At 62.8% G+C, this 42,208-nt stretch carries 37 protein-coding genes and 1 riboswitch (1 of these 38 only partly in view); of the genes, 14 read left to right on the top strand and 23 right to left on the bottom strand.

The window, feature by feature from the left end:
* Both HMPREF2806_RS04690 and HMPREF2806_RS04695 read left to right on the top strand, forming a co-directional pair.
* On the top strand, positions 1 to 618 hold the end of the coding sequence (locus HMPREF2806_RS04690) for an ABC transporter permease (RefSeq protein WP_070516494.1). 678 nt of this gene lie to the left of the window's left edge; only the last 618 of its 1,296 coding nucleotides appear in the window; its start codon lies beyond the left edge, outside the window; the stop codon is at positions 616 to 618.
* Positions 619 to 756: 138 nt separating this feature from the next.
* Positions 757 to 1,482, top strand: coding sequence for a hypothetical protein (locus HMPREF2806_RS04695; protein WP_232745267.1), 726 nt, complete (start codon positions 757 to 759; stop codon positions 1,480 to 1,482).
* A gap of 138 nt (positions 1,483 to 1,620) precedes the next feature.
* On the opposite strand, the gene HMPREF2806_RS04700 is transcribed toward HMPREF2806_RS04695, so the two are convergent.
* Complete coding sequence (locus HMPREF2806_RS04700) at positions 1,621 to 1,935, bottom strand: DMT family transporter (RefSeq protein ID WP_070516496.1); 315 nt, start codon at positions 1,933 to 1,935, stop codon at positions 1,621 to 1,623.
* 11 nt (positions 1,936 to 1,946) lie between these two features.
* A riboswitch (guanidine-III (ykkC-III) riboswitch) is annotated at positions 1,947 to 2,017 on the bottom strand.
* 25 nt (positions 2,018 to 2,042) lie between these two features.
* Here HMPREF2806_RS04700 and HMPREF2806_RS04705 point away from each other — a divergent pair.
* A complete protein-coding gene (locus HMPREF2806_RS04705) occupies positions 2,043 to 2,882 on the top strand; it encodes an NAD(P)-dependent oxidoreductase (protein ID WP_070516498.1) in 840 nt (279 codons plus the stop codon).
* Between the two features lie 10 nt (positions 2,883 to 2,892).
* Here the strand turns inward: HMPREF2806_RS04705 and HMPREF2806_RS04710 are convergent, their stop codons facing one another.
* Together HMPREF2806_RS04710 and HMPREF2806_RS04715 are read right to left on the bottom strand one after the other, a co-directional pair.
* Positions 2,893 to 3,540 carry a Fic/DOC family protein gene (locus HMPREF2806_RS04710; protein WP_070513427.1) on the bottom strand — a complete coding sequence of 216 codons (648 nt, stop codon included), beginning with the start codon at positions 3,538 to 3,540 and terminating at the stop codon, positions 2,893 to 2,895.
* Between the two features lie 20 nt (positions 3,541 to 3,560).
* Positions 3,561 to 3,740: an antitoxin VbhA family protein gene (locus HMPREF2806_RS04715; RefSeq protein ID WP_070513429.1), complete on the bottom strand. Its 180-nt coding sequence runs from the start codon at positions 3,738 to 3,740 to the stop codon at positions 3,561 to 3,563.
* A 176-nt stretch (positions 3,741 to 3,916) separates the two neighbouring features.
* On the opposite strand from HMPREF2806_RS04715, the gene HMPREF2806_RS04720 reads away from it, so the two are divergent.
* The 5 genes from HMPREF2806_RS04720 to HMPREF2806_RS04740 all read left to right on the top strand — a co-directional run bounded on the left by HMPREF2806_RS04720 (position 3,917) and on the right by HMPREF2806_RS04740 (position 7,693).
* Positions 3,917 to 4,495 (top strand): ABC transporter ATP-binding protein, encoded by a 579-nt coding sequence (locus HMPREF2806_RS04720; RefSeq protein ID WP_070516500.1) that lies wholly within the window; start codon positions 3,917 to 3,919, stop codon positions 4,493 to 4,495.
* Positions 4,495 to 5,511: an ABC transporter permease gene (locus tag HMPREF2806_RS04725; RefSeq protein WP_070516502.1), complete on the top strand. Its 1,017-nt coding sequence runs from the start codon at positions 4,495 to 4,497 to the stop codon at positions 5,509 to 5,511. Before HMPREF2806_RS04720 ends, HMPREF2806_RS04725 begins: the two co-directional genes overlap by 1 nt.
* Positions 5,512 to 5,595: 84 nt before the next feature.
* Positions 5,596 to 7,107, top strand: coding sequence for an ABC-F family ATP-binding cassette domain-containing protein (locus tag HMPREF2806_RS04730; RefSeq protein WP_070516505.1), 1,512 nt, complete (start codon positions 5,596 to 5,598; stop codon positions 7,105 to 7,107).
* Positions 7,108 to 7,175: 68 nt separating this feature from the next.
* Positions 7,176 to 7,433, top strand: a complete 258-nt coding sequence (locus HMPREF2806_RS04735; RefSeq protein WP_046647800.1) for a type II toxin-antitoxin system Phd/YefM family antitoxin — start codon at positions 7,176 to 7,178, stop codon at positions 7,431 to 7,433.
* A 5-nt stretch (positions 7,434 to 7,438) separates the two neighbouring features.
* A complete protein-coding gene (locus HMPREF2806_RS04740; protein WP_046647801.1) occupies positions 7,439 to 7,693 on the top strand; it encodes a Txe/YoeB family addiction module toxin in 255 nt (84 codons plus the stop codon).
* A 193-nt stretch (positions 7,694 to 7,886) separates the two neighbouring features.
* Here the strand turns inward: HMPREF2806_RS04740 and HMPREF2806_RS04745 are convergent, their stop codons facing one another.
* The 9 genes from HMPREF2806_RS04745 to HMPREF2806_RS04785 form a co-directional block, all read right to left on the bottom strand.
* On the bottom strand, positions 7,887 to 9,269 hold the full coding sequence (locus HMPREF2806_RS04745; protein WP_046647802.1) for a protoporphyrinogen oxidase: 1,383 nt from the start codon (positions 9,267 to 9,269) through the stop codon (positions 7,887 to 7,889).
* A complete protein-coding gene (gene hemE, locus HMPREF2806_RS04750) occupies positions 9,270 to 10,310 on the bottom strand; it encodes a uroporphyrinogen decarboxylase (protein ID WP_049154861.1) in 1,041 nt (346 codons plus the stop codon).
* 38 nt (positions 10,311 to 10,348) lie between these two features.
* On the bottom strand, positions 10,349 to 10,846 hold the full coding sequence (locus tag HMPREF2806_RS04755; RefSeq protein ID WP_070516507.1) for a tellurium resistance protein TerC: 498 nt from the start codon (positions 10,844 to 10,846) through the stop codon (positions 10,349 to 10,351).
* Complete coding sequence (locus tag HMPREF2806_RS04760; RefSeq protein ID WP_070516509.1) at positions 10,843 to 11,556, bottom strand: MFS transporter; 714 nt, start codon at positions 11,554 to 11,556, stop codon at positions 10,843 to 10,845. The genes HMPREF2806_RS04755 and HMPREF2806_RS04760 overlap by 4 nt, the downstream gene beginning before the upstream one ends.
* A 10-nt stretch (positions 11,557 to 11,566) precedes the next feature.
* Positions 11,567 to 12,544 (bottom strand): porphobilinogen synthase, encoded by a 978-nt coding sequence (gene hemB, locus HMPREF2806_RS04765; protein ID WP_049154862.1) that lies wholly within the window; start codon positions 12,542 to 12,544, stop codon positions 11,567 to 11,569.
* An 85-nt stretch (positions 12,545 to 12,629) separates the two neighbouring features.
* Entirely contained in the window at positions 12,630 to 14,312 is a 1,683-nt protein-coding gene (locus HMPREF2806_RS04770; RefSeq protein WP_049154863.1) for a bifunctional uroporphyrinogen-III C-methyltransferase/uroporphyrinogen-III synthase, read from the bottom strand.
* 178 nt (positions 14,313 to 14,490) lie between these two features.
* Positions 14,491 to 15,381, bottom strand: coding sequence for a hydroxymethylbilane synthase (hemC, locus tag HMPREF2806_RS04775; RefSeq protein ID WP_070513451.1), 891 nt, complete (start codon positions 15,379 to 15,381; stop codon positions 14,491 to 14,493).
* Entirely contained in the window at positions 15,382 to 16,758 is a 1,377-nt protein-coding gene (locus HMPREF2806_RS04780) for a glutamyl-tRNA reductase (RefSeq protein ID WP_070513453.1), read from the bottom strand.
* 105 nt (positions 16,759 to 16,863) lie between these two features.
* Positions 16,864 to 17,103: a glutaredoxin family protein gene (locus HMPREF2806_RS04785; RefSeq protein WP_070513456.1), complete on the bottom strand. Its 240-nt coding sequence runs from the start codon at positions 17,101 to 17,103 to the stop codon at positions 16,864 to 16,866.
* Positions 17,104 to 17,209: 106 nt separating this feature from the next.
* Here HMPREF2806_RS04785 and HMPREF2806_RS04790 point away from each other — a divergent pair, with 106 nt between their 5' ends.
* Positions 17,210 to 18,226: an HAD-IB family hydrolase gene (locus HMPREF2806_RS04790; RefSeq protein WP_070513459.1), complete on the top strand. Its 1,017-nt coding sequence runs from the start codon at positions 17,210 to 17,212 to the stop codon at positions 18,224 to 18,226.
* Here HMPREF2806_RS04790 and HMPREF2806_RS04795 read toward each other — a convergent pair.
* On the bottom strand, positions 18,223 to 18,801 hold the full coding sequence (locus tag HMPREF2806_RS04795; RefSeq protein WP_070516511.1) for an LURP-one-related/scramblase family protein: 579 nt from the start codon (positions 18,799 to 18,801) through the stop codon (positions 18,223 to 18,225). The genes HMPREF2806_RS04790 and HMPREF2806_RS04795 overlap by 4 nt on opposite strands.
* A 152-nt stretch (positions 18,802 to 18,953) precedes the next feature.
* Here HMPREF2806_RS04795 and HMPREF2806_RS04800 point away from each other — a divergent pair, with 152 nt between their 5' ends.
* Positions 18,954 to 20,228: an HNH endonuclease signature motif containing protein gene (locus HMPREF2806_RS04800; RefSeq protein ID WP_232745268.1), complete on the top strand. Its 1,275-nt coding sequence runs from the start codon at positions 18,954 to 18,956 to the stop codon at positions 20,226 to 20,228.
* Positions 20,229 to 20,347: 119 nt separating this feature from the next.
* On the opposite strand, the gene HMPREF2806_RS13015 is transcribed toward HMPREF2806_RS04800, so the two are convergent.
* The 5 genes from HMPREF2806_RS13015 to HMPREF2806_RS04820 all read right to left on the bottom strand — a co-directional run bounded on the left by HMPREF2806_RS13015 (position 20,348) and on the right by HMPREF2806_RS04820 (position 23,844).
* Positions 20,348 to 20,449: a 30S ribosomal protein bS22 gene (locus HMPREF2806_RS13015; RefSeq protein WP_003855542.1), complete on the bottom strand. Its 102-nt coding sequence runs from the start codon at positions 20,447 to 20,449 to the stop codon at positions 20,348 to 20,350.
* Positions 20,450 to 20,692: 243 nt separating this feature from the next.
* Positions 20,693 to 20,881: a helix-turn-helix domain-containing protein gene (locus HMPREF2806_RS04805; RefSeq protein ID WP_010189818.1), complete on the bottom strand. Its 189-nt coding sequence runs from the start codon at positions 20,879 to 20,881 to the stop codon at positions 20,693 to 20,695.
* 200 nt (positions 20,882 to 21,081) lie between these two features.
* Positions 21,082 to 21,873 carry a pyrroline-5-carboxylate reductase gene (proC, locus tag HMPREF2806_RS04810; RefSeq protein ID WP_070513468.1) on the bottom strand — a complete coding sequence of 264 codons (792 nt, stop codon included), beginning with the start codon at positions 21,871 to 21,873 and terminating at the stop codon, positions 21,082 to 21,084.
* A gap of 162 nt (positions 21,874 to 22,035) precedes the next feature.
* Complete coding sequence (locus tag HMPREF2806_RS04815; protein ID WP_070513471.1) at positions 22,036 to 22,905, bottom strand: hypothetical protein; 870 nt, start codon at positions 22,903 to 22,905, stop codon at positions 22,036 to 22,038.
* Between the two features lie 9 nt (positions 22,906 to 22,914).
* Entirely contained in the window at positions 22,915 to 23,844 is a 930-nt protein-coding gene (locus HMPREF2806_RS04820; RefSeq protein WP_012714802.1) for a Ppx/GppA family phosphatase, read from the bottom strand.
* A 33-nt stretch (positions 23,845 to 23,877) separates the two neighbouring features.
* Here HMPREF2806_RS04820 and HMPREF2806_RS04825 point away from each other — a divergent pair, with 33 nt between their 5' ends.
* Positions 23,878 to 24,759, top strand: coding sequence for a DUF3109 family protein (locus HMPREF2806_RS04825; RefSeq protein WP_070516515.1), 882 nt, complete (start codon positions 23,878 to 23,880; stop codon positions 24,757 to 24,759).
* Here the strand turns inward: HMPREF2806_RS04825 and HMPREF2806_RS04830 are convergent.
* The 4 genes from HMPREF2806_RS04830 to mshA form a co-directional block, all read right to left on the bottom strand.
* Positions 24,756 to 25,454 (bottom strand): response regulator transcription factor, encoded by a 699-nt coding sequence (locus tag HMPREF2806_RS04830; RefSeq protein ID WP_070513479.1) that lies wholly within the window; start codon positions 25,452 to 25,454, stop codon positions 24,756 to 24,758. The two genes, HMPREF2806_RS04825 and HMPREF2806_RS04830, sit on opposite strands and share 4 nt — an antisense overlap.
* Positions 25,451 to 26,716: a sensor histidine kinase gene (locus HMPREF2806_RS04835; protein ID WP_070516517.1), complete on the bottom strand. Its 1,266-nt coding sequence runs from the start codon at positions 26,714 to 26,716 to the stop codon at positions 25,451 to 25,453. The genes HMPREF2806_RS04830 and HMPREF2806_RS04835 overlap by 4 nt, the downstream gene beginning before the upstream one ends.
* Positions 26,717 to 26,791: 75 nt before the next feature.
* On the bottom strand, positions 26,792 to 27,541 hold the full coding sequence (locus tag HMPREF2806_RS04840; RefSeq protein ID WP_070516535.1) for a phosphoglyceromutase: 750 nt from the start codon (positions 27,539 to 27,541) through the stop codon (positions 26,792 to 26,794).
* Positions 27,542 to 27,584: 43 nt separating this feature from the next.
* Complete coding sequence (gene mshA, locus HMPREF2806_RS04845; protein ID WP_070516519.1) at positions 27,585 to 28,850, bottom strand: D-inositol-3-phosphate glycosyltransferase; 1,266 nt, start codon at positions 28,848 to 28,850, stop codon at positions 27,585 to 27,587.
* A gap of 76 nt (positions 28,851 to 28,926) precedes the next feature.
* Here mshA and HMPREF2806_RS04850 point away from each other — a divergent pair, with 76 nt between their 5' ends.
* Entirely contained in the window at positions 28,927 to 30,639 is a 1,713-nt protein-coding gene (locus tag HMPREF2806_RS04850) for a long-chain-fatty-acid--CoA ligase (RefSeq protein ID WP_070516521.1), read from the top strand.
* 178 nt (positions 30,640 to 30,817) lie between these two features.
* The gene (locus tag HMPREF2806_RS04855; protein WP_070516524.1) at positions 30,818 to 32,557 is read left to right on the top strand and encodes a long-chain-fatty-acid--CoA ligase; all 1,740 of its coding nucleotides are present in this window, start codon (positions 30,818 to 30,820) and stop codon (positions 32,555 to 32,557) included.
* On the opposite strand, the gene HMPREF2806_RS04860 is transcribed toward HMPREF2806_RS04855, so the two are convergent.
* Entirely contained in the window at positions 32,554 to 33,480 is a 927-nt protein-coding gene (locus tag HMPREF2806_RS04860) for a hypothetical protein (RefSeq protein WP_070516526.1), read from the bottom strand. The genes HMPREF2806_RS04855 and HMPREF2806_RS04860 overlap by 4 nt on opposite strands.
* A gap of 373 nt (positions 33,481 to 33,853) precedes the next feature.
* Between HMPREF2806_RS04860 and HMPREF2806_RS04865 the strand changes: the two genes are divergently transcribed.
* The coding region (locus HMPREF2806_RS04865; RefSeq protein WP_232745271.1) for a type I polyketide synthase at positions 33,854 to 42,208 on the top strand (8,355 nt) is incomplete at its 3' end.

Here is a 42,208-nt window from a genome sequence, read left to right on the forward strand (position 1 = left end):
AGCCAATCCGCCTTCGTTCCTTACCCGCTGGAGGCCGAGTTCTCCGATTCCCCCGGTGCCGGCACCGCGTTCAGCGAGGTCACCGTTCGCGGCAACCCGGACTTGGACAAGGCCGCGGTGGCCAGCAACTTGCAGCGCGTCTTCGATAGCTACTACGAGGACAACCCTGACTACATGGTGAAGGTGTCTGACTTCAGCGATGACCTCGCATCCTTGAACCAGATCTTCACCACGATGAGCTTGGTTCTCGCGGCCATCGGCGGCATCTCGCTGCTCGTCGGCGGCATCGGCGTGATGAACATTATGCTCATCACCGTCACCGAGCGCACCCGTGAGATTGGCATCCGTAAGGCGCTTGGCGCACGCCGCCGCGATATCCGCATCCAGTTCATCACGGAGGCCATCGTGGTCTGCCTCATCGGTGGTCTCATCGGCATCGCCATCGGCACCGCCGCCGGCATGGCGGGCGCGGCCGCCATCGGCTCACTCGTAGCGCCGCCGCTGTGGGCGGTCATCCTCTCGCTGCTCTTCTCGCTGGCTATTGGCCTCTTCTTTGGCTACTACCCCGCGGGCAAGGCCGCGAAGCTGGACCCGATTGAGGCACTGCGCTACGAATGATTCCACTCATCCTCCCGACTTATCAGGTATTCTAAAGCCCAAAAGTTCGGGGGGACTCCATCTTGGATAAGTGGTGCGTTTTGAGTTCTTCGCACCCCAATCCCCTCTTGCCGGTACTTCCACTATCAAGAGGCACTCATGAAACTCATACAGCAAGATCTAGGTCATTCTGAAGCAGAGACCATACTTAGCGCATTGCCGGTGCCTCGCCGAAACACCTACCTCCACTTGGCTAAACAACACGGAGGCACCGATACCGACATCGATATACTCGCAGCTTATCTTTACGTTTGGAATGGTTTCATGGCATCTGTTGTTGACAGAACAACTGGTGAAGTTGAGGTTCTCTTGCGTAACTTTATCGATTCAAGATTTAGAGAGTGGAACTCCTCACCTCCGAGAAATGGCTCACCAAACTGGTTGGAGCACCCAGAAGCGCCGCTGACTCAACTTGCGCTACCGGAAGGCCGCAGTCGGCTTGCGGACCTAGCGCATTGCGATAGCGCCTTCAGCCCACCGAGTCACGATGATTATGTTGCTGGTTTGACCTTCGGTATTTGGGTTCACCTACTACCTAAGCCTCACGCCGGAAACAAAAACCCACGAGTGGTTCTCTGGAATGAGGCTCTCGAACCACATGTTCACAAACTAAACCGAGTTGAATTCCAGCAGTACGCAATGCTGGTAAAAGACATGCGCAACCGAGCGACGCACCGTCGCCCTCTCATAAAAGACATACCCAAACTAGAGAAAACCCATCAATTCTCTATCGAGCTAGCTAAGGCCATAAATCCCAAAATGGGTGTCTGGATGCGCTCGGAACGGTGGATCCCTGAAGCGCTAAAGCAATTCCCGGCGAAATAAAAGATGGCCCCAGCGATGCTGGGGCCAGAGCCTATTTGCCTTGCGGCTTGATATCCAGAAGCCTACTACGCAAGTACACAGGCGTCCACCCACCGATATAATGATTCTTCTTCGTCGTCGTATGAAACGACGACGCCCCTAATGCACCACTTTCAGGCCCACGATCCCACCAATGATCATGGCGAGGAACAGCACCTTCCACACGGTTGCCGCCTCGTGCCCGGCGGCGAAGGAGTAAATGACGGTGACCACCGCGCCCACGCCGGCCCACACCGCGTAAGCGGTGCCCACGGGGATGGACTTCATGGCCCAGCCCAACCCGCCCATCGAAATGGCGCAGGCAACGAAAAAGACCACCGAGGGCCACAGCCGGCTGAAGCCCTCCGACTTATCCAGCGCCGCCGCCCACACGGCCTCGAAGGCGCCGGAGAAAATCAACACGCACCACGACATGGCCAGCCCTTTCTGGCCGTCTTGTCGCGTCACCGGGTACGGCTCCCTCGTCCGGGGCTCGCATGAATCGCAGCGAGCCTGCCCACAATAATGGCACACTGGGCGGCATGAAGATTGCATTCCTTGGTACTGGCCGCATGGGCACTGAGCTCGCCCGACACCTCCTCAAGAACCATGAGCTCACCGTGTGGAACCGCACCGCCGAGCGCGCGCAGCCGCTGGTCGATGCCGGCGCTACCCTCGCCGATTCCCCCACCGCCGCCGTAGAAGGCGCAGAGGTCATCATTACCTCGCTCTTTGGCCCCGATGACATCCGTGAGCGAGTCATTGACGCCAACCTCATCCCAGAGGGCGTGACCTGGATCGATACCACGACCGTCTCCCCCGATGCCGCCCGCGAATTCGCCGCCGCAGTCGACTCCTATGTCCACGCGCCCGTCGTTGGCTCGCTGGGCCCGGCGCGCGAGGGCAAGCTCGGCGCCTACGTGGGTACGCCTGACGACGATCGCCGCGAGCTCGCCATGACCATCGCCGAACACTGGGCGGATGAGAACAAGCTCATCGGCGTGGAATCCGCCGCCACCGCGGCGATTGGCAAGCTCCTGGCCAACCTAGCCCTCGCCGTTACCGCGGAGGGCGTACTGGAAGCACTCCACCTCGGCGAGTCCGAGGGCCTCGATTCCGAAGTCATCCTCGAGATGCTCGACATCACCGGTCTGGCCTTCATGAAGAACATGAAGGGCCCGTTCATCACCGGTGAGCGCAACACCACTCCGGGTGACTTCACCGTAGACGCCCTGTGCAAGGACGCCAAGCTCATGGAGATGACCGCCAACAAGCCGCTGCCTGCAGTGGCCGCCGCCATCGAGCGCTTTGAGGAGCAGCAGGCCATGGGCCACGGCGACCAGGACTTCTCCTCCATCTTCGTCTTCCGCAACAAGGGCTAGGCCCGAGCGTTTAGACGGCCCGCTTTCCGACGAGCCCGCGCAGCACCTCCTCCAGCTGCGTGTTATCCCCCGTGTCCTGGCTGTGAAAGCGCGCGGCAATAAACTCCGCGCGTACGCGGCTATCACTCGCTAGCCGCTCCACATTAAGTTGGTATCCTGCCGCCGTAACCAGCGCGTCAAAGAACACCGTCTGTGTGCGGGTGTTGCCTTCTCTAAAGCTGTGCACCACATTGAGCTCGCCCCACAGCTCCGCCAGCTTGGCCACAAACTCATCAATCTCTAGGCCGCGCAGAAAATCATCCTTCGCCAGCCCCGCAAACAACTTCTCTGCTGCCTTCGTCATTTCCGGCCCCGCCGGATAGTAGGCATGCCCAGCCTTAATCATGAACTGGTCTGTAGGGGCAGTCCGCTCTTCACCCGCCCATTCATACACATCCTGAAAAAGATGTCGATGTATGTCCTTGAAGTGCGCGTAGTCAAAAGCACCTTCCAGAGGAACTATGTAAAGCTGAGCAATTCGAGCGTTGACGGCAACGGTTTCAAGATGATTCAGTCGTTCTAAGTCTGGCTCCCCAAAGGGATGTTCCTCACTTAAGAAGAGATTGCGCAGAGTCCTCGTACCTGGAATGTAGTAGTCATCCCAATTCTTTTGTCTCATCCCCCGATTCCTCCCATAACTTAATTGAGCTGGGACTTAGCCTTCGTGATAGCTTCATCGACCGTCATCTCTCCTGAAGCGACGGCACGGACAAGCGCTTCCTGCTCCGCATCCATATCGTGCCCAGCCAACAGCGATACCCCCTTGGCAAACGTCACGCTATCTTCAACGCTCTTCCCTGTTCCTACTGTGCTTGTCATGTGGGTATCCTCCCGAGTTTTCAACTACATTTTCTCTCATTTTAGCAGCTCACAACACCAATCCCAAGGGCGCTTCCCATCTCGAGAACAACGTTCAGGGCGTGCATTTTGCTAAACTTCATCAATAAGTTTTGACTATTGTCAGCCGCCCAATGCAAGGAGTTCGCCGCCCACCAATGCTTTCCATCGACGCCGATTATGGGCATTCCACGCCCCTTGGACATCTTGAGAAGGACTTCGCCCCCGGCCGCATCTATGGCCTCGCTGGGCCCAACGGTTCAGGTAAATCCACGTTACTTGCCACGCTCGGCGGTGAGCTTGCGCCTCTCGAAGGCTCAGTGGAGTGCGACGGCCGTCCCGTCGGCACGAAGGAGCAGCCGGGTGCTGTGATTACGGTAGCCGAGCCGGTTTTTCTCCCCGACCTCACCGTGGGCGAGCACCTGGACTTGATAGGGAAGGCGGCAGGGGTGGACGTCGCCAAGCTCTGCGAGCTCTGGGCGCTTGAGCCTCTCCTTCCACACCCTGCCTCGCGCCTGTCCTCGGGCCAGCGCCAGCGCGTGTTTCTGGCTGCCCAGCTGTACCAGCCGGCGCGTGCTTTGCTTATCGACGAGCCCGAGCGCCACCTCGACGCCACCTGGACCGAGTTCCTCGCAAGCGAATTGCGCTACCTAGCCGACGAGGAGAATCGCTGCATCGTCGTGGCCTCACATTCCGACACCATCACCCAAGCCTGCGACGAGGTGGTGCAGCTGTGATGCGCACGCTATCCCGGCTAGGTGATGGCATTTGGTATCTCATCCTCGCCGGCATCGTCTTCGGCTTCGGTTATACAGTCTGGCAAGAAGTCGGCGCAGTCCTGCCTATCATCCCGGCGCGCATCACTCTGACTGGTGTCGCTCCTATTGCCGGCATCGTGGGACTGCTCGCGCTTATGGTGCTCACCGAGGTTCTCTATCCTCTGCGCGCACTGTCGCGGGAACGCTGGGTCTACGTCGATCGCCCGCGCGGCAGGCTCCGGGGTACAGACTGGATCACGTGGGCGCAGCTGGTCGGCTTCGGGGTGTTGGGGTTCGGCATCTGCGTGTCCACCGGGCTATCCCCGTGGTTCGCGCTTGTGGTGCCAGCCCTGCGTTTCGTCGTGGGGTGGCGCTCGTTCACGCTGGCTTCGCTTCTCAGCGCTGGGCGCACGCGCCTGGTCGGTGGATCTGGCCTTGGCCTGCTTGATTCGGAGGTCACCTCTGATGCCATTGCGAGCCAGTCCGCGTGGATTCCTCGTCGCGCCCATGCGCCCTCCACGTTGACGGGCCTCTTCTTCCGTCGTCTGGGACGACGATGGTACATCGGCGTCGGTGCGCTCGCGGCCCTCGGCTTGACGTTGGGGTTCGCCCCACAGCTCGGGGCGCTGGCTATCGTCGGATTCATGTCCGCGTGGAGTCTCGTCGGCGCGGCGGTTGGGCGCGCCGCCTCCTTCGGCCGCGTCAGCGACGATGCATGGCCCGACTGGGGCCTTCCCCTTATCGCTTCTGTGGGCACGGCGCTCCTTGGTGCCGGTGTCCTCCTCTTGGTGTGGAAGCTCTCCGCCATCGCAGTGGCGCTCATCATCGCCGGTCTTAGCTGGGCGTCGTTTAAGCGTTCCCGCCCGGCACAGGTAGACAGCATGTCCATGCTGGACAGCGGCGGCTTCGGCGTCTCCTTCTCCCCCGAGGTGCTGCACTACATTGCCCGCGGCGCTCTCGGCCTTGGCGTGGCGGCCCTTGCGCTGGGGTATTAGCCGGGGCTAGTCTTTCAGGCATGAAGATTCATTCCTAATTCGACGTCACTCTTTTACGCGACTTACTCGAAGGTGGATTTCTTCATGCCTATTTCTTTTTCTCATCTCACCGTCACCTGGCCCGACGGCACCCCTTGTTTCACGGACCTCACCGGAACGTTTTCCTCCCACTTCACAGGCTTGGTTGGGGCGAATGGCTCCGGAAAATCAACACTTGCCAAGGTGCTTGCAGGCCTCATTTCTCCCAGTTCGGGAACGGTATCCGCGGGCACAGTCAGCTATGTCGACCAGGATTTAGACCTCCACACGTCTGACACCATCGCCGATGTTTTTGGCGCAACAGAGATCCTCAGTGCCATTGCCCGCATTGAGGCTGGCGACTACTCGGAAGAACTCGCCGCCACTGTTGGTGAGAAGTGGGACTTAGCAGAACGCATCGAGGCGGCTCTCAACGCTGCGGGTATTCCCTTCCCCTTAGAGCGCACCATCGGAACACTGTCTGGCGGTGAAGCCGTGACCGTGGCTCTGACCGCCGCCTTCTTCCGCAAGCCGGATTTCCTCATCCTCGACGAGCCCACCAACAACCTGGACTCCCCATCACGCCAGCGCCTGCTCGAGCTCATTCGCACCGCACCGATGCCGGTTCTCGTCGTCTCACACGACCGCGAGCTCCTCGCGTACGCGGATAGCATCGCGGAGCTCTACCACGGAACACTTCGCGAGTTCGAGGGAAACTACTCCTCCTACCGCGCAGCGATTGATGCTGAGCAGGATTCCGCGCAGGCCAAGGTCCGGGAGACTAAGGCTGAGCACCGCAAACAAATCCGCGAGCGCGCCGCTATGCAGACCCGCATCGCCCGCGATGCCCGCCGCGGCAAGAACTTCGCCGCCTCGAAGCGCAAACCCGGCATGGCCATGGGCTTAGACAAGAACCGTTCCGAGCGCTCGGCCGCTGGGCGCTCCCAACAGGCCAACGATGCAGTGGCTGCCGCCCAGTCGGCGCACGACAAGGCGCAGCGCGCGCTTCGCGACGACACCCAGGTCCACATCGATCTCCCCGGCACTGAGCTGCCCGCGGGCACCCGCGTGCTGGTCAGCGATCTGCTGAGTATTACTGGCCCCGAGCGTGTTCGCCTCGCCGGGCCAAACGGCAGCGGCAAGACCACCTTCCTCAACCGCATCGCCCGCGGAGACGTCGAGTACGCGCTGCCCTGCGGGTACATCCGCCAACGCATCGTCTTGCCCGCGGAGAAATCGGTGTTCGACATCGTGCGGGAGGCCAATCCCAACGCGGACCCGCAGTTCCTGCGCGACCAGCTGGCGCAAATGCTCTTTGTCAACGACAAGATCCACCAGCCCGTGGGCCAGCTTTCTGGTGGCGAGCGCTTCCGCGTCGAAATCGCCCGCGTCCTGCTCAACGATCCGGCCCCGCGCTTCCTACTTCTCGACGAACCGACGAACAACCTCGATATCCCCACCACCGATTGGCTGATTGAGGTGCTTACGAGTTACCACGGGGCATTCATCCTGGTCAGCCACGATGAGCACGTGTGCGAACAGCTCAATCTGACGCGCACCGTTCACGTGGCCCCATAAACTGAAACCTCTCTAGCGCCCGCCCTCTTTTCGTTGTACAGTTTCTTGTACAAGAAAGGAGAGAGCTTATGAAAACCATGTCCTACTCGGAATCGCGAGCAAGATACGCCGAGGTCCTACAGTCAGTCGTTGATGACCGTGAAGAAGTCATCATTACTCGCAATGGTCATGAGTCTGCAGTCATCGTCTCCTTAGATGACTACAATTCTCTTCGCGAAACCGCTTACCTTCTGCGTTCCCCTCGCAATGCCCAGCGCCTGCTTGACTCCATCGAGAGTCTCAACGCCGGGGAAGCAACGGAGCACGAGCTCGTTGAGGAAGATTAAGCTTCATGATTCTTTCGTGGACAGAGGAAGCATGGGAGGACTACCTCTGGTGGCAAGCTCACAACAAGAAGATCCTCAAGAGAATCAATAGCCTCATTAAAGACATTGCACGAAACGGCAATGAAGGGATAGGAAAGCCCGAACCACTCAAGTTCGAGTTGGCCGGGTTCTGGTCTCGGCGAATTACCGAAGAGCACCGACTGATCTATCGCATTAAGGGCGCGACCATCGAGATTGCTGGGTGCAGATACCACTACTAGCTAGCGTCAACTTCCCGTATCGCCTCTGCCTAAAAGGCATCTGGCAAAAGGCATCAGTCATAAGGCGTTTTCACGGCCAAAAACGCCTTTTATGCTTGACAAATGGAGTTTTTAGACCCAAAGATGCCTTTTATCAGACGCCTTTTGCGGGGCGCCTTTTGCGAGGCGCCAAAAGGCAGGCGCCGACAGCGAGCTAGCTGACGAGTGCTTGCGCGGCAGCGCGGGCGCCGGCAATAACGGCGGGCACGCCGACTCCATCAGCCCAGGCGCCGGCGGTGGCGATACCGGGGACGTCGGCAAGCTTGGCGCGGACCGCGGCAACGGTGGCCAGATGCTTTTCGTCATAGCGGGGGATGCCGCCGAACCAGCGCTGCGTGTAGATCTCCTCCACGCCGGCGGCGCGGCCGTCGAAGCCTGTGATCTTCTGCAGGTCATCGAGGGCGTAGTCCACCAGGTCATCCTCCTCCGCGCGCACGAGGGCGTCATCGCCGAAGCGGCCGAAGGAGGCGCGCACGAGGAAGCCCTCGCGCTCGTTCAGGTGCGGCCACTTATTAGAGGAGAGAGTGAAGGCCTTGGCGCGCAGGTCAGGCTCATCGGAGGCGACGAGGATGCCGGTGGCCTCCGGAAGGGAGTTGCCCTCCGGATCCGTGGCGGAGGCGAAATTGAAGCCGACAACCACAGAGGAAGCCAGCTGGACGGTGGACAGCTCCTGGGCGGCCTCGGGGGCTACGGCCTTGAGCAGGCGCGCGGTGGTCGGTGCCGGGGTGGCAAAGAGCACGCGGTCGAAGGGGCCGATAGCCCCCGGCGCGCCCTTGACCTCGAAGGCATCGCCCTTGCGCGTCACGCCGGAGACGAAGGTGTCCAGGTGGATCTGCGCACCGGACTTGTCAGCCAGGGCCTCGTAAAGCTCGGCGTAGCCGCCCTTGAAGGTTCCAAAGACGGAGCCTTCGGCCGGGCTGCGGCCGGACTCGATCTGCTTGATTGCGGCCGACAGCGTGACGGGGCCGTCCTTCGCCAGTGTGTCCAGCGTGGCCGCCAGGTGCGGAACCGTGGCGCGCAGGCCTAGGTCGTCGGCCGTACAGGAGTACACACCGCCGAGCAGCGCGGAGACCACGTGGTCCACCACGTCATCGCCGTACTGCTGGCGAACGAGCTGACCCACGGAGACATCCCCGCCGATCTCCCACTCGAAGGGCTGCTCGTTGGTGATGCGCTCGTTGGTCGCCTCGGAGAAGAAGTCCTGCGGCTCGGAAGGAATACCCATGACCCCGCCCTGCGGCAGGAAGTGCAGCTCGCCGCCGGTGTACACGCGCGGGCGCAACTCCGGATTGGGCTCCACAAAGGAATCCTGCAGGCCGAGCTCCGTGAAGAAGTCCACGGCGTCCTGGCGGCGGCGGATGAAGGCCTCCGCGCCCATGTCCGTCGGACCGCCGTTGAAGGCCACGGTGTGCAGCTTGCCGCCGATGCGATCCGCTGCTTCAAAGACGAAGATGTCGTGGGAGCCCTCAGTGTTCTGCTTGATTTCCCATGCCGCGGTGAGGCCCGCGAGGCCCGCACCGATGATCGCGATCTTCATTTAGCCCTCCTCGTGGATGATGGCGACGGCACGGGTAATGGCCTCCGCCTCCGTGGTCGGCAGCACGCCGTGGCCAAGGTTCCAGATGTGTCCACGCAGGTTGCCTGCCGCGCGGGCGGCATCTATTTCTGCCTTGATGGCGCGTACTTCCTTGCGCACCGCATCCTCGCCGGCGAACAGCAGGGCTGGGTCGAGGTTGCCCTGGAGAATGTCCGCGTTGACGCGGGCCGCGGCGGCATCCATGCTCACGCGGTAGTCCACGCCCATGACCTCAGAACCGGCCTCCGACATCGCGCCGAGCAGCTCGCCAGTCCCCACGCCGAAGTGAATGCGCGGCACGCGGCCTTCTGCGACCTTAAGGATCTGCTCCGAATAAGGCAGCACGAACTCGCGGTAATCGCGCTCATTGAGGTAACCCGCCCAGGAATCGAAGAGCTGCATGGCGTCGATGCCGGCATCCAGCTGGAGCTCCAAGAAAGAAATGATCGTCGGGGTCAGGCGCTCCATGAGCTGGTGCCAGGTCTCCGGATCGGAATGCATGAGCGCCTTGGTACGCTCGTGGTTCTTCGAGGGGCCGCCCTCAATGAGGTAGCTGGCCAAGGTGAAGGGTGCGCCGACGAAGCCGATGAGGGCCTGCTTGTCGGTGAGCTCGCTCAGAATGATCTCAATGCCTTGGCGGACCTCGGGCACATCCACGTCGAGGATAGGCAGGTTGTCCACGTCCTCCGTGGTGCGCACGGGTGCATCCATGACGGGGCCGCGGCCGGGGACGATCTCCACGCCAACGCCCGCGGCTTTGAGCGGGACGACGATATCGCTGAACAAGATGGCGCCGTCGACATCGTGGCGGCGCACCGGCTGCAGGGTGATCTCCGCGAGGAGCTCCGGCATGAAACAGGAATCCAGCATGCTGATTCCCTCGCGCACCTTGCGGTACTCCGGCAAAGAGCGCCCCGCCTGGCGCATGAACCAGACGGGCGGGCGGGACGGCGTGTGGCCAGTAGCGGCAGCAATCAGCGGCGCATCAGACAGTCGAGACATACCGTCCATTATGAATCAAAAGTTGGAGTAGGTGCCAATCAGGAGTTTTGAACGCGGCGGGCCTTAATGAAAGCCGTCGAATTCGGGTGAAAGAGGAAGAAGATGGCCACCATGAGCACCATGGGAATGAGCAACAGGAGCAACCCACCGACGCCCGCGATCAGCGCCGCAATGCTGACGAACATGGTGTAGGCAGAAACTGCGGTGATGATCCGGCGCGCCCATACCGAGCCGCTTGCCAGCTGCGCGGAACAGGCCGCAATAATCACGGCGCCCACCACATTGGAGATGGCCGCGAAACGTGTGTTGAAGCGGATATAGTCCACTTGTTCCGGGCTGAGCTGGGTGTTCGTCACCGATGTATAGGAGCCAAAAAGCCCCACCATCCCGGCGGTCAGCATGACAACGGCGGCAACCACGCAGACCCAGTAGGCAATGCGCAGCTGCGAAGGCCAGGTGGAAAAGTCTTGCTCGCCCTGCTTCTTGGGGCGGCGTGGGCGGCGGTTATAGTCCGCGGGACCGGGGCGCTCGCTCATCGCTTGCCGTCCTTGCTGTCCTCTTTCTCCCTGTCCTTCTCTTTATTATCTTTATTCTTCTTCTCGCGCTCCTCCAGGTTTTCTTGGCGGCGCTGTTCCTCCATCTCCTTGCGCATCTGGCGCAGCTGCTCCATCTCGCCGGTGTACTCGAGCACCTCTTCCTTGGTGGAGAACATCAAGCCCATAACGGCCGCCACGCCGACGAGGATTTGCACGGCACCATCGAGCAGGAATAACCAGTCCGGCACGCTCGCCCCGGCGGGACTACTAATGAAAACGATGAGCACGCGGAGAGCAAAGTAGAGGGAAAAGGCGAACCACAGGCGCCGGCCAGTACCGGCTGCCTTGGAGTTCTTGTGGATAAAGCCCAGCATGATGCCCAGCAACACGACAATGGCGAGTGAAATCAGCGAGCTGAACGCCACCGAGCCATAACCCACGAGCTGCACAAAGGCATCGCTGACGTCCTGCCCGGACTTCTCCGCCGCAGACTCCGCGGTCTTGCGGGCCTGGGCAAAGAGCTCATCGCGGTTCAGCAAGGTGAGCACGATACTTAAGACCAGGTGCACCACCTCGAGCACCAGGGCAACGGTCCACACCTTGAGCATGAGGGAGACGGCTTCGGTGCGCTTGGCGTGCTCCTTATCCGGCTCCTTATTCTGCTCCGTCGGCTTGTGTGCCGACGAAGCCGTGTTCGGGCTGAACGTCACGATTCTCCTTTTACTTGAGCAAGCGGGCGGCGTCCGTGGCGAAGTAGGTCAGGATCTGGTCCGCGCCCGCGCGCTTGAACGCGGTCAAGGACTCCAGCATAACGGCCTCGCCATCGATCCACCCGTTCTGGGAGGCGGCCTGAATCATGGCGTACTCGCCGGAGACCTGGTACACGGCTACCGGAACAGAGGAGCGCTCCACCGCACCGGCCAACACGTCGAGGTACGGCAGGCCAGGCTTCACCATGACGATGTCCGCGCCTTCCTCGATGTCCAGGTCCACTTCCAGCATGGACTCGCGGAAGTTGCGCGGGTCCTGCTGGTAGGTGCGGCGGTCGCCCTCTAGGGAGGAACCCACGGCATCACGAAAGGGGCCGAAGAAGGCCGAGGCGTACTTGGCCGAGTAGGCCATGATGGCGACATCCTCGTGGCCAGCCTCATCGAGGGCCTCGCGGATGGCAGCGATCTGGCCATCCATCATGCCGGAGGGGCTGACCATGTGCGCACCGGCGCGGGCCTGGGAGCGGGCCATATCCTGGTAGAGCTCCACGGTTTCATCGTTGAGCACGCGGCCCTGGTCATCGACCACGCCGCAGTGGCCGTGGGAGGTGAACTCGTCGAGGCAGGTATCCGCCATGACGATGAGGTCATCGCCGAATTCCTGACGCAGCTCCGCAATCGCCACGTTGAGGATGCCCTGCGGGTCCCAGGCCACGGAGCCGGTCGCGTCCTTATCCTCTTCGCGCGGCACGCCGAAGAGGTCAACGCAGGTCACGCCCGCATCGAGGGCCTCGTGCGCGGCACGCTTGAGGGAATCCAGGCTGTGCTGCTGCACGCCCGGCATGGAGGGGATATCACGGGGTTCGTTCAGACCGTCGACCACGAACATCGGGAGGATGAGGTCGGAGGGGCGCAGCGAGGTTTCCGCAACCAAATCCCTAAAAGCCGGGTTCTGACGTAGGCGGCGGGGGCGGCGAGCAATGCTCATGAGTAAAAACTCTCCTTTGAGCTACGAGAAAATTGAACTACCTTCTCGACTCTAGTCGCCCCTCTCCTGCCCGCCCAGAAGCGGTCTACGCCGTCTTCTTGCGCGAGCGGCGCTTCTTGCGCGGAGCAGGAAGGTTGCCGGCAGCGCGCAGGGCCGCGACGTGGTCAGCGAGGGCGTCGACAAGCATCGGCACGTCCGCGACCTCCGGGACCACGTCCACGCGCAGGCCCACTTCCTCGGCCGCCGCCTTGGTGGAGGGGCCGATGCAGGCGATGATGGTGCGGGCATGCGGCTTGCCGGCAATGCCGACGAGGTTGCGTACCGTCGACGGCGAGGTAAAGGCCACGGCGTCGAAACCGCCAGTCTTGATCATGTCGCGGATCTCCGCGGCCGGCGGGGCCGCACGAACGGTACGGTAGGCCACGACATCATCGACTTCCCAGCCCAAGTCCAGCAGGCCAGTCACCAGCGCCTCGCCTGCAATATCGGCGCGCGGCAGCAGCACACGCCCCACAGCGTCGATGTCTTCAACATAGTTTGGGAAAACCTCGACGAGACCCTCGGCGTTCTGCTTCGTTGCCGGCGGCAGCAGCTCCGGGACCATGCCCTTAGAGCGAATCGCATCGGCGGTCTTCTGCCCCACCGCGGCGAGGTGCACGCCGGCGAAATCGCGGGCATCGAGGCCGAGTTCCGCAATCTTCTTCCACACCGCGCTCACCGCATTGACGGAGGTGAACACGACCCACTTGTAGCGGCCTTCGACGATACCCTTGATGGCGCGATCCATCTGCGCCGGATTGCGTGGCGGTTCCACGGAGATGGTGGGCACCGACTGCGGGATAGCGCCGTGACCAGCCAGACGGGCGCTCATCGCCGCGGCCTGCTCCTTCGTGCGCGGCACCAGCACGCGCCAGCCATAGAGCGAACGGTTCTCCCACCAGGAGTACTTCGAGCGATCATCAAAGCTGCGACCCAGCGTGACCACGAGCTCGCCCGGCAGCTCAGCATCAAGTTTGCCCAGCGTGCCCAGCGTGGTCTCGTGGGTGCGCTGCAGGCGCGTGGTGCCGTGAACGGTGACATATGCTTCCGTCTCCGCGGGCATTCCGCGCTCCACCAACTCGGCGGAAATGACCGGCAGGTCATCCGCCGTGGCCTGCAAAACCAGCGGCTGCGTCGCGGTGGCCAGCGCGTCCCAGTCCGCCCCTTGCGTGATATCAGCCTCGGTGTACGTGGCACCGAGAGCAATGCCCGCAAAGGAGGGAACCGTCGAAGGCAGAGACATGCCCGGAACCACCTGGAATTCCATGCCTGCGTTGGCCACGGCGGTAATCTCCGCCTTGATGGATTCGCGGTTGAGCGGGTTACCGGTAACCAGGCGGATCACGTCGTGGCCCTCGGCGCGCTCGAGCGCGTTACGCAGTTGCTTGACGACGTCCCCCTCGACCTCCTCAAAGACCGCCGCCGTCGGCGGTGCTGGGCGCGGCGGCTTGCGGCGCGCGCCCGCTTCCTTGGCCGCGGCGCAGATGCGCTCGTACTCTTCCTCGGCGGCGTCGAGAAGCTCCTGCGGAACCGGCACCTGCTGCGCCACCATGTCGCGCACGCCCTGCGAAACCCCCGCGTCGGTGACAACGTTAGCGGTGGTCTCCAGAACCTCGCGGGCGCGGACGGTCAGCAGATCAGGATTACCTGGGCCGGCACCGACGAAGACGACTTTGCCCAGATCAGACTTACCCAGCTCAGGCTGGGTATCCGGCACGGCATTGCTCATAAGGTTCTTTTCTAGTTTGTGGGTTCCGAGTGCCCCGGCGCCGAAGCGTGGCAGGCGCGGGATGGAGATAAGAAAGCCCCTCACTCGCGAGTTAAGGGGCCCTTAATCATTGCTCTCAATGATCGTGTGCTAGATACACACTAAAGGAAAAGGCCCGAAACCAAAAATCTACGTGCGATTACTCCGCTGCCAGTAGGTCTGCAGCTCCCTGCGCGAAGAGCTCCTTGGAGACCGCGCGCCCCAATTCTTCAGCCTCGTCCGCTGTTCCCTGAGCCTGAGCGATGAGCTGGCGGGAGCCGTCGAGAGCGAAGACCCCACCGCGCACGACAAGCTGATCGCCCTCCCAGTGGGAGGTAGCGGCCACCGGCGCGGTGCAACCGGCCTCCAGTTGGGAAAGTACGGTGCGCTCGGCGCGGGTGGCGGCGGTAGCGGGGGCGTCGGCAAGCAGGGCGATGGCCTTCGCCGCCTCGGTCCCCTTGACCGCCTCGATGGCCAGGGCACCCTGCGCGGGCGCGGGCATGAAGATCTCCGGATCGAAGACCTCGGTGGCGCGATCCGCGTAACCCGCGCGCACGAGGCCGGCGTAGGCCAAGAGGACGGCGTCGAGCTCGCCGCTGGTGACCTTGCCCATCCGGGTATCAATATTGCCGCGCAGCGGACGGATGTCCAGGTCTGGGCGTATCGCGCGCAGCTGGCTGATGCGGCGCGGGGCAGACGTACCCACGCGCGCGCCCTCCGGCAGTTCCTTGAGGGTCAGGCCATCGCGGGCAATAAGTGCTTCGCGCACGTCCTGGCGCTGCGGAACCACGAGGTCGAAGCGCTCGTCGGCAGCCGTGGGCAGGTCCTTAAAAGAGTGCACTGCGATCTCGCACTCGCCGCGGGCGACGGCCTCACGCAGGGCCTGGGTAAACACGCCCACGCCGATGCGCTCCACGGGAGCCATATTGACGTCACCCTGCGTGGTGACGATGTGCAGCTCAGCCTCATAGCCTTCCTCTTGCAGCCACTCTTGCACGTGGCCCGACTGAGTCGTGGCCAGGAGGGATCCTCGGGTACCGATCTTCAACATCTATGCGTCCTTTTCTTCCTTAGTGCTTTCCGCGGCTTCCATCTGCGCGGCGTCCGGCAGCTCCGCCACGTCCACGGCGACGCCGCTGCCCTCCAGGTGGAGTCCAAAAAGCTCCTGCAGTGCGGTCTCGTGGCTCACGGTGCCAGAGTTCGCCGCGAGCTGCTTCGCGCGGACCGTGGGCTCGTGCAGCAGCTTATCCGCAACGCGCTTGAGGGCGCGATTGATATCTCCCATCTGGCGCTCATCCAGCTCCGGGTGCTTCTGCTCCAGCCGCGCTACCTCGCACTGGACCAGGTTCGCGGCCCGCTTGCGCAGAGCTGAGACCGCCGGGACGACGTCGCGGACGCGTTGCTCAGAGGCATAGGCTTCCAGCTCTTCGCTGACGATGCGCCGCGCCTGCGCGTGCGGGCTGGTACCGGCGGCCAGGTCGGTATCGGCTGCCTGCAGGGAGTTGCTGAGCCTCTCGATGTTGACCAGATCGACTCCCTCGACCTCTGCCACAGCGTCATCAATATCGCGCGGCAGAGAGAGATCCACGAGCATCAGCTCGCGGTCGGCTACGTGATAGCGCTCGACGTCGGCCGCCGTAATAGTGAAGCCCTGGGCTCCCGTGGCGGAAATTGCCACGTCCACATCGCGCAGGGCCTGGGCGCGCTCCGAGAAGTCGATAACGTCCGCGTACACGCCCGCCTCATGGGCATGCTGTGCCACGCGCTCCGCACGGGCAATGGTGCGGTTCGCGATAATTAGCTGCGCACCCAGGCGCCCCGCGTGCGTTGCCGCGAGCGAGGCCATCGCGCCTGCGCCCAAGATGAGCACGCGCTTGCCCGCGAGATCTTCCCTGCCCATGCGGCTCAGCGCCTGATCAAAAGCAAAGGAGACCATGGAGGAGCCCGCCTCATCGATCTCGGTTTCGGAATGCACCCGCTTGCCGGTGCGCAGCGCGGACTGCGCCAGCGCATGGATGCGCGGGCCGACGGTTCCTTGCTCCGAAGCAAACTGGTAGGCGGTGCGCACCTGGCCGATGATCTGCTGCTCCCCTACCACCATCGAGTCCAAGCCTGAGGCCACCATCATGAGGTGCTCAGCGACGGCGTCGGCATAGCGCACATAGAGATAGGAGCGCAGCTTCTCCTCCTCCACCCCGGAAACGTCAGCGAGGTTGCGCACGACATCCTGGACCCCGGTGTGGAAAGAGTTGGTGACGGTGTATACCTCGAGGCGGTTGCAGGTGGAGATAATCATCGCCTCGCTCAGCGAGCCCGCCGACACCATGGCCCGGCAAGTGTCATTCTGCACGGTCTCGTCCATGCTCAGCTTTTCCAGCAGCGCCACCGGCGCCGACTGATGCGACATGCCCACGACGAGCACACTCATGCACAACCCTCCAGTTTTGCATCATCCCTTTGGATGACATAGATCATCCAAAAGACTACTAGTTGTCATCTCGTTTCCGAAACTCACGGAAGTGCCCACAGAAAGCTAGTCCGCCAGCGCCTGCGCTAGCTCCTCATTGTCCACTTCCCAGCAGGAGAATTCCTCTCCATCAATAACCACAACAGGAACGCGATCGCCGTATTCCATGGCCAGCTCCGCATCCTCATCGACGTTGCACACTTTAAGCTCTGCCCCAGCGTGACGGACCACCGGGGTAATCTGCTCCAGAACGCGCGCGCAGGAGCCGCACGTGGTACGCACCATCAGTTCGACGACGTGGGACATAAAGCTCTCCTCGGTAGGACGTAGAACGTTTCGCGGTTTACTATGGACACGTTAGTCCGCCCACCCTATGAAAGCTGAACGCGTGCCCCTCCCGCTCCCTCCTGGTATGCCCGATTCTCCCCGCGAGTTCCTTGCCAATTGGACCGCTAGCAGGGGAAACTTGCGCAATTTCCTGGAGCAACAGGCTTTCGCCCCGCTCGGCGAAGAGCACCAGCGTACGGCCGGTGAGGCGTCGGCAGCCGCCGCCGTGGAGCACCTCTTCGGCATCGACCTGGATGCCTTCTCCTCTGGCATCGATTCCGTCCAGGGTTCCTTCGAATCGGCGGGGTCGCGCTCCATAACCGAGCCCGACCCAGACATCCCCCAAGACGCCGGCGCTGCAGCCTTCTTTGATGTGGACAACACCTTGGTCCAAGGGTCCTCGCTCGTGTCCTTTGCCTTGGGCCTCGCGCGGCGTCGCTACTTCAAGCTCTCAGAAATTCTGCCCATTGCCTGGAAGCAGCTCAAGTTCCGCATTTCCGGATCGGAGAATGCCGCCGACGTGGCTGCTGGGCGCGTGCAGGCGCTCGAGTTCGTCAAGGGCCGCTCGGTAGATGAGATGGTGGCCTTGTGCGAGAGCATCGTGGACCAATCGATGGCCCGGAAGGCCTACCCGGGCACGAAGCAGCTGGCGCAGATGCACCTCGACGCCGGCCAGCAGGTGTGGCTGGTCACCGCCACCCCCGTGCAGCTGGCGCAGATTCTGGCGCAGCGCTTCGGTTTCACGGGCGCGCTCGGCACCGTGGCGGAGGTGAAAGATGGTCGCTTCACCGGCCGCCTCGTCGGCGATATCCTCCACGGCCCAGGTAAAAAGCACGCCGTGGCAGCGCTGGCCACCTTGGAGAACCTCGACCTTGAGCGTTGCACTGCCTACTCCGACAGCGCCAACGATGTCCCGATGCTCTCCATGGTGGGGACCCCCGTGGCCATTAACCCGGATTCCAAGTTGCGCGATATCGCCGAAGAAAAAGGCTGGCTCATCCGCGACTACCGCTCGGTACGCAAGGCCGTGCGCACCTACGGCCTCCCGGCACTCGCCACCGCGCTCTTCTCCTATGGCAGCTGGCGGTTCGTGCGCCGCTAACTGCTGTTTTGAGCCTTAGTGCGCAGCATGTCCATGCACATGACCGCACCAATCAACCCTGCATGCTGCTGCGGGTCGAGCCCCGGCGCGATGCTGAGGCGGTAGGTATTCTTACCGGCTAGGAACCTGCCCACGCCTCCCCACTCGTTGCGCACCTCTGCCAGCGGCTGCCCCTGGCTGGTAATCGTGATATTCCAATCCCAGACATCGCCTTCAATCTCGATCTCCGGAAAGCCCTCCATCTCCAAGCTCAGGCGCGTCTTGAACATGGCAAACTGCTTGGTCACGATCGCCATGGGCTTCTCGACGCCCGGCAGATACACCTCATAGGTATCCCGCACGAAGTTGGGCGGATCCTTGATCACCATGAGCGGCTGTTGCGGGTTTCCCTGCTCATCCGTGAAGGCGACTTCGAGGCTGCGGGAGGAGTTGAAGAACATGTCCTTCAGGCTCGTCGACTGCAGAATCGTCCCGACGGGCACGCCCTCGTCATCGGCGATCAGGAATTCATCCTGCATGAAGGACTTGGTCTGCGAAATAACCAGGCTGTTAAGAGTGAGGAGTCGAGGCAACATAGTTCGCTATTTTACGTACGCGATGAGCTCCTGTGGGGTGAGAAGGATGGCACTCCCCACTCGGTGTATAGCGACAAATACAGGCTCCATAACCCCCTCCCAGATATCCCAATAATGCCAGGTAGAGATAGATGTCCGGGGCATATTTTATAGTGCGTTTAGAACATATCATCGACACGTCAATCTCGGGGGATACCGTGAATACCGCCACCCAAACCGCCTACTTTTCCCATATGAACCCTGACTGCGCCCTCGCCGTGGAGCGCAGCGCCGCTCGCCGTGCAGACTACCGCTCGTGGGTAGCCGCCATGCCAGACCTCGATGAGGATTTCGGGGTCGCGTGCCAGAGGCTCGTCGCCAAGCTTGGCGTCGGGGACTACACCGTTAGTGAATGCTGTCTAGCCGTGCACCGCCTCACGGAGCTACCGCAGGTCAAGGCCCTACAAGACAGCCAGTTCTTGCTCGATATGAAAGCGCTCATCACCATCGACCGCACCTTGACCAAGCTGGGCGCGCTGCCTGCGGAAACACTCGCGCTTATCGACGACGCCCTTGTCACCTTCTTCACCCCTACCTCACCGAACCAGGTCTTTCCCACCCCGGCGCAGATTGGGCGCAAGGTGCGCGATATCTGCAAGAGCATCAACAAGTCCTTTTCCTTCCGCGATTCCCCGAAGAAGGACTCATATACTTTTACCGATACTGGCGAGCGCGGCATCCTCGAGCTCAATACCGATAGCGCCACGGGCATGATTTTGGATGGCTACATCAAGCAGGCAGCAAAGGAAAACGGCCTTTCACAGGCCGATGCCCTGAAGAAGCTCATCGCCGGCAGTATCTCTCCGCCCGCGACCGTCATTCTGCACACCTATCAAGCCAGCGATATCGACAACGCTCCCACCTTCGTCCAAGGGCATGGTTGGACGTCACAGGACATTCCCGCAACACGCACGCGCGACCTTTCCTCGCAGCCGCCGGAGTCAGCCAGCTACGTTTGTTCAGAGCTCATCCGCAAATACGTGGAGGGCCGGGACGGCACCTGCCGCGCTCCGGGATGCAACCGGCCGGCCTACCTGTGCCAAATGGACCACCGCATTAACTACGCCGATGGTGGCGCCACGCACCCGCGCAACTTGGCCAGCCTGTGCCAGCACCACCACAACATGAAGACTGATGGGCGCGCGCACTACATCATGGATCCGCATACTGGGGACATCGTGTGGCTCTACGAGGACGGAACGTGGGCCATGACGGAGCCGACTGGCCCGCTGGCAAAGAAGACGAAGCGTTGGGCCCAGACGGTAGCCCAAAAGATCACGGCCACCCGCGAGCGCGCCTACGAGGAAGCACAAGAGGCTCACAACGCGCACGACGCTGCCGAGGAACCCCGCACCCCCAGCACCCCGCAGGAAGATATTCCGTTCTAAGCGGTGTCGTCGTTTGAAACGACGGCGCGGTCATCTGAAATGACGGGAAGGAGAAAAGATAACAGAAACTCCCCGCCACGATCCCAAAAGGACCATGCGGGGAGTTTGCAGGCGAAGCTTTACTTGCCCAGCTTACGGCGCTGAACGCGGGTGCGGCGAAGCATCTTGCGGTGCTTCTTCTTGGACATGCGCTTGCGGCGCTTCTTGATGACAGAACCCATAGCAGGTTTCCTCACTTTCGGTATCAGTACGTACGTAACCCGGCCGGCAACGCCTGGAATAAAACCACCCACGGTGCACTCGAGGCGGCCCCCGCGAAACGGGGAGACACAGGCATACCAGTGCCGAAACGAATGTTCACTATCTTACCTAGTGGCCTGCCCAGCACCAAAACTAACGGCAGCGCCCACCGCCGTGGACCGCGAGGGTCCGCAGTGGTGGGCGCTGTCAGAGAGAGGTGTGCGCTAGGCTCCGTACACGGAAGCCTCAAGGTATTCCTTGACGGCGGATTCGTGAACGCGGAACGAGCGTCCCACGCGCACTGCCGGCATGTCACCTGCATGAACCAACCTGTACACCGTCATCTTGGAGACACGCATGATCTCCGCAACTTCGGCGATGGTCAGGAAAGTTCCCTTATCTTCATTCGTCATAGTTTATTTAACCCTTCAGCACGTGACGCGCTGTAGGCTTCCCCTCCCACAGGACTATCACGCACGCGCTCCTGCCAGCTTAGCGTGAAACCTGTGACTAATGCGACCCAAGTGCTAATTTTTTCCTCTTTCACACCGTTGTTCCCCATCAAGCCCGAATGACAACAGGTGTCACATCGCTCCCAGGGCGGTGGAGAACTCTAGGCAAGTTCCTGCGCACGCTGGGAACATGCCTCAGCGGCGCGGAAAAAGGCGCCTCGAAGTCCGGACTCCTCGAGCTCGCGAAGGGCAGCGGCAGTGGTTCCCCCCGGGGAGGTTACCCCTGCGCGCAAAGCGACCGGATCCTTACCGGATTCAGCCAACATTTCACCCGCGCCCTGTGCAGTGCGGGTGGCCAGCTTCTCGGCAACGTCGCGGGTGAGGCCGAGTTGTACGCCGGCATCAATGAGCGCTTCGGTGACTAGGAAGTAGTAGGCAGGTGCAGAGCCGGCCAGGGCGGTAGCGGCATCGATGTGTTTTTCTTCGATGACGGCGACCTCACCGACGGCCTCCAGCAGTTTGACCACGCCGTCGAGCTGCTCCTTCGTGACGTGGGAACCACCCGCGCAGGTGCACATGCCCTTGCCCACCAACATGGGGGTATTCGGCATGACGCGGACGACGGGCACGCCCTCGCCTGCGGCCTTCTCCAGGGTGTCGAGGGTCAGACCAGCCGCCATGGAGGCAACCACCGCTGTCTTGGGGATGTCGAGCCCATCGAGAAGTTCCTCGATGGCATAGGGCTTCACACACGCAAAGATGTAGTCGGCGCCGTCGATCGCCGCAGCATTATCGCTGGTAACACTTACGCCGTAAGCGTCCTTCAGCTCCTCACCACGCTCGGAGCGGCGGTTGGTCACCACAATGTCCGCGGCCTCGTAGCCTGCGTTCACCAGCCCGGAAACTAGGGCTTCGCCGATTTGTCCTCCACCAAGTACTGCAATTTTTGTCATGCATCCCAGGGTGCCAGAAAGGCTAGGATGCGGCCACCAGGTCAAGGCTGTGCACGCAGGCTGACCCCGCGCATGCAAAAGGCATCTGTCAGAAGGCGTTTTCAGGGGCAAAGATACCTTGTGACAGATGCCTTATGAGAAGGTGTCCTATGGAGCTAATTCTTACATCACAACGAGCAGCGGGCCGAAGGTAAGCACGAGGCCGGCAACGGCTGCGAGGAACATCGACAAACCATCGCGGCTGGTACGCAGTGCGTGGACGATTCCGACGATGACGCCAGTGACGACGACGCCGAGCACGACGACGACTAGGCGGTCGAAGCGGTCCCAGAGAATTTCAAAGCCCTTGAATACGATTGCACCGAGCACGATACCCACGAGGGCGAGCAGGACGACGGCGAAGGGGTTGAGCTTGCCCTCCTCCTCGTCGTCGTAGTCTTCGTCGTACTCTTCACGGTCCTGATCGACTGCCTCGAGCTCCCCCGTGGTGAAGGTGTCATCCTCGGTTGCTACCGCAGCCGCCGGTGCGGTCTTGTCAGCGACCTTTGTTTCGACCTTATCGTCGGTTTTTTCTTCGACCTTCGACTCGGCCTTAGCCTCAGTCTTCTTTGCCTCAGCCTTCTCCTTAGGCTCGTCCTTGACCTTTTGGATAACACGCGTGTCCTCATCAGAGGGCTGGGAGCGCTTGGTCTCCGGCTCAGCTGACTTCTCTACTGGGACAGCAGCAGCCTGAGGCTTGTCAGCCTTCTTCTTGGATTCCTCCTGCTGAGGAGTCTCCTGCTTAGGCTGTTCCTTCTGCTCCTTCTTCGGTGCAGGAATGACCGGGGCCGTTTCGTCAATGGAGACGCTGGAGTGCTTTGCCTCGGCCGGAGTTGCCTTGACCCTCTCAAGATTGCCGGTCAGCTCCGCAACCGAGATGCCGCCTTCATCAAGGCTGCGACGACGGCGGCGCGGGGCCTTCTCCTCGCCGGGTCGGTTCTTCGCGTTACGGGCCAGCAGCTCCGCAACTGTCAACTGTTTCTTGTCAGCCACGTTTCTTTCCTATTCCAGTCCCTTATCGGTACGGCGCAAAATGACACCTTCTCGGAGAGCCCAGGGGCAGATCTCCAGCTTTTCGATTCCCAGGGCACGCATGCTCGCCTCCGCCACTAAAGCACCGGCGACGATTTGATGCGATCGGGTAGAACTTACACCCTCAAGGTCCGCCCTGTCAGCTGCAGTCATACGGGAGATGAAGGAAATCAGCTGACGCAAACCCGGCGCCGTGAGGGTGCGCTTGACGTAGGGACCCGCCGAAGACGGTGCAGCACCGGTCAAACGGGCCAGCGTGCGGAATGTTTTCGAGGTGCCCACGGCCAAACCCGCGGGGCCCAGCGCACGCATCTTATCGGCCACGCCGACCAGTTCCGCATCAATGTAATCCCGCAGCAAATTCACCTTGGATTTCTGCGGCGGATCAGTATCGAACCAGTTATGGGTCAGGCGGCCAGCTCCCAAGTCCAGGGAGAAAGCCATTTCCGGATGCTCGTCGGTACCAGTGGACAGCTCCAGCGAACCGCCACCGATATCGAGGTTGGTGATGCGGCCAGCGGACCAGCCATACCAACGGCGGGCGGCAAGGAAGGTCAAGCGCGCTTCCTCCTCACCCGACAAAATCTCTAGGCGGACGCCGGTTTGCTTCTCAACTTCATCGAGGACCTTGGCCGAGTTCGTGGCCGAGCGCACGGCAGAGGTAGCAAAGGCGATGAATTCATCACAGCCCAGCTTCTGGCCCAGCTCAGCGGCCTCACCCACGGCGGAAATGAGCTTCTTCATGCCCTTCTCGTGGATGTTGCCGTCCTTGTCTAGCTGTTCCACCAGACGCAGCGGGGTCTTCCAATCGCTCATCGGCGAAGGCCGCCCACCGGTTGCGGCGTCGACCGCAACAAGGTGGACGGTATTACTTCCGACGTCTAATACACCTAATCGCACGCCTCCAGAGTAGTAGGTCTACCGTGGGTAGGTGTGAATCGCCCGAAATCGAATGAAGTTTACCTGGGTTTTCCTGCCTCCTCCCCCGCGGCAGCATCCATCTTGGCCGGCCGCGAAAAGGCCCCCGACTTCCCCAGAGAGTGGTTTGAATTTACTGATCCGAACGATCCACTCCATGTCTTCTCTATCGACCTGACCTGGCTCGAATCGCACTATGCCTGCCAGTTTGGGACCGAGAGGTGCCACGGCATCGATAAGCAACAGCCCGACGTCGGCTGCTGCGTCCACGGCGCCTACATGGCTGATGAGACAGACAGGGAGCAGCTTCACGACGCCGTCGCCCGCATGCCCGCCCGCTTCTGGCAGCACCGCCCAGAGGGGGTAGATGAGTTCCTCCAACACGGTGAGCCTGAGGAGCTGGAACCCTGGCTGGAATGGGATGAGCTCGACGGCGACGATGGCGAGCCGGAACCGGCGCTAAAGACGCCGCTTGTCGACGGCGCCTGTATCTTCGCTAACCGTGCCGGCTGGCCCACGGGGGCGGGCTGCGCTATCCACCAATGGGCGCTCGAGGCAGGCGAGGAGCTTACCGTGGTCAAGCCCGAAGTATGCTGGCAGCTGCCGATTCGCCGGCACGAAGACTATGAGGAGCGCCCCGACGGGGAGGAAATCCTGCGGACCACTATCGGCGAATATGATCGCCGTGGGTGGGGCAACGGCGGCGAGGACTTCGATTGGTATTGCTCGGCGGATCCCTCCTGCCACATAGCGGATGAGCCGCTGTGGAAGTCACAGAAAACCGAGCTCATCGCGCTACTTGGCGAGGAGAGCTACGAGATTCTGGCCAAGCACTGCGAGGCTCGGGCGCGCTCCGGGGTCGACTTCCCGCGGCACCCGGCGGATCCTCGCGCTTAAGCCTCGAACTTGTAGCCGAGGCCGCGCACCGTCACGAGCTGCTGCGGGTGGGAAGGCTCGGCTTCGATCTTGGAGCGCAGGCGCTTGACATGAACGTCGAGAGTCTTGGTGTCACCCACGTAGTCGGCGCCCCAGATGCGGTCGATGAGCTGACCGCGGGTCAACACGCGCCCAGCGTTGCGCAGCAAGTACTCGAGAAGGTCGAATTCCTTGAGCGGCATGGAGACCGGTTCACCGGCGACGAGCACGGTGTGGCGCTCGACGTCCATGCGCACACGGCCGCCTTCTAGAATCTGATCGTCCGGTTCCTCCTCGGCGTTGTCAGAGGAAACGTCGTGGCCGCGGCGCAGCACCGCGCGGATGCGGGCGATGAGCTCACGGGAGGAATAAGGCTTGGTCACATAATCATCCGCGCCGAGCTCGAGGCCCACGACCTTGTCGATTTCAGAATCGCGCGCAGTCACCATGATCACCGGCACGGAGGAGGTCGCACGCAGCTGCTTGCACACGTCAGTTCCGGACATTCCCGGCAGCATGAGGTCCAATAGGACGATGTCCACGTGATTCGCCGCGAACTGTTCTAGCGCACTAGGCCCGTCCGGGGCGAGGAGTACGTCGAATCCCTCCTTTCGGAGGAGGAAGGCGAGGGGATCGGCCAGCGACTCTTCATCTTCAACGATGAGGATGGTGGTCATTGCGCTTTATCCTTTCGACGAGCTGCTACACGCGCCACGGCGCGCTGCAAACCAGGGGCGGCAGAGCTGACGGCTCCGTCTTCTATATTATCCCGATTAATAAGATTATCTGTTGGCTTTTCTTCCGCATATATAGGGAGCTCGATAGTGAACGTCGAGCCGGTGCCAGGACGCGACCACAGCTTGATGTTGCCGCCGTGATTAGCCACGACGTGCTTCACAATGGCCAGGCCCAGGCCCGTTCCGCCGGTCTGCCGGGAGCGCGCCTTGTCCACGCGGAAGAAGCGTTCAAACACGCGCTTTTGGTCCTCCGGGGCGATGCCGATGCCGCGATCCGTAACTCGAATATGAACGACCTTCTCGCCGACCACCTTCTGCGTTACCGACACCGGTAGTTCATCTGGCGAATAGTGGATGGCGTTCGAGATCAGGTTGGAAATCGCCGTGACCAAGAGGGATTTATCTCCCATTACCTTGACGCCTGCGGAATCGCCGCGGGTGAGCTGGTTGTGGTGGGAATCGGCAGCGAGTTGATTGCGGGTGATGGCCTCATCAATGACCTCATCGAGGTCGAGCGGCTCCATCTCCGGGAGGGCCTCCGCACCCTGCAGCTTGGACAGGGAGATGAGCTCGCTGACCATGTCCGCCATGCGCGCCGCTTCCTTCTGCACCTTGCTACCGAAGTACTCGACGTGCTCGGGGTCCCCGGTGTCCTGGAGGAGTGCCTCGGCCAGCAAGGCGATGCCGCCCACCGGGGTCTTCAGCTCGTGCGACACGTTGGCCACAAAGTCACGGCGAGCGGATTCCATGCGCACCGATTCGGATTCGTCGGTGCCGTAGACGATGACGAAGCGATCATCGTTGAGCGTCAGCGGCTGGACCACTGCGCGCACCTGAATCACGCGGTTGCCGGTGCGCCGTTTGGGGATAGCAAGGTCCAGTGTGCGGGTCTCTTTGTCTTCGAAGACCTCTTCCGCGACCTTCCAAATGTCGGGGTTCACCGCACGGTCATGCACCATCGACATTTCATGGGCAGCGGGGTTAGAGAAGATGACCTCTTTCGTGCGCGAAAGCACGGTCATTCCAGATGGGGAACCACCCACGGCGAGATGCAGAACCTGGCTAACACTGGTGACCTGGTTAGCGTCTGCATCGCGGACGCGGCGGCGCTCCATCCGTTCACGGATCCGGGTGATCACCGGTATGGCCAGGCCGCAGGCCACCACACCGGCGAGGAAAGCGAGTACCAGTTCCACAATCATTCACACCCCTACAAAGAATCCCCAAGGAGTATAAGCTCCCTGGGGATCGTGCGCAGCACGCAGCTTCCTGGGCGGTTACTTCTTTCCGCCCTGGGCAGCCACGGCAGCGGCGCCGGCAGCAGCAGCTTCCGGATCCAGGTACGTGCCGCCCGGGTTCACAACCGAACCGTCCTCGGTGATCTCGTAAACCAGCGGAATACCGGTCGGAATATTGAGGCCGGCAATCTCCTCATCGGAGATCTGATCCAGGTGCTTGACCAGCGCGCGCAGGGAATTACCGTGCGCGGCGATGAGAACGGTCTCGCCCTTCTTGGCGCGCGGGAGGATCTCCTCCTCGAAGTAAGGAACGAAGCGCTCGACGACGTCCTTCAGACACTCGGTGCGCGGAACCTGGTCCAGGTTGGCGTAGCGCGGGTCACCGGCCTGGGAGTACTCGGCGCCGTCTTCCAGCTCCGGCGGCGGGGTGCCGTAGGAACGGCGCCATGCCATGAACTGCTCCTCGCCGTACTTATCCTTGGTCTCTGCCTTGTTAAGGCCCTGCAGGGCGCCGTAGTGGCGCTCGTTGAGGCGCCAGTCGCGCACAACCGGGATCCAGTGGCGGTCCGCTGCGTTGAGTGCAATATTGGCGGTGCGGATGGCACGGCGCAGCAGGGAGGTGTAGACGATATTCGGCAAGATGCCCTGTTCCTTGAGCAGCTCGCCGCCACGCTTGGCCTCGCCCTCGCCCTTGGCAGTGAGGTTGACGTCAACCCAACCGGTGAACTGGTTGGACTCGTTCCATTCGGACTGTCCGTGTCGAAGTAGAATCAGCTTTCCGTTACTCATAAACACCAGCATGCCACGTTTTTCGACAGCGCGTCAGGTGGTTTTAATATCCGATTGCCCGGCGCGCGTGGCAATCCGGAATCTCGATACTCATCGCATCGGCGTAAATATTCTCCAACTGGGTGGCGGCCGCTGCCCAACTGAATTGCTGGGCGTGATCGACGGCGGCTTCGCCCATGGCGATGCGGCGGGGGTCGTCGTCAAGCAGCTGTTCCAATGCGTCCGCCCAGTCCTGCGCCGAGTGCGAGTGGACGAGCAGGCCAGTCTCGCCGTCGTCGACGGCGATGGGCAGCCCACCGACGGCCGCCGCCACCACGGGAGTTCCGGAGGCCTGCGCTTCCATGGCCACCAGCCCGAAGGACTCGTTATAGCTGGGCACCGCAACAATATCCGCAGCCTGGTAGATGGCCACGAGCTCTTGGGGTGGGCGCGGGCTCAGGAAGCGCACGACGCGCTCCACCCCCAGCTCGCGGGCAAGGTTGTGGTAGGCATCCGGCGAGGAATTCGCCCCGGAGGCACCGCCACAGATGACCACGCGCAGGCGGCGATCCGGATCGCGCTCCATCAGCTCCGCGGCGGCGCGGATGAGCACGTCGGGACCCTTGAACTTTTGCAGGCGGCCCACAAAGGCCACGACTTTGGTGTGCAGCGGGATGCCCAGCTGGCGGCGCGCACGCTCCGTCATGCGGTCGGTGCCCGGGGTGTAGAGATCCGTGTCCGCACCCGGGGAGACCACGACGATATTCTCCGGCGAGGCGTCGTAGTGCTCGATCAGATCGCGGGTTTCCTGGGCGGTGTTGACCACCAGGATGTCGGCGTTATCCACCAGTTGCTGCTCGCAGATGCGGCGGGCTTCGGTTTCCGGGGTGTCATCGAGCGTGCGGTGCACGTTCTTCACGGCAGCCAAGGTGTGCGCGGTATGGACGAGAGGGATATCCCACAGATCGCGCAACAACCATCCCACCTGGCCGGAAAGCCAGTAGTGGGAGTGGATGACGTCATACTCCACATCAAAACAGCGCGCGAAGTTGAAGATGCCGCCCGTGAACGCGGCCAGCTGGGTGGGCAGCTCCTCTTTACTGAGACCTTCATAGGGTCCCGCCACAATGTTGATGACGCGCAGGCGCTCCTCGACATTGACTACTTCCCCCTGACTAGGGCGCGTGGCGCGAGTGAAAATATCGACCTCTACGCCGAGGCGCGCGAGCTGACGGGCAGTGTTGAGAACGTAGACGTTCATGCCGCCCGCGTCCCCGGCTCCGGGCTGCTCGAGGGGCGAGGTATGCATGGAAATCATCGCGATGCGCATAGTTTTCCAGTGTATCCCGAAACAACCCGCGTTATACTGGCCCGTACCTTAACCTACGCGACCGAAAGGTGAATCGATGTCGGCATACGAGTCTAAGGCGTGGCTGAAGTACTACCCGGAATGGACCCCGCACACCCTGGAGTACGGAGACACCACGCTTCTCGACGTTTACGACAACAACCTCGCGCTCCACCCCGACAAACCGGCAACCTACTTCTTCGGCCGCACGCAGACCTACGCCGAGCTGGACAAACAGGTTCGCCGCGCAGCCGCCGGCCTGCGTGCCTTCGGCGTGCGCCCGGGAGACCGCGTTGCCATCGTCGCCCCCAACTGTCCACAGTTCATCTCTGCTTTCTGGGCCGTGCTTAAGCTGGGCGCCATCGCGGTGCTGCACAACCCGCTCTACACCGCTCACGAGCTGGAGGGTCTGTTTAAGAACCACGGCGCGCGAATCGCCATCGCGTGGGATAAGACGGCCTCCACGTTGGAGAAGCTACGCCCGACCACGTCCCTGGAGACCGTCGTCTCTATCAACATGATCAACGCGATGCCGACTCCGCAGCGCCTGGCCCTGCGCCTGCCTATCCCGCCGCTGAAGTCCAAGCGCGATCAGCTCACCGCCCCGGCCCCGAATACGGTGCCGTGGGAATCCCTCGTTGGCAACGCCATCGGCGGCGATGGTTCCGATGTCATCACCCCGGAAGAAGTCACCAAGGACACCACCGCGCTCATCCTCTACACCTCCGGCACCACCGGCAACCCCAAGGGCGCGGAGCTGACCCACGGCAACCTCTTCTCCAACCTCTTGATGGGCAAGCACTGGGTACCGGGCCTTGGCGATTCCCCGGAGCGCATGCTCGCCGCACTCCCCTTTTTCCACGCCTACGGCCTGACCATGAACGCCACCTTGGCGCCGCTCATCGCCAGCGAGCTGGTGCTACTGCCCAGCCCGCAGATGCCGCTCATCATGGACCTGATGAAGAAGCACACCCCGACGTGGGTGCCGGGCGTACCGACCTTGTACGAGCGCATCGTGGCGAAGGCAGAAGAAGACGACGTCTCCCTCGACGGCGTACGCGCGGCCTTCTCCGGTGCCTCCACCCTGCCGGTCAACACCGTGGAGAAGTGGGAGAAGTACACCGGCGGCATGCTCGTGGAAGGCTATGGCCTCACGGAGTGTTCGCCGATCATCGTGGGTAACCCCATGAGCGATGATCGCCGCCCCGGCTACGTGGGAATCCCTTTCCCGGACACGGAGATTCGCATCGCTAACCCGGATAACCTGGATGAAACCATGCCCGACGGCCAGGAAGGCGAGGTTCTCGCTCGCGGCCCGCAGATTTTCAAGGGCTACTTCGGCGATGAGGAAGCCACTAAGAAAGCCTTCCACAATGGCTGGTTCCGCACGGGCGATATGGGCGTGATGGAAGAGGACGGTTTCATCCGCCTGGTCAGCCGCATCAAGGAAATCATCATCACCGGTGGCTTCAACGTCTACCCGGGCGAGGTTGAGGAAACGCTGCTTGATCACCCAGACGTGGCGGAGGCCGCCGTGGTGGGCCGCCCGCGTTCGGACGGTTCCGAGGACGTCGTGGCCTGTATCGTGCTAAACGACGGCGCCGCGCTCGATCCCGACGGCCTCAAGAGCTTCTGCCGCGAGCGCCTCACCCGCTACAAGGTTCCGCGCACCTTCTACCACTTCGAAAAGCTGGCCACGGACCAGCTGGGCAAAATTCGCCGCCGCGAAGTACAGGCGGATCTGCTCGAGCGTCTCAAGGCCGAGAAGTAGCACGCCATAACCCCGGAGCGATCCCTGCGTGATAGACGCACATCACCGGGGTTATTGATTTATGTCGAAAAGATTTCGTTACTTTAAGCAACTTTGCTAAGTTTTGCGAGACTTCTGTCACAGATTGGTTATACTGTTCCAAACATAACAAGTTTGACCACCTAAGGAGTTCGCGAACATGTCCGAATCCCCTGCCCAGGCCTCCTCCGCCTTTGAGTCGAAAGCCTGGCTCCAGTATTACCCTGAGTGGACTAAGCCCAATCTGGATTACGGCACCGAAACGCTCTTGGACTCCTACCGAGAAACCGTGGAAGAGTTCGGCGAAAGGCCCGCCACGTGGTTCTTTGGCCACCAAATGACCTACCGCGAACTCGATACCCACGTGCGCGCCGCCGCGGCGGGCCTCAAAGCCTTCGGTATTCGCCCCGGCGATCGCGTCGCCGTAGCGCTCCCCAACTGCCCCCAGCACGTGGCGGTCTTCTATGCCATCTTGAAGCTCGGGGCGACCGTCGTGGAGCACAACCCGCTCTACACCGCGGCTGAGCTCGAGCCCCTCTTCCAAGATCACGCCGCCCGCGTGGCCGTGGTCTGGGATAAGGCGAGCCCGGTCTTTGAGGAGCTGCGTGATACAACGCCGCTCGAAACGATCGTTACGGTCAACATGATCGAGGCCATGCCGCGCCCCAAGCAGCTGCTACTGCGCTTGCCACTTCCCATCATTAAGGACAAGCGCGCCGAGCTCTCAGTTCCAGCCCCTAACACCGTTCCGTGGAGCACGCTCACCGGGCGCGCCATCGGCGGACAAGGCCAGAAGCTACAGGATGCCAAGGTCAACCGCGAAGATACCGCGCTGATCCTTTACACCTCCGGAACCACTGGCAAGCCCAAAGGCGCGGAGTTAACCCACTCCAACCTGTACTGCAACATGAAGATGGCGGAAGCGTGGGTCCCCGAAATCGGCAAGAAGCCCGAGCGCATGCTCGCTGCCCTCCCCCTCTTCCACGTCTATGGCCTCACCCTCATCGCAGCCCTCGGCGTACACATTGGCGGCGAGTTGGTCCTCACCCCGGCGCCAAAGATTCCGCTGCTCCTCGACATTATGAAGAAGCGCCGCCCCACGTGGATGCCGGGTGTGCCCACGATCTACTCCAAGGTCATGGAGGCAGCCAAGGAACAGAACATCGATCTCCACGGCATCGAAAACAGTCTCTCGGGTGCAGCGGCGTTGCCAGCGGACATCGTTGAGGAATGGGAAACACTCACCGGTGGCCTACTCGTGGAAGGCTACGGGCTCACGGAAACCTCGCCGATTGTCGCTGCAAACCCGCTCAACAAGAGCCGCCGCCCCGGCTACATCGGTATTCCCTTCCCGGATACCGAGGTGCGCATCGGCAACCCAGACAACCTCAGCGAGACCCAGCCGGATGGCACCGCGGGCGAGCTCCTCGTGCGCGGGCCGCAGGTATTCAAGGGTTACTTCAACATGCCGGAGGCCACCGAGCAGTCCTTCCACGATGGTTGGTACCGCACGGGCGACATGGCGATCATGGAGTCCGATGGCTTCATCAAGATCGTCTCCCGCATCAAGGAGATGATCATTACCGGCGGCTTCAATGTGTACCCGGCCGAAGTGGAAGACGTTATCCGCCAGCACCCGGACGTTACCAACGTGGCCATCGTCGGCCGTCCGCGCGCGGACGGTTCCGAGGATGTCGTAGCCTGCATCGTGCTGGAGGATGGCGCGGTGCTCGATCCGGAGGGCCTCAAGGACTACTGCCGCGAGCGCCTCACCCGCTACAAAGTTCCACGCACCTTCTACCACTTCGAGCAGCTCGCCTCCGACCAGCTGGGCAAGGTCCGCCGCCGCGAAGTGCAGCAGGACCTCCTAAAACTGCTCGGCAAAGAAGCTTCCGCCTAAGCCGCGCGGTCGATATAGCGCATCACGCGCGTGGGGTTAAAGGTTCGGTAGAACGCTTCACCCGCACCGACAAGCTGGCTCACTAACGTGCTGAGCTGCCAATCCAGCTGCTCATCGGTGTAGCCCCACTTCGTGGGAATGCGGGCCGTGGTCACCAAGACCAGGTCCTGCTCATCGCCGTCATCGAGGTTTACCACCTCGATGCGCGCGGAGTAGACATATTGATCATCATTCATAAACTCGGCCCAGCGCACGAGCGCATCAAGGTCGCACGCACAGCGGCCGGAGGGCGTGACGAGGCTGAGCTCAATATCCCCGGAGCCATCACGAGCGGATTCAATAGTGATCGCGTGTTCATTGATGAGGATGCTCACGGCCCCATTCCGGTGGTCCACCACGTGAACGGGCGTGCCGATCATTGCCAGGCGCGTGGCGCGCTCGTACACTCGCCACATCCCCACCGCTGAAACCCCATAGGCCTCGCTGAAATAGTGGGGCGATACCGGCTTAAGCCCAGACCCCTTCCGTGGCTTGGAGGGCTCTTCCGGAAATTGCTCATCCAGGCGCGCGAAGACCGCCGACATTTCGGCCGCATAGCCCGCGATAATGCTCTTGAGCTGAGCATTCGTGGCCGTCGACGGCAGATAGGGCGGCGCGAAGACCCGCAGGTGGGTATGCATGTCGGAGCTTCCACACGGCTCGGCCACAAGGTTGCCGGAGATGCCACCTCCGTTGAGATCATTGACCTCCATGCGCAAAGGTTGGCGGTCCGGGTCAAAGCACACCGCGCCACCCCAATACCCAAGGACGCAGAGGCCGCCCATCTCTTCGTTGACGTCGATGCTTAAGAAGCCGCCCGCAATTTTGATGGTGGGCAAGCCGGTGGAGGAATCTTCCTCCAGCTTTCCGGCCAGCTTGGTCATAGTTTTGATAACTCGGCTTTTGCTGAGCCGAGCTGGTGTCTTAGTCGTTTTCTCTGGTGTTGATTGAGGCATAGTCCCCCCTAGTTTTTCTTTTCTTTCACGCTGCGCGAGCCGATGCTGAGCCACCCCTGCTCCTCCCCGAGCCGCTGCAGTGAGCCCGAGGATACAAAAGGTTGGGCAACTTCGCGCGGCGAGCGCTGAGAAAGAGTGCCCCCATCACCAAACGTGAGAAAAACCTCACATTTTCCGCACGGGAGACAGCTTTGCGTGAAAGCTTCGACTACGGTGGCACATCATGATTGTTCTGTAGGGCTAACTAATCCTGCCCACAGCTCTTCATAAAACCGTTCCCCATCAGCTCAAAAGAGGAAAGATGCCTGTTACTATGCTGCATTCCATGCCCCGCCCGGCCGTACTTTTCGCCGGACAAGGCTCCGATTGGCAGGGTTTCATCACCACCGCCGCGCAGACTGCCGCCACCGCTGACTCCCTGCGCGAGCCCCTCGCCCAGGCCCGCAGCCTCACCGGCCCCGCCGCACGCACCATCGCCTCCACGTGCCCTGGCGCACTTGAGCGCCTCGAGCAGCTCATTGATGGTTCCGTCGAGCCCAACGCCCTCGATGCCCTGCCGGCGGTCTCCATCCCCGGCATCGTCCTTGGCCAGATTGCCGCCATCGAGCAGCTGCGTGATCTCGGCGTCGACATCGACGAGCGCGCTGGGCATTCGCAGGGAAGCTTGGGCGAGATGGCCGTCGACAAGCCAGTAGAAGCCCTAGCCCTAGCCATCCTGATGGGCACCGCCGCCAGCGCGGTCAATGGCTCCGATCCGCGCTCCCAGATGCTGTCCATTCGCGGCCTGGAGCGCAGCTTCATCACCGAGTACCTGCACGGCACCGCCGCCATCGCCGTGGTCAACGGCCGCCGCCATTTCGCGCTGTCTGGCGCCCCGGAGGACCTGGCTGCCACCCGCTCCGCCATCGACGAGGCCGTGAAGAGCTTCAACGCCGAGCTGGAGAAGCGCACCGTCGGCGGCGATGAGCTCAGCCCGCGCTTTGATGAGCTGCCCGTAGCGCTTCCCTTCCACAACGCGGTTCTCGCACCGGCAGCTGAGCGCACCGTAGACCTGGCTCAGAAGTGCGGCCTCGACGTGGATGAGGCCCGCACCCAGGCCGAGGCCATCCTGGTCACCGAACACGACTGGCCGGCCACTCTGGCCGCGCTCAACTCCGAGCACCTCATCGTTCTCGACCGCGCCTTGGCGAACATCACCCGCCGCGTGGTGCAGGGAACCGGGGTGACCGTGGTCTCCGCCGCCACCCCGCAGGAGCTTGATGCGCTGGCGACGCCGGGCGCTGAACTGCCCAAGGCCCTGAACTACGCTGACTTCGCCCCGCGCACCATCGAGCTTCCCAATGGCCGCACCTACACCCAGACCCGTTTCTCCGATCTCACGGGCCTGTCCCCGATCATGCTGGGCGGCATGACGCCCACCTCCGCTGATGGCGAGATCGTGGCCGCGGCGGCCAACGCCGGACACTGGACGGAGATGGCCGGCGGCGGCATGTACTCCGATGAGGTCTTCCGCGCCCACCTGGCCACAATGGAGCAGCACCTGCACCCTGGCCGCACGGCGCAGTTCAACACCATGTTCTTTGACCGCTTCCTGTGGAACCTGCACTTTGGCCAAGCGCGCATCGTGCCCAAGGCCCGCGCAGCTGGCGCGCCCTTCAACGGCGTGTGCATCTCCGCCGGCATTCCGGAAGTAGAGGAAGCCGGCGAGCTGCTGGACCGCCTCCACGCCGATGGTTTCCCCTTCATCTCCTTCAAGCCCGGCACCGCGAAGCAGATCCGGGATGTCCTGGCCATCGCCACGGCCTACCCGGAGGATCGCATCATCATGCAGGTCGAGGACGGCCACGCCGGCGGCCACCACTCCTGGGTCAACCTGGATGACATGCTGCTGGATACCTACGCCGAAATCCGCCAGCACCCCAACGTCTACCTGGCAGTCGGCGGCGGCATCGCCTCCCCGGACCGCGCCACCTCCTACCTCACCGGTGAGTGGGCGAAGAAACACGCTATGCCGGCGATGCCTGTCGACGCCGTCTTCCTCGGCACCGTCGCCATGGCCACCAAGGAGGCCAAGGCCACCGATTCGGTGAAGGACTTGCTGGTCAACACGGAAGGCATTTCGCCTTCCGCGAACGGCGGATGGGTAGGCCGCGGCACCGGTGCGAACGGCGTGGCATCCTCGCAGTCCCACCTTTTGGCGGACATCCACGACCTGGATAATTCCTTCGCTGCGGCCTCGCGCCTGATTACGTCCCTGCGCATCGAGGAGTACCCGGCCCACCGCCAGGAAATCATCGACGCCCTGGCCAAGACCTGCAAGCCCTACTTCGGCGATGTCGAGTCCATGACCTACGCCGAGTGGATCGAGCGCTTTGTGAAGCTGGCCCACCCGTTTGTGGATCCGAGCTGGGATGACCGTTTTCTCGATCTCCTGCACCGCGTCGAAGCCCGCCTGAACCCAGCGGATCACGGCCAGATTGAAACCCTTTTCACCTGTGTTGAGGACGTTCACGATGCGCCGCAGGCCGTGGCCAAGCTGCTGGATGCTTACCCCGCCGCACGCACCACCGAGGTCTCGGCGCGCGATGCCGCCTGGTGGATTTCCCTGCACTACAAGCACGTCAAGCCCATGCCGTGGGTGCCGGCCCTGGACGGTGACTTGAAGTCCTGGTTCGGCAAGGACACCCTCTGGCAGGCACAGGATGAGCGCTACACCGCTGACCAGGTGCGCATCATCCCCGGCCCCGTGGCCGTGGCGGGCATTACCAAGAAGAACGAGCCGGTTGCAGACCTGCTTGCCCGCTTCGAACAGGCCACCACGGATGCGCTGCTGGAGCAGGGCTCGACCCCGCAGAAGGCTTTCTCCCGCCTGAACTCCGCTGCCGATGAGGCCGCATTCCTGCGCACTTCTCCTACCCTTCTGTGGCACGGCCACCTCATGGCCAACCCGGCTTATGAGATGGATGAGAACGCCTTCGACCTGCGCCAGGATGCTGAAGGCAACTGGGAGATTGTTATCACGGCGGACTCCTATTGGGATGACCTGCCGGAGGAGCAGCGCCCCTTCTACGTCCGCGAGGTCACCGTCCCTGTGGACCTGCCGGAGGATGTGGCCACGGGTGGCTCCCCGGTGGTCTCCGAGGAGCGCCTGCCTAACTCCGTCTTCACCCTCCTGGAAGGCTTGGCTGGTGTCGGCTCCACGGCGGAGCAGGGCGATGAGATTACGGAGATGCCCACCGTCGAGTCGGGCTACTCCTTCCACTTCCCGGCCTCGCTGCTCTCCGCACACAGCGCGGTGACCTGCGGCGATGCTGCAGCCGAGAAGGCCGGCACCCCCGACGTTCTGGTAGGCCCCTGCTGGCCGGCCATCTATGCCGCGCTCGGCTCTGGGCGCCTGGAGGATGGCTACCCGGTCATCGAAGGCTTGCTCAACGCGGTGCACTTGGACCACGTCATCGACCTGCGCGTGCCGCTGGAGCAGCTTGCCGACGGCCGCCAGATCGACGTCACCTCCTCCTGCACCGCCATCGAGGAATCCGTCTCTGGGCGCATCGTCACGGTCGAGCTCGAGCTCAAGGATCACGCCTCCGGTGACATCGTGGCCACGCAGATGCACCGCTTTGCCATCCGCGGCCGCGCCACCGGCACCGCCGCACCGAGCCAAGCACCGGAGTGGGGCGGCGGCAAGTCCGCCACCAAGGTGGTGCCGACACCGCGCTCCTTCGTCGACCGCGCCACCGTCACCGCCCCGCAGGACATGACGCCCTTCGCGCTGGTCTCCGGTGACTATAACCCGATTCACACGTCCTATAACGCGGCCCAGCTGGTTAACCTGCAGGCACCGCTGGTGCACGGCATGTGGCTCTCGGCCGCCGCACAACAGGTGGCCGGGCGCCACGGCCGCGTGGTGGGCTGGACCTACTCCATGTACGGCATGGTGCAGCTGGGCGATGACATCGAGGTCACCGTCGAGCGCGTCGGCCGCAAGGGCATCCACCAGGCACTCGAAGTCACCTGCCGCATCGACGGCGAAGTCGTCTCCCGCGGCCAAGCCCTGCTCGCCGCGCCGACCACGGCCTACGTCTACCCCGGCCAGGGCATCCAGGCAGAGGGCATGGGCCAGGATGACCGCCAAGCTTCCCCGGCGGCACGCGAGGCCTGGCGCCGCGCCGATGCGCATACCCGCGCGAACCTGGGCTTTAGCATCCAGAAGATCATCGATGAGAACCCGACGGAACTCACCGTCCGCGGCACCACCTTCCGCCACCCGCAGGGCGTGCTGCACCTGACCCAATTCACGCAGGTAGCCCTGGCCGTCGTGGCCTATGCCCAAACCGAACGCCTGCGCGCCGAGGACACCCTGGCGCCGACTTCTTACTTCGCCGGCCACTCTCTGGGCGAGTACACAGCACTGGCCTCGCTGGCGAATATCTTCGACCTCGAGGGGGTCATCGACATCGTCTATTCCCGCGGCTCCGCCATGGGCAGCCTGGTGCCGCGCGATGCTGAAGGAAATTCCGAGTACGCCATGGCGGCACTGCGCCCGAACATGGCGGGCATTGATGCCGACAACGTCGACGCCTGGGTGGCTGAGGTCGCCGAGGCCACCGGCGAGTTCCTGGAGATTGTTAACTACAACATCCGCGGCCAGCAGTACTCCGTCGCCGGCACCAAGAAGGGGCTCAAGGCCCTGGTGGACAAGGCCAATGCCATCGCCCCGCGCGCGGCCGTCATGGTCCCGGGCATCGACGTTCCTTTCCACTCCCGCGTGCTGCGCGAGGGCGTTCCGGCCTTCGCGGAGAAGCTCGATGAGCTCCTGCCGCAGGAGCTGGATCTGGACGCCCTGGTAGGCCGCTACATCCCGAACCTGGTGGCCCGCCCCTTCGAGCTGACCCAGGACTTCGTCGATGCCGTGGCACCGCTGGCTCCCTCCGGCAAGCTGGACGGGCTGAAGGTGGAGGACCTCTCCGAGCACGAGCTCGCCCGCCTGCTGCTCATTGAGCTGCTGTCCTGGCAGTTCGCTTCGCCTGTGCGCTGGATTGAGACCCAGGAGCTCCTCTTTGGCAAGGTCGAGCAGATCATCGAGGTCGGCCTGGCTTCTTCCCCGACGCTGACGAACCTGGCTACCCGCTCGCTGGCCGTCGCCGGCATCCCGGAGGGCACCATCCGCGTGCTCAATGTGGAGCGTGACCAGGAGCAGGTCATGCTTGCCGACGTCTCCGAGGCCCCCGCCGCCGAACCGGCACCGGAAGCCGACGCCGAGGAGGCACCGCAAGCCAACGAGGCACCAGCCGAGGTTCCGGCTGAGGCAGCTCCGACTGCACCAACTCCTGCACCTACCGCAGCCGCCGCCTCCGGCGACGCCCCCGAGCTGCGCTTTGGTGCGGCGGAGGCCATCATGGTGCTCTTCGCCTTCCAGAACAAGATCCGCGTGGATCAGATCGCGGACTCCGACACCGTGGAGGAGCTGACCAACGGTGTGTCCTCGCGCCGTAACCAGCTGCTCATGGACATGTCCGCGGAGATCGGCGTGCCGGCCATCGATGGCGCCGCCGATGCCGACGTGGCAACGCTGCGCGAGAAGGTCGCCACCGCCGCCCCGGGCTACTCCGCTTTCGGCCCGGTGCTGGGTGAGGCCGTCGGCGCGCGCCTGCGCCAGCTCTTCGGCGCTGCGGGCCTCAAGCCCACCGCCGTGGCGGACTACGTCACCGGCACCTGGGGCCTGCCCGAGTCCTGGGTTGCCCACGTCGAGGCTGAGATTCTGCTGGGCTCCCGCGAGGAGGACTCCGTGCGCGGCGGCTCGCTGAGCACCGTGCCGGCGAGCGCTACCTCCAAGTCCGCAGCACACGAGCTGATCGACGCCGCCGTCCAAGCCGTCGCCGCTACCCACGGTGCATCCGTGTCCAAGGGCGCGGCCGCCGGTGGTGCCGGTGGCGGTGCCGTGGTCGACTCCGCTGCGCTCGATGCCTTCGCCGAGACCGTCACCGGTGAGAGCGGCGTGCTGGCTACTGTCGCCCGCCAGGTTCTCTCCCAGCTGGGCTTGGACTCCGAACCGGAGCTCATCGAGGCACCTGATACCACCGTCATCGATGCCGTCGAGGCAGAGCTCGGCTCCGGTTGGCTCAAGTCCGTCACGCCGTCCTTTGATGCGAACAAGGCCGTGCTTTTCGACGACTCCTGGGCCATCGCCCGCGAGCGCCTCGCCCGCCTGGCACTGGGCCAGGCCGAGTACCCGGTGGACAGCTTCCGCGGTGCCGGCGAGGACCTAGCGCGTCAGGCGCGCTGGTGGAAGCGCGAGGACATCGCCAAGGCCGCCGTGGACACCACCCCCGGCGCGTTCGCCGGTGAGGTTGCCCTGGTCACGGGTGCTGCCCCTGGTTCCATCGCCACTGCGCTGGTGGAGCGCCTACTGGAGGGCGGCGCGACCGTCATCATGACCGCCTCCCGTGTCAGCCAGGCCCGCAAGGAATTCGCGCGCACGCTCTACGCCGAGCACGGCGCTGCTGGTTCCGCCCTGTGGCTGGTCCCGGCGAACCTGTCGAGCTTCCGCGATATTGACGCGCTCATCGACTGGATCGGCACTGAACAGCGCGAGTCCGTGGGCAACGAGGTCAAGATCCTCAAGCCGGCCCTCACGCCGACGCTGGCCTTCCCCTTCGCCGCGCCGAGTGTCTCCGGCTCGCTAGCGGATGCCTCCGGAACGACCGAGACGCAGGCCCGCCTGCTGCTCTGGTCCGTCGAGCGCACCATCGCGGGACTGGCAAGGTTGAGCCAGGGGGACGTCGACAAGCGCTGCCACGTTGTCCTGCCAGGCTCGCCCAACCGCGGCACCTTCGGTGGCGACGGCGCCTACGGCGAGGTCAAGGCGGCACTCGACGCCATCCTGGCCAAGTGGAACGTCGAGGCTGGTTGGCCGGCCGGCGTCACCCTGGCGCAAGCCAAGATCGGCTGGGTCGCAGGCACTCACCTCATGGGCGGCAACGACGTCCTCGTTCCAGCCGCGCAGAAGGCCGGAATCCACGTCTGGTCGCCGGAGGAAATCTCCTCTGAGCTGCTAGACCTAGCTTCCGCCGAATCCCGTGCCCGCGCCACCGAACGCCCGATCGAGGCAGACCTCACCGGCGGTCTCGAAGGCTTCTCGCTGACTTCTCTAGAGGTCGAGAAGCCTGCTGCGCAGTCCGCTGCAGAGGGTGCCGCCAAGGACACCACCGTCCGCATCAAGGCACTGCCTTCCCCGGCGCGCCCGGTGCAGCCGCAGCTGGCTCAGGAACTTGGCGACATCACCACCGACCTCGACGACATGGTGGTCATCGCCGGTATCGGTGAGGTGAGCTCCTGGGGTTCCGGCCGCACCCGTTTCGAGGCCGAGTATGGCCTGCAGCGCGACGGCTCCGCCGAGCTGACCGCCGCCGGTGTCATTGAGCTCGCGTGGATGACCGGCCTCATCGCATGGCACGAGGAGCCCACGCCGGGCTGGTTCGTCGTGGAAAACGACGAAGAGATCGCCGAAGAGGACATCTTCGACCGCTTCCGCGATGAGGTCGTCGCGCGCTGTGGCATCCGCACGCTGACGGATAAGTATCACCTCACCGACCGCGGCTCCATCGACCTGACCACGGTGTTCTTGGACCGCGACATCACCTTCACCGTCGATTCCGAGGCCACCGCCCGCGACATCGCCGAGGCCGACCCAGAGTTCACCAGCATCCGCGAGGCTGACGGCGAGTGGGAGGTCACCCGCCGCAAGGGTGCCACCGCAAAGGTGCCGCGCAAGGCCACGCTCACCCGCACCGTGGCCGCGCAGATGCCGGACAACTTCGACGCTGCCCGCTGGGGCATCCCGGACCACATGCTCGACTCGCTCGACCGCATGGCTGTGTGGAACCTGGTCAGCGCGGTGGATGCCTTCACCCAGGCCGGCTTCTCTCCGGCGGAGCTGCTGCGCTCCATCCACCCGGGCCAGGTGGCCACCACGCAGGGCACAGGTATCGGCGGCATGGAGTCCCTGCACAAGGTATTCGTTTCCCGCTTCTTGGGCGAGGACCGCCCCTCCGACATCTTGCAGGAAGCACTGCCCAACGTCATCGCGGCGCACACCATGCAGTCCCTCGTGGGCGGCTACGGTTCCATGATTCACCCCATCGGTGCCTGCGCTACCGCGGCGGTGTCGATTGAGGAGGCCGTGGACAAGATTGCCCTGGGCAAGGCCGATGTGGTCGTGGCCGGCGGTATCGACGATGTCCAGGTGGAGTCCCTCCAGGGCTTCGGCGATATGAACGCCACCGCGGAGACCGCGAAGATGACCGCCAAGGGAATCGATGATCGCTTCATCTCCCGCGCCAATGACCGCCGCCGCGGCGGCTTCCTCGAAGGCGAGGGTGGCGGCACGGTCCTGCTGGTTCGTGCCTCACTAGCAGCCGACTTAGGACTGCCGGTGCTCGCAGTGGTCGCGCACGCCGCCTCCTATGGCGACGGTGCCCACACCTCCATCCCGGCCCCTGGCCTGGGTGCGCTGGGTGCTGGCCGTGGTCGCGAGAACTCTCGTCTCGCACGCTCGCTGCGCGGACTGGGCCTGACGCCAAACGACGTCTCGGTCCTGTCCAAGCACGACACCTCCACCAACGCCAACGACCCGAACGAGTCCGAGCTGCACTCC

Origin of the sequence: Corynebacterium sp. HMSC076G08 (assembly GCF_001811515.1) — a bacterium.
GTDB lineage: Bacteria > Actinomycetota > Actinomycetes > Mycobacteriales > Mycobacteriaceae > Corynebacterium > Corynebacterium hiratae.

Bases quoted from the DNA above. Each gene is read 5' to 3' on its own strand.
- HMPREF2806_RS04695 (WP_232745267.1), top strand. From the start codon at position 757: ATGAAACTCATACAGCAAGATCTAGGTCATTCTGAAGCAGAGACCATA.
- HMPREF2806_RS04700 (WP_070516496.1), bottom strand. From the start codon at position 1,935: ATGTCGTGGTGCGTGTTGATTTTCTCCGGCGCCTTCGAGGCCGTGTGG.
- HMPREF2806_RS04705 (WP_070516498.1), top strand. From the start codon at position 2,043: ATGAAGATTGCATTCCTTGGTACTGGCCGCATGGGCACTGAGCTCGCC.
- HMPREF2806_RS04710 (WP_070513427.1), bottom strand. From the start codon at position 3,540: ATGAGACAAAAGAATTGGGATGACTACTACATTCCAGGTACGAGGACT.
- HMPREF2806_RS04715 (WP_070513429.1), bottom strand. From the start codon at position 3,740: ATGACAAGCACAGTAGGAACAGGGAAGAGCGTTGAAGATAGCGTGACG.
- HMPREF2806_RS04720 (WP_070516500.1), top strand. From the start codon at position 3,917: ATGCTTTCCATCGACGCCGATTATGGGCATTCCACGCCCCTTGGACAT.
- HMPREF2806_RS04725 (WP_070516502.1), top strand. From the start codon at position 4,495: ATGCGCACGCTATCCCGGCTAGGTGATGGCATTTGGTATCTCATCCTC.
- HMPREF2806_RS04730 (WP_070516505.1), top strand. From the start codon at position 5,596: ATGCCTATTTCTTTTTCTCATCTCACCGTCACCTGGCCCGACGGCACC.
- HMPREF2806_RS04735 (WP_046647800.1), top strand. From the start codon at position 7,176: ATGAAAACCATGTCCTACTCGGAATCGCGAGCAAGATACGCCGAGGTC.
- HMPREF2806_RS04740 (WP_046647801.1), top strand. From the start codon at position 7,439: ATGATTCTTTCGTGGACAGAGGAAGCATGGGAGGACTACCTCTGGTGG.
- HMPREF2806_RS04745 (WP_046647802.1), bottom strand. From the start codon at position 9,269: ATGAAGATCGCGATCATCGGTGCGGGCCTCGCGGGCCTCACCGCGGCA.
- hemE (WP_049154861.1), bottom strand. From the start codon at position 10,310: ATGTCTCGACTGTCTGATGCGCCGCTGATTGCTGCCGCTACTGGCCAC.
- HMPREF2806_RS04755 (WP_070516507.1), bottom strand. From the start codon at position 10,846: ATGAGCGAGCGCCCCGGTCCCGCGGACTATAACCGCCGCCCACGCCGC.
- hemB (WP_049154862.1), bottom strand. From the start codon at position 12,544: ATGAGCATTGCTCGCCGCCCCCGCCGCCTACGTCAGAACCCGGCTTTT.
- HMPREF2806_RS04770 (WP_049154863.1), bottom strand. From the start codon at position 14,312: ATGAGCAATGCCGTGCCGGATACCCAGCCTGAGCTGGGTAAGTCTGAT.
- hemC (WP_070513451.1), bottom strand. From the start codon at position 15,381: ATGTTGAAGATCGGTACCCGAGGATCCCTCCTGGCCACGACTCAGTCG.
- HMPREF2806_RS04780 (WP_070513453.1), bottom strand. From the start codon at position 16,758: ATGAGTGTGCTCGTCGTGGGCATGTCGCATCAGTCGGCGCCGGTGGCG.
- HMPREF2806_RS04785 (WP_070513456.1), bottom strand. From the start codon at position 17,103: ATGTCCCACGTCGTCGAACTGATGGTGCGTACCACGTGCGGCTCCTGC.
- HMPREF2806_RS04790 (WP_070513459.1), top strand. From the start codon at position 17,210: ATGCCCGATTCTCCCCGCGAGTTCCTTGCCAATTGGACCGCTAGCAGG.
- HMPREF2806_RS04795 (WP_070516511.1), bottom strand. From the start codon at position 18,801: ATGTTGCCTCGACTCCTCACTCTTAACAGCCTGGTTATTTCGCAGACC.
- HMPREF2806_RS13015 (WP_003855542.1), bottom strand. From the start codon at position 20,449: ATGGGTTCTGTCATCAAGAAGCGCCGCAAGCGCATGTCCAAGAAGAAG.
- HMPREF2806_RS04805 (WP_010189818.1), bottom strand. From the start codon at position 20,881: ATGACGAATGAAGATAAGGGAACTTTCCTGACCATCGCCGAAGTTGCG.
- proC (WP_070513468.1), bottom strand. From the start codon at position 21,873: ATGACAAAAATTGCAGTACTTGGTGGAGGACAAATCGGCGAAGCCCTA.
- HMPREF2806_RS04830 (WP_070513479.1), bottom strand. From the start codon at position 25,454: ATGACCACCATCCTCATCGTTGAAGATGAAGAGTCGCTGGCCGATCCC.
- HMPREF2806_RS04835 (WP_070516517.1), bottom strand. From the start codon at position 26,716: ATGATTGTGGAACTGGTACTCGCTTTCCTCGCCGGTGTGGTGGCCTGC.
- HMPREF2806_RS04840 (WP_070516535.1), bottom strand. From the start codon at position 27,541: ATGAGTAACGGAAAGCTGATTCTACTTCGACACGGACAGTCCGAATGG.
- mshA (WP_070516519.1), bottom strand. From the start codon at position 28,850: ATGCGCATCGCGATGATTTCCATGCATACCTCGCCCCTCGAGCAGCCC.
- HMPREF2806_RS04850 (WP_070516521.1), top strand. From the start codon at position 28,927: ATGTCGGCATACGAGTCTAAGGCGTGGCTGAAGTACTACCCGGAATGG.
- HMPREF2806_RS04855 (WP_070516524.1), top strand. From the start codon at position 30,818: ATGTCCGAATCCCCTGCCCAGGCCTCCTCCGCCTTTGAGTCGAAAGCC.
- HMPREF2806_RS04860 (WP_070516526.1), bottom strand. From the start codon at position 33,480: ATGACCAAGCTGGCCGGAAAGCTGGAGGAAGATTCCTCCACCGGCTTG.